This window comes from Chryseobacterium viscerum (assembly GCF_002899945.2).
GTDB lineage: Bacteria > Bacteroidota > Bacteroidia > Flavobacteriales > Weeksellaceae > Chryseobacterium > Chryseobacterium viscerum.
The window spans coordinates 576,715-634,385 of record NZ_PPEG02000001.1 but is presented as its reverse complement, the minus strand read 5'-3'; the positions used below and the strand labels follow the sequence as shown (position 1 = coordinate 634,385).

Genomic DNA, 57,671 nt, shown 5'->3' with positions numbered 1-57,671 from the left:
AAGATCAATTTATTTCGTAATAGAAAACCTTTCAGCAAATTTTCACCACAACTTTCCAGATGTTTTCTTCAGCTATCCCCAGATTTCTCCATAATAAAATAACTAATAATTGATTCTTTTCAAAGTTACCAACATTTGTTAATAAGTATGTGAAATAGCGGGTTTACAAGGATTTATATTGTGAGTTAAATATGAATTCAATACAAGTTGAGTGTTACCAACTTTTAAGCTAAAACTTATCCCCTAAACTAACAACATACAACAACAACTACATTATTCTTTTTCTATAAAGAGATAAAATTGTTGATTAATGGGTGATTGGGTCTGGGGAAAGTTTTTGAAAACTTTTATTTTAATGAAAGTGTTGAAAAAGTTTAAAACCTTACATTTGTGAAACAGAAATTCAATAAGATTGATGAAATTATCGTTGCGAGATTTTCCGGAATGAACCCCGGACTTTGGCCACGCCGGTTTCATGAAACTTAGAAAAAAATAAATCTACTTATGAAAACAATCAATGATTTTAATTTTAAAGACAAGAAGGCTCTGGTAAGAGTGGATTTCAATGTTCCTCAGGACGATCAACTGAAGGTGACAGACAACACAAGAATTGTTGCTGTAAAACCAACAGTGGAGAAAATCCTTAATGATGGTGGTTCTGTCATTTTAATTACCCACCTTGGGAGACCTAAAGGGGAGGTTAAAGATGAATTTTCTCTTAAACATATTGTTGGTGAAGTTTCTAATGTTTTAGGACAGGAAGTAAAGTTCGTGGATGAATGTATTGGGGAGAAAGCAGAGCAAGCTGCTGCTGAACTAAAACCAGGGGAAATCTTATTATTAGAAAATGTACGTTTTCATAATGAAGAAGAAAAAGGAGATGCTGCTTTTGCTGAAAAGCTTTCTAAGTTAGGGGATGCTTATGTAAATGATGCATTCGGTACTGCACACAGAGCTCATGCTTCTACTGCTGTGATTGCTCAGTATTTTGAATCAACTAAATATTTCGGTTTACTAATGGCTAACGAGCTTCAGGCAATCGATAAAGTATTAAAGAGTGGAGAAAGACCTGTTACAGCTATTCTGGGAGGTTCTAAAGTTTCAACTAAAATCACCATTATAGAAAATATCCTTCCTGCAGTAGATAATCTGATCATTGGAGGAGGTATGGCATTCACTTTTATTAAGGCTTTGGGAGGAAAAATCGGAAATTCTTTAGTAGAAGAGGATAAGCTTCCTTTAGCTCTTGAGATTTTAGGAAAAGCAAAAGAACATAAAGTAAAAGTATATCTTCCATCTGATGCAATCATCGCAGAAAGCTTCAGTAATGAGGTGGAAAGAAAAGAGGTTGATATCTATGCAATCCCAGAAGGATGGATGGGACTTGATGCTGGTCATAAATCTAGAGATCAGTTCAATGATGTATTATTAAATTCAAGAACTATTCTTTGGAATGGTCCTATTGGAGTTTTTGAAATGTCAAATTTTGCTGGCGGAACGATTGCTCTTGGTGAAAGTATCGCCGAAGCAACAAGATTAGGAGCTTTCTCTTTAGTTGGAGGAGGAGACAGTGTAGCTTTTGTTAAGCAATTTGGATATGCTGATCAGGTAAGTTATGTTTCTACCGGTGGTGGAGCAATGCTTGAAAGTCTTGAAGGACTTGAGCTTCCTGGGGTAGCAGCCATCAACAATTAAGAGAAAATAAAATAGATATTTTAAAGTCTGCTAATTATATTAGCAGACTTTTTTTATTTCTAAAACAGGAAGAAAATCCTTTATTGATCGAAGTTTTCTAATGATTATAGATATAACCTGAGGTTATATTTAGCGTATGTGTCTTTTAAGATAGATTTTTTTTCTTCTTGAATGTAATAATAGAATTATTTGTTCAAATTATATTTTTTTTACGTCAAGTTTTGACGTTGTCAGCGAATACATTTGCAGTATCAAATTAAAATATTATGATGTATACAAATGAGTTTTTCGCCGTTGGAAATGCTGCTCCCAATGACAATTTAGTGCAACTGATCGATAGCTTTACAGGAGAAAGCGTTACTTTTCAAAAAGTAAGTACTTGGATTGATGAAACGATTCTCGTTATTAACGATCCTAAAGTTCTGGAAGATGAGATTATTTACCGATCCAGGGGGAATGATTACTATGTAAATACCGTAGTTTTTTCTTCTAAAAGAGTCTATGTAACGACTTTTGGTGTAAAGTCTTCATATACTGCAGATCAAAGACCAGCCATTCAAAAAGCTTTTGATGTTAGTTCCAAGCTTGGATTGAAGCTAGTTTTTCCTAATGGTCATTTTCTTATTAATTCTTACAGTGATAGAGCTGAATTAGTTATTGCACACGCTAATATTTTAGAATTAAGATCTTATCTGGATATTGAATTTGAAGAATATAGCGTCATAAAAGTTGGTGGTTTTTTTGATGATAAGCCTTTTGTTCTATTCTCCGGTTTTAATGATACTGATAGTGCAAAGTTTAAACCTTTGTACAATATTACGATGAAGGGCAGGGGAGTCATTGATTTTAGTGGTGAATTGTCACAAATGAGAAGTTCATACATGCGTAGAATTGGCTTTGAAGGTGGCAATTGTACTAATGTTGATATAGATGGAATTTATTGGACTAATGGTGATCTAACCAATTGTATAAGTGTTGGTTGGTCTCAAAATGGTAGTAAAGCTACCATTCAAAACTGTATCTTCGAAGATTTGGTTAAGAGTAATGAAATTATTAATAATGATCACTCTACAATCTATGGAAATGTTAATTTTTTATCGGTGCATGATAATGTCTTCTTAGGTAATGAACAAACGAAATTAATTGGATGTGCCTGCGAAATCCATGGAAGCAATTCTTCCTTTACCAATAATAAGGTTTATAATTATACAAGAATGAATTTTGTGGCTGGGATTTACACTGAAAAGGGTAATATTACAAATATTTCAATCTCAGATAATATTGCTGAAATTGTTAATTCTGGTGTATACTTGTGGCCGGATAAAAATTGTACAATTTCTAATGTATTTATTACTTCTAATAACGTTAAGCATATCCATGTACAAGGAAAAGGAATGTTGTATAATGGTGGACAATGTTTATTTATTATTCAGGGTAAAGGTGGTAAATGCGAGAGAGTTACAGTGACGAATAATACGTCACATATCCTTTATACAGAGGGCGACTATTCTAGATATGCTGCAGGTGTTCTAGCTTCCACAGTGTCCTTGGAAGTTACTGATAATCAATTTATAGGCCGTTCTTTGGGTTTCTTATTCGATAAAGATCATGATGAAATTAACGGTCAATATTCTGAATATTCATTCATAAAGGTTTCCAGAAATCATTTTACAGCCATTTCTAAGCTGATAACAATGGTTGCTAAACGAGTAAATTACTGTTTAATATCTGATAATGCGTCGGTTATACCGGTGTCTACGATGGAAGACGTAATCAGTATTACAAGTGATTTTATTCAGTCTACTACCATCAGAGATAATGTGTATATCTCTAATCAACCTAAAGTGGAATTTACTCCTTCAGCTGTATTTCTAGCAGATCCATCGAATAAAGCTAAATATATTTTATCTAAGATAAATACTCCTGTACCCACTATTAATGGAATGACATCAGCTTTGATCAGCCCTGTACTTTCCAATAGTCATAGAAGAGTAGGGGCAATGTATACGATTCAACCCACGTATCCTTTTCCTGAACTTTTTTTTAATGCACATACTTTTGGAACGACATCACCTTTAAGTGTGAGATTTAAAGTTGATAATATGACTCTTTTTACTTTTTCAGCAAATTCAAGCTTATTGAGTAATTTGATTGTTGATTTATAAATAACAAAAAAACCGGATCAATTCCGGTTTTTACTTTTAAGGTGATAAAATTGACTTCCATAAATGCTTCTTAAATCAATAAATTATATTTTTCCGACTACTAACACCTTTAAGTATGTTTTAGAATGAATTAATTATGATTGTGAAAGAATTTGATTTTTAAAACTCTATTTTTTTCCACTGCAATCAATTTTATGTAAAATTTTTTAAAAAAGTGAATTTTTGCAAGCAGATGGAAAATTTTAAGAAATCAAAGAAGAGAATTATTGATCATTGATTTTTTGTTTGCGTATGAAATGGAGTAGGGGAGAAGATTCTAAAATTAAGAAATGCAATGTGAAATTTTTTGATCCCAGTTAAAGTATTTTTTACAAAGTTTAAAAATGGATAAAAACTAATTTCGATGAAATAAAAAACTCAGGAAAAAATCCTGAGTTTTTTAAATTTTATAGTGAAAATGCTGAAAACTGACCTTCATAAATGGGTCAAAAATCGGTTTTCTATCTTTTTTCGATAATGTATATCAAACTTGAGAATTCGTTTGAAAAAAGCGCCTTTACGTTGGAAATTGTTCCGTGAATGACCGCTTTTGCCCAAAATAAGGGTGATTTTTTGTATTTTTCGCTTAACATTGAGATGTAATAGGAATCTAGTATAAGAGGTTTTATTTTTCTTAATTTCCAGTCTGGTTTTTTGGAAATTAAATTTTCCATTCCATTTTTAGAAAAATGGTAGATGTGTCTTGGTACATCATAAGCTGCCCAATATTCTTTATAATGTTTAGCATCATAAGAAGTAGGGTTGGGAACAGCAATAATAAGAATTCCTTTTTCCTTTAGTTTATTATGAAAAATGCTTAGCATTTCATTCTGATTTTCGATATGCTCAAAAACATGCCACAGTGTAATGGCATCTAAACTTTTATCTTCAATTTTACTAATGTCGTCTAGTATTGCTGCTTTTGTTATTTTACTTTTTGCAGCTTTTCTTGCATCGGCATCAGGTTCAAAACCGAAGGTTTCAAAATCATTTTCTATATATTTTACAAATTCTCCGGCTCCGCATCCGTAGTCCAAAACTTTTGATCCTTTCTTAATTCTATCAATAAGAATATTTTTTTTGTACTGCAGATTAAAAGACTGTAGAAATTTGTAAAGCTTTTCTTTCAGACTTCCGGAATCCTGGTGGTGAGAAATATAATCTTCGCTTTCGTAATATCTGGAAATATTGGATGGAGTAGGGGTGGTTTTAAATACACCTTTTGTTTCTGTTTCTTGTATTTCAAATATTTCCTGTGAAAGAAAATGATCTTTTATTTTCATTGAAATCGGTATCTTTTTTATCTATTCAAAAAAATTAAGATATTCAGAGGTTATTATACACTCAAAATACCTTAATTCTTGTTTTATTTTTTAATGTTTCACGTGAAACATTTCTTTTTAACGTCCTAAATATACTAATAAGACGTTGATATCTGCTGGAGAGACCCCGCTTATCCTTCCTGCCTGGGCAATTGTCTTCGGACGTACATTAGACATCTTCTGCTTTGCTTCTGTAGAAAGGCTGGAAAGATTAGTATAATCAAAATCTTCTGGAATTTTTATATTTTCCAGACGGTTTAATTTTGCTACGTTTTCTTTTTCTTTCTCAATATAGCCTTTATACTTGATATTGATCTCTGCCTGTTCTCTTACTTCATCATTATATTTGGAAGAAACTTCTTTGATAAAGTCTATTTCATCCAGTTTTTTCAATGTGATATTAGGTCTGGTCAATATTTGTGCGGCTCTATAAGCCTGATCTACCGGATTACTTTCTATAGATTCTAGGATAGGGTTGATAACACCTGGTTTTAAAGAAGTTTCTCGAAGGAATTCTTCAAGTAGTTGACTTTCAGATATTTTAGCTTCTACTTTTCTTAATCTGTCTTCTTTTGCCAATCCAAGTTGGTAAGCTTTTTCAGTTAACCTGATATCAGCATTATCCTGTCTCAAAAGAAGTCTGTATTCGGCACGTGAAGTAAACATTCTGTAAGGTTCTTCAGTTCCTTTGGTAATCAGGTCGTCAATTAATACTCCGATATAAGCTTCATCTCGGTTTAGGATAAAGTCGCCTTTTTCATGAACTTTGTTATGGGCATTGATACCGGCAATTAAACCTTGACCTGCTGCTTCTTCATATCCTGTTGTTCCATTGATCTGTCCTGCGAAATATAAATTATCAATTAATTTTGTTTCCAGGGTATGTTTCAATTGGGTAGGAGGGAAGTAATCATATTCAATGGCATAACCGGGACGGAATACTTTTACGTTTTCAAATCCTGGAATATGTTTCATAGCTTTGATCTGTACATCTTCCGGAAGTGAAGAACTGAATCCGTTTACATAGATCTCTACCGTTTTCCATCCTTCAGGTTCTACGAAAAGCTGGTGTCTGTTTCTTTCTGCAAAACGATTAATTTTATCTTCAATACTTGGGCAGTATCTTGGACCTAAACTTTGAATCGTACCATTGAACATTGGGCTTCTATCGAAACCTTCTCTCAAAATATCATGTACTGTTTCGTTCGTATATACGATATGGCAGCTTAATTGTTTTGTCAATTTTGGAGTGTCAAGATAACTGAACTTTTGGGGATTTTCATCTCCTTTCTGTTCCTCCATTTTTGAATAATCCAAACTTCTTCCATCTACTCTCGGTGGAGTACCGGTTTTCATTCTTCCTGCTTCGAAACCTAAAGTGACCAATTGTTCTGTAATTCCAAATGCTCTTGGTTCACCCATTCTTCCTCCACCTAGTTGTTTATCTCCAACGTGAATTAATCCATTAAGAAAAGTTCCGTTGGTAAGAACAACAGATTTTCCTTTGATCTCAATTCCTAAAGAAGTAACAACTCCGGTTACTTTATTATTTTCAACAATCAGTTGTTTCACCATATCCTGAAAGAAATCAAGATTGGGAGTATTTTCTAATGCTAAGCGCCATTCTTCGGCAAAAAGCATTCTGTCATTTTGGGTTCTCGGAGACCACATCGCGGGACCTTTTGAAAGATTTAGCATTTTGAATTGAATAGCAGATTTGTCTGCTATAATTCCGGAATATCCTCCCATTGCATCAATCTCTCTTACGATCTGTCCTTTTGCGATTCCGCCCATTGCCGGGTTGCAACTCATCTGTCCGATGGTCTGCATATTCATTGTAACGAGTAGTGTTTTTGAACCAAGGTTGGCTGCTGCGGCAGCGGCTTCACAACCTGCGTGTCCGGCACCTACTACGATCACATCATATATTTCTGAAATCATTTTTATCTCGCTTGTTTTAAGCTTTTAATCTTATCTTTTCAACCAATGTTTCACGTGAAACATTTTTGAAGAATGCACTCTAGGTAAGCTTATATTACTGCTAGAATTGAGTACTTTAGATAACGGACCTTAAGTGATTGTTTAATTTTAAATCTTTAAATCCCGATACTTGGTCAAGTACAAATCTTCCATTCTCCGCATCTCTTTTTCTTCCTCTTCCGTCTTATCTTTATAGCCTGCAAGGTGTAAAATTCCGTGGGCTAAAACCCTTCTTAATTCTTCTTCATAATCTCGGGAAAGGGTAGAGGCGTTATCAGAAATGCGCTGCAAAGATACAAAAATCTCAGCGCTTATTGTCTTGCCCTTTACATAATCAAAAGTGATGATATCCGTATAATAATCATGCTGTAAATAGTCCTGATTGATCTTAAGAAGATATTCATCATCACAGAAAATATAATTGATTTCTCCTAGTTTTTTTCCTTCTGAAAGAATAAGATCTTCCAGCCATTTTTTGTAATCTGTACTTACCGACTCTGGTAAGTTTTCGTAAAAGAACTGTATCATTTTTTTAAAACCAGTGTCCTAAAATAACACTGAATATACCTTTTTGGTTGTTTTTAAGTGAGTGGCTGAAGTTTACTTTAATCTGCCCGAAAGGAGATTTGTAACCAGCCGTTAATCCCAGTGAGCTGTAATTTACTTTAACTGCATCTTCAAACTTGATATCGTTTGATAAGTTAGCAAAGCTGAAGTTTCCACTGATGAAATAGTTTTTATTGAATTTAAATTGAATATCGTTAGATGCTAATATTACATTATTTGTATAAAGCTGGGCAAAATAAAACCCTCCAAAGCTTTTGAAATTAATAAGATTTTGTTCAAAAATTCCTCCTAATCTATATTGATAATAAGCAGGAAGGTGTTCACCAAGTGTAATTCCTCCAAATAGATTAAGACGGTAAGAGAATTGTTTGCCAAGAGGAATATTGATTTTAAGATCTGCCTTGATTTGAATAATCCTTTTGTCAACTTCTGATTTTAAAAGGTCTATAACTTTTCCTTCAGCGGCAAAATAAACCCCTTTGGTAGGGAATTCTTTGTCATCCTGTGTATCGGTTTTTATAAAGACATAAGGGTTCAGGAAACGACTGTAACGTCTGTTGTCTCCATTGCTGTTTTCCGCCTTAAAGTAATCGTGGCTCATACCTCCTCCAATGGCAAATTTATCCTTCCATATAGACTGTATATAAACTTCATTTCTGCTCCATTCCCATCTGTCGATAACATAGTTGTCAACATTTTTCAGGTCAAAGCTCATTCCTGAGGAATAAATACCAAATCCAGGAATATATCCGTTATCTATAAAATAGTTCAGGTAATATCGTAATCGGTCTCCTACAACGAAATCAAAAGAAAGATTTGAGTTTTTGAATAAAAGCCTTTTTGCAGAATAATTCAAAAGAAGTCCGGTCTTGAAAACTTCGTCATAATGCAGTCCGAATTTTAAAAAATGACGGGTATCATCTTCGGTTACATAAAGCTTTAAATAGTTGGCATCATTTTCCTGAACGATATCATAATTGATAAAACTATAGTTGTTTGTAGCAACCAATTTATCGACCATTTTATTGATGTTTCCATAAGTCTGTAAAGAGGGTAGACGTAGTCCCATTTTCCCAAGCGTATAGTTTTTACCGTATATCTTGCTTCCTTCAATAGAAATACTGTCGATCTTGTATACATTGGAATAAATAGGGTTTATACGTTGTCTGAGGCGGTCAAATGGCCGCTTTGGTAATTGATCCAGTATCTGAGAATATTTCAATCCTTCTACATATCCGCTGTCCAGAATTTTCTTCTTATCATCATAGCTTGTAGCTGACATCCCTTTCAGGTTGGGTTTGATATTGATGTCTGTATATTTATACTGTTTTCGGGTATCTTTTTTTATTCCAAAATCGATTACCTGATTCAGAATGGATATAATGTTGTTTAAATCCTCTCTTTTTGATAGGTCCTGATTCAGATCCACACCGATGACAATATCGATTCCTTTGTCCTTTAAAGGCTTTGAAGGGTAGTTTACCGTCATTGCCCCATCAATATATATACTGTCGCCAATTTTAATAGGATCCATTAAAGAAGGGAATGCGGAACTCGCCATAATAGACTGTACCAGATCTCCTTTTTCAAAAATCTGCATATTTCCACTCTCCAGATTGGTGGCAACGCAAAGGAAAGGAATGGGCATTTTAGAAAAATCTTCGATATTGGAAACGTTTTTAAAAAGCTCTTTCAGAAGATAAACATTTCTCTGGCCGGTACTGATAGAAGAGGGAAGTGTGATTTTTCCATTTTTGAGTGGAATGGATAAAAGGTATTTGTCTACAGATTTGTTGAAAAAACTGGCTTCCTGTCGTGACTTCGGATCCATAATCAAGGAATAGAAATCTGTATCCATGACTATTTTTTCAATTTCTTTTCCGGAATAGCCTGCCGCATAGAGTCCTCCAACAATGGCTCCCATGCTCGTTCCCGAAACATAATCCACCTTTACTCCCAATGAATCTAATACTTTAAGAACTCCGACATGTGAAAAGCCTTTGGCACCGCCACCGGCGAGGGAGAGTCCTATCTTTGGATTTTTCGGAATCACCAGATCTTTTTTTACCTGAGAATGGATCAATAGCAGTGGGAATATGAAAAGCAGAATCAGGAGTTTTCTCATAATTAATCTTTTATATAAATCCGTTTCACCCGGGGCGAAATGGAGGTTAATACTTCATAGGTTATCGTTTTGCAGTATCCTGCGAATTCTTTTAAACTTGGTTTGGCATTGAAAACAGTTACCATATCGCCTTCTTTCACATTGGGAATATTATCTACATTAATCATCATCATATCCATACAGATATTTCCAACGATGGGCGCTAATGTTTTGTTTACTCCAACGTTTCCTACCTGATTTCCGATCAGTCTTGGAATGCCATCTGCATATCCTACAGGGATCGTTGCAATTTTTGTAGGATGATCAGCTTTATATCTTCTGCTGTAACCTACAGATTCACCGTTTTCAACCGTTGATATCTGTGAAATTACGGTTTTAAAGCTTACAACAGACCTTAATTGTTTCTGAATTTCAGGATCTGCCGATTCTCCAAGCATACCAATACCGATTCTCACCATATCGTGCTGATGAGCTTTATAACTTGTTATTCCGGCTGAATTCAGAATATGGCGGATAGGAGTGTAGCCTAGTTTTTCAGTTAGGTAGCTGGAGTTTTTCTCAAAAACCGCAAGCTGCTTTAAAGTAAATTCTTTCTCTTCAGGCATATCGGAAGATGATAAATGGCTGAACATACTTTGTACCTTTACATTTTTCTGGCTTAAAGTTTCACTTAACTGATCCAGTTCAAAATCTTTGAAACCAAGTCGGTGCATTCCTGTTTCCAGTTTGATGTGAATAGGATATTTCTTGTCATATCCGGATTTCTGAACGGCTTCATAGAACAATTCCAACACTCTGAAACTGTAAATTTCAGGTTCAAGGTTATATTCTATAATAGTCTGATAGCTGTGCTGCTCAGGATTCATTACAATAATAGGGGTTGTAATTCCTTTTTTACGAAGTTCTACACCCTCATCAACGTAAGCTACTCCAAGGTAATCTATATGATGATGCTGTAGGAACTCTGAGACTTCATAACTTCCCAGCCCGTAGGCATTAGCTTTTACCATTGCCATCATTTTGGTTCCTGGTTTCAGCAGAGATTTATGATAGTTGATATTATGAAGAATTGCATTAAGGTTTACTTCCAGTACCGTATCATGTTTTCTAAGCTCAAGAATATCCTTAAGCCTTTCGATCTCAAATTTTCTGGCACCTTTCAGCAGGATAATCTGATTTTCTAATTCAGTAAGATATTTACTTTCAATTAACTCTTTAGTGTCAATGAAAGTATATGTTTTAGCTTTAAATAATTCACTAAATGATGATATTTCATCGCCAATTAAAAATACGGAATCAAAATTTTGTTCATTCACCAATTCGGAGACTTCTTCATACAATTCCTGAGAATTGCTGTTCACTCCTACAATATCTGTTAAGACCAGAGATTTTTTAGGTTTGTTATACTCATTCAAAAACTGCAGAGCAGTTTTCAGAGAATCGAGGTCAAGATTAAAAGAATCGTTGATAACAATATTGCTCTTATTTCCTTCAATCGCTTCAAGCCTCATTTCAACGGCTTTTAAAAGGTTGATTTTTTCAACGATCTTTTTATTTTCGATATGAAGTTCCTTAAGGACTGTAATAAGCGCCATAGCGTTAGTTAATGTCGCTTCGTCTCTTTGATGGGCTGGAAAACTGATTTCTTCCCCAAAATATTCAACGACTACGCTTTCATCCTTTGAAATATTGTTTTTGATGAAAACCTGATTCTCTTTTTTAAAACCGTAAGAAATTAATTTTTTATCAGAATAGGAATTTTTAATTTTTTGATCTACCAAAGAATGGTCACCATTATAGATGATGACTTCAGAATCTTTAAAAAGTTTGATCTTTTCATCAATCAGTTCTTCTTCGGAAGAAAAATTGGCAGCATGAGCCGTTCCTATATGGGTAAGCAAACCGATCTGAGGATGGAAAATATTTTCAAGTTTTTCCATTTCATGAGGTTTTGAAATTCCCACTTCAAAAATTCCAAGCTGATAAGAGCTATTGATTTGAAGAAGAGAGAGCGGAAGGCCAATCTGGGAATTGAAACTTTTGGGACTTTTTACAGTAGGGAATTCATTCCACAAGCATTGATATAACCATTCTTTTAAAATAGTTTTACCATTACTACCAGTGATTCCGATAGATTGTATGTGAGAATTCTCGAAATGGTACTTTGCTAATTTTTGAAGAAAGTCTACAGAATTTTCAACAATGATCCAGGTAATATTTTCAAACCCGGGATAATGATGTTCAGAAATAATAATACTGATCCCTCTGTCTATTGCAGATTCTATAAACTTTTCACCCGAATTTTTAGAGGTATTGATCGCGATAAATGCAGTATTCTTGGTAGAATAAATAATCCTGCTGTCGTACGCTATATTTTTGATCAATAAATTTCCGTCTCCAATGATTTGTGCATTGGTGATCTCTGCAATGTGTTGTACTGTATAATCCATTGGTACCCTTTCTGCTTTATTTTTAAGGCGAAATGGCAAAAAGGTAAAATAATAAAGAGGAAGAAAAAGTTTTTATAAGCCAACTTCTCCTTTTTGAAATTTCACAATGCTGCTTTTCCGCTTTTCATTTATATTAATGAATATAATGTATGCTTTGGTGCATTCAGCCTTTGCTGTTTTGCAATTTATTTTCTTTTTAAAAGTACTTCGTCAATAAAAACGCGGCGGCTTACTGCTTCATAGCTTTCAGTTTCTCCCAACTCTACCAGATTATCTCCCTGGGAAGTTCTCATAGAATAGTTGGCAAGATTCCCTGTTCTCTTACAAATAGCATGCACTTTTGTAACATACTCGGCTGTGGCCATCAAATTAGGCATAGGCCCGAATGGACGGCCCAAAAAGTCCATATCCAATCCTGCAATGACTACTCTTACACCGCTATTGGCAAGTTGGTTGGCAATATCAACAATACTTTCATCGAAAAACTGAGCTTCATCAATCCCTACTACATCACAATTGGAAGCTAACAGAAGAATTTCATTAGGGTTTTCTACTGCTGTACTACGGATTTTATTCTGATTATGAGAAACTACGTCCTCTTCAGAATATCGTATGTCCAATTTAGGTTTAAAAATTTCTACGTTCTGTCCTGCCATCTCTGCCCTTCGCAATCTGCGGATCAGTTCTTCGGTTTTACCGGAAAACATAGAGCCACAAATTACTTCCATCCAACCACTTTGTTTGGAATGATTAATTGTATTTTCTAAAAACATTTGTTAAATTAGCCGTATATTTTTAACATCAAAAGTAAGCAATTTTAATAAGAATCTTATTATGCAGAATATCCAAGATTTAAGGGAAAAGATTTTTTTTGAATCCATGAATATCATTGATAATCTGGACAAAATAAGTAATATAGACGAATTACTTTCCAAGCAAGATCTTGTAGATGAGCTTGCTAACAGGATTTCTTTTTTGAAATTGCTGGAAAAAAATATTGAATATTTCGTAGCAGATGATCCGGCTCATCAACACCACTCTTTTGTATCAGGAGAAACAGAATATCATGATTCAGGGAATGAAGTGACAGAAGAGGAAGCGATTTTTAATAATGAGCTGAACGAAATTGATGAAAATGAAATTTTTTCAGACGGATCTGAAGAAGAGGAAGCCGTTTTCAATAACCAATTGAATGAAATTGTTGAAAATAAATTCCATGAAAATATTGTAAGCTTTGTAGAAGAAAATCACGAAGAAAAAGCGGCTGAAAATACTCAGGAACAGGATTCTGATCATGAAATTCTGGAAGAAGAAGCCGTATTCAATAATCAGTTGAATGAAATTGATGAAAATGAGATTTCTGAAGAGCAGAGAGCTGTTCTGAAATTTGTAGACGAAGATAAAATTCTTGCGGATGCTACACCGGATTCTGATGAAGACCTCAATGAAGATTTGTTTCATGATGAAGTGACTAAGGAAGAAGTTATCTTCAATAATCAGCTGACTGAAATAGACGATACAGAAGATGAAATCTCTGAATCAGAAGCCAAAAAAGAAACAGATTTTGCTGTTGCAAATAATGCTAAAATATCAGTAACAGAAACTATTCCTAGTATTTTTGATACTGAAACTTTGGAAGATGAAATACTGATCGAAGAAAATGAGGAACAATTTGTTGCCTCAAACATTTCAATACAAGAAGGAGAGATGATTACAGAAACTTCCAACGTGGAAAATATTCTGAGTGAGATCAAAAATGACCATTCTGAAGAAGACATAAAGGAAGAAAGCATCCTTGCTGAAGTCTATGACAGAAGAAAAATTGTAGAAATTGACAAACCTGTTCCTGAAGAAACAGATAAACATCGTTCCGATGAAAGCTTCGAAAATTTAGAAGAATATCATCGGGAGAAAAAAATAAAATTAGCCAATATCAAAGGAATGAAGGCTGTTCAGTCACTTTTTGATGACGATCACCTGGAAAGGGAATTTTCTAAGGAAGAAGCTCCAGTTTCGGTTGTAAAAGAAGATACAGGAAGTATTCTGAAATCTAATATTCCTACGAACTTTATGGAAGCAGAGAAGCAGAAACCTGAGTTTAAGCTGGATCTGAATGACAGAATTGCTTTCTCAAAAATGCTGTTTGAAGGAAGCCAGATCGATCTTAATGATGCCGTATTCCAGCTGAACCAATTCAAAACGATGGAAGAGGCCAAAGAATATCTTAGTGATCTGTACTACGAAAGAAAATGGAATAAAGTGGATGAATATGCCCAGAGACTTTGGATATTGGTGGAAAATAAATTCTTATAATTTTGAGCGGAATCCTATATTTTGTTCCCACACCCGTTGGGAACCTTGAAGATATGACGTTCAGGGCGGTAAAAGTCCTGAAAGAAGTTGATTATATTTTATGTGAAGACACCAGAACTTCTGGAATACTTTTAAAACATTTTGAAATCTCCAAGCCTTTAAAATCTTATCATTTACACAATGAGCATCAGGCAACAGAGAAAGTAATTGGAGACCTTAAAAGCGGTCAGAATATCGCTATTATTACCGATGCAGGAACACCGGGAATTTCGGATCCGGGGTATTTACTGGCAAAAGCAGGCGCAGATAATCAGATTGATATGATCTGTCTTCCGGGAGCGACCGCTTTGATTCCTGCACTTGTGGTTTCAGGGCTTCCCAATAATGAATTTTTATTCGCTGGATTTTTACCACAAAAAAAAGGAAGACAAACAAAGCTAAAACAGCTTGCTGAAGAAAAAAAGACAATAGTTCTTTACGAAAGCCCGCACAAAATCAATACAACTCTGGAGCAGATCAAAGAATTCTTTGGAGAAGAAACGAAGGCAAGTTTAAGCCGCGAAATCTCCAAAAAATTTGAAGAAACTAAGCGAGGAACAATCAACGAGTTAATTGAATTTTCCAAGAGTAAAACCTTAAAGGGAGAAATCGTTCTTATAGTCAATAATTCTATTTAATTTTCCTTGAAGAAATTAGTTTTTGTATTATGTTCTGTAGTTTGTACAGCACAGACTAACCAATATATGAAGGTTATCCTGTCAAAAAAGATAGGGAAGGAGGTCCATTCCTATTCGGACGGATATGGAACAATATATGACTCCGGGACCAAAAAACAGGGAATTGTAGATTCTCTGGGTGCCATTACCTTTCAATCTCCTTATAAAGGGGGAATTTTGCATGTTTTTAAAAACAGGTTTATCCTTTATTCTGAAGAAGGAAACAATAGAAAATCAGCCATTATTGATGAGAAAGGAAAAGAACTGATCTCTTTGGATAATCAGGAGTTTAATACACCATGGTGGAGTAGGGAACGCATTATTTCTTCAAAACAAGACAAAGAAGCGGTTTATGATTACAATGGAAAGGAAATCATTCCTTATGCAGAAAAGATCCGTTTTTCAGGGAAGAACAGATTTTTTGTTTTAAAAGATAGCAAGTGGTTTCTATATGATCTCAACGGAAAGCAGGTCAGCAGCCGGGAATTTAAAGAAGATTATAATTTTGAAGAGGGTAGAGCATTGATTATCAATGATAATAATGAAAGTGAAATTATTGGAGATAATGGACAGACTTTACATCAATTTTCGAAACAGGTGATGAACATCAATGCTTATCCCTATCTGATTACCAGAAATAAGAGTACAGGTAAGTATGGCTTAATCGATATTGAGGAAAATACCATTGCTGAAGAAATCTTTAGTGATGTTACCCCGGAATATTTCGGCGGAAAAGAATATATCTACCTCGAAAAAAAAGGAAAAACAACTGTTTTCAGTAAGAAAGACAGGAATTTGTATCCCCAGGCTTTTAAATATTTAAATCCTTTATTGAATAACTTCTTCAGTGTTTACAATGATAAAGTAAAAAAATCCGGTATTATTGATATCCAAGGGAATATCATTCTCCCGCAGGAATATGATTTCATCAGGAGTTTTACCATTTCCGGAAAAGATTTCATCTATCTTAAAAAAGGGAATGAAGAACAATTTCTGGATAAAGACCTTAAGAATATTGTAGGAGATGGAGTACAAATTTTCGGTTTCTATCCTGAGAGTCTTATCCTTGAGAAACAGAATAAGTATTATACGTTTTCGGTAGTAGATCACTCGATGAAGGAGCTGAAAAATATCAGTCAGATAAAAAATGAGGATGTTGAGTACTTTAATCCTCTTAATCAATATTCAAAACCTTTGGTATGTAAAAATACAGCCAGCTTTTATGGCATTCTGGATGGTAAAGGAACAGAAATTGTACCTTTTGTTTACGAAGACATCATAACATTCGGGAATGCTGAAAACGAAATTGTGGTAAGAAAGGAAGGGAAATTCGGAGTTTCAAATTTCCAGAATGAACTTCTAAAGGAAATTATTTATGATAAATATTTTTGGCAGAAAGAAGTTCTGAAACTGGATAAAGATAAAAAAACAGACTTTATTTATTTCACCAGATTTAGAAATAATACGGTTCAGCTGTAATAAAAGCTAAATAAACATTAAAAAAAGCAGTATTTTAACAATTTAAATGGGTTGAATAACAATTTATAATATCTTTGCAAACCGTTTAATTCCGAAAGGAATGTATAAGAACTAAAAGAGTCAGCTGTCACAAGCTGAATGAGTTATAAAAGAAAATAATTATCAATAGATATGAAAATATTAGAAGGAAAAGTAGCAATAATTACCGGAGCTACAAGAGGAATCGGGAAAGGGATTGCTGAAATGTTTGCTCAACAAGGGGCAAAAGTAGCATTTACCTATGCCGGTTCTGTAGACAAAGCAAAAGAATTAGAAGCAGCTTTAAGTTCTGTAACCCAAATTAAGGGATATCAGTCCGACGCATCAGATTATGATGCTGCTCAGAAATTGGTAGAGGATGTAATGGCAGAGTTCGGGCAGATTGATATTTTGGTAAACAATGCAGGGATTACAAAAGATAACCTGTTATTGAGAATGTCCAAAGAAGATTGGGATAAAGTGATCAAGGTAAATTTAGATTCAGTTTTTAACCTTACAAAAGCGGTAATCAAGCCGATGATGAAGGCAAGATCAGGATCTATCATCAATATGACTTCTGTAGTAGGAGTGAAAGGAAATGCCGGACAAGCCAACTATGCAGCTTCTAAAGCTGGGGTTATCGGATTTACAAAATCTGTTGCATTGGAATTGGGTTCAAGAAATATCAGATGTAATGCAATTGCGCCTGGATTTATTGAAACAGAAATGACAGCTGTTCTGGACGAAAAAACAGTTCAGGGATGGAGAGAAGAGATTCCGATGAAAAGAGGTGGACAGCCTGCAGATATCGCAAATGCATGTGTATTCTTTGGAAGCGATATGTCAGGATATATTACCGGACAAACATTAAACGTTGACGGTGGAATGTTAACTTAGAAAATGAAAAAAGTACAGAATATAGTATTATTCTTGTCGATTTTAATAGGCGTCGGTCTGGCATACATGAGTTGGTTTAATGTATATCAGACCGATGATTATTTTTGGTCCTATACGACCAGAAAAATAGGGTTGTTACAAAGTTTTATTCAGACTTATACAACCTGGGGTGGTAGATATTTTGGGTATTCTATTAATATGTTTAACCCTGTTTTTTATGACAATAATAATCTTCTTCCCAAGATCTATCCTGTTTTCTTACTACTTTCCTTCATTGGAATTTCAGCGTTAAACTTTAAAGAATATTTCAATTATTCCCTGAAAGAATCCATCAAAAAAGGATTTCTTCTGTTTTTCTTTTATACAATCCTTCTGGTAAGTCTTCCTGAGCATTACTATTGGATTACAGGCTCTAATGTCTATTTCGTTCCTGTTATTTTAGCAGGCATTTTACTCTATTTTTATAAAAAAAGCGAGGATACACAGCAGAAAATATGGTTTTACCTTTCGGTTTTGCTTACTATCATTCTGATGGGTTCCAATGAAACTCTGGCATTGATTGTTGAAGGGCTTTTGTTATTATCTTATTATCAGAAACGCAATAAGAGAAATCTGACTTTGGTACTGATAGGAAGTGTTTTTTTACTGATAAGCTTTTTGGCACCCGGAAACTTCAACAGAATGGGAGAGACAGAAGGTGGAATGATAAAATGGTTGAAGAGAATGGCTCTTTTTGGTGCGAGTACAATGTATGTTGCCGTTAAAGTTTTATTAGTGCTTCCTTTATTTATTAAGGTTTTTGAGAAAGAACTTAAAAATATCAGTACGAAAATCACATTTAAAAACGCGGTTTTGTTTTGGTCAGTTTCTTTACTCCCTTTATTATTTACAGGCTATATTCTCAACTCTGTTGCAAGACAGTTTGAAAGTATCATCTTTTATTTTTTGATCAGTTTTTCAGTGTTGATGTTTTTTAAATTTGAAAAAGTTAAAAAATTTTGGTGGGCTTCCCTCCTCATTGTTTTTCTTCCGGAGTTAAAAATTTTCCCTGAAAAATATTCATATTTCAACATTGATTTCAATGGAGAAAATATAGTGATGGAGATTATGACGACAGATCTTAAAGAATATGAAAAAGAGATGAATGAACGAGTAGATATCATCAGGAATTCTTCTAAAGACTCTGTTGTCGTTGATAAGATCAAAGAAGTTCCGAGGATTTTGTATATGGATGAAATGGCTTCAGAGCATGAACAGGAAACCTATGTAAATGATCAGCTTCAAAAGTATTTTAATAAAAAATATATAAGGACAAAAGAATAAAGGCTTTAGATAATTCTAAAGCCTTTATTTGTTTTTATTTCTAGTCTTTAAAAACCTGATTTTCCTGTTCCTGAACCCTGATAAAAGTAGTTCTCTTAGAAAGTTCCTTCAGTTTGGACGCTCCTACATAAGTACAGGTAGAGCGTACTCCTCCCAAAATATCTTTTACCGTTTCTGAAACCGGACCTTTATAAGCTGCTTTCACGGTTTTACCTTCGGAAGAACGATATTCTGCTACCCCTCCGGAATGTTTATCCATAGCCGTTTTGGAACTCATTCCATAGAAGAGACGGTATTTTTTACCATTTTCTTCAATCATTTCTCCTCCGCTTTCGTCGTGTCCGGCAAACATACCGCCAAGCATTACAAAATCTGCACCCCCACCGAAGGCTTTGGCAACATCTCCCGGGACTTTACAGCCACCGTCTGCGATGATATGGCCTCCTAAGCCATGAGCAGCATCAGCGCATTCAATAATGGCAGAAAGCTGAGGATAGCCTACTCCCGTTTTTACTCTGGTCGTACAAACGGATCCAGGACCAATACCTACTTTTATAATGTCTGCACCTACCAGAAGAAGTTCTTCTACCATTTCTCCGGTAACAACATTCCCTGCGATGATAATTTTATCGGGAAAATTGGCTCTTGCTTTCTTCACAAATCCAACGAAATGCTCAGAATAGCCATTGGCTACATCTATACAGAGAAATTCAATTTTTGGATGCTTTTCGAGGATCTGTCTTATTTTCTCTTCATCAGCCTTTCCTGTTCCTGTGCTTAAAGCAATATACTGATGAATACTATCGGGTTGGCTTTCCAGAAACTTGCTCCATTCTTCGGGGGTATAATGTTTGTGAACAGCTGTAATAATTTTTTCCTTTGCCAGTTCTACGGCCATTTCAAAAGTTCCCACCGTGTCCATATTGGCGGCAATTACCGGAACTCCTGTCCATTTTTTCTTAGTATGTTTAAAGGTAAATTCTCTTTGTAAATCAACTTCTGATCGGGATTTTAAAGTAGAACGTTTAGGGCGGAACATTACATCCTTGAACCCTAATTTTATGTCATATTCTATACGCATTTTGTAATTATTTGTCAGAATAAAGGTAGTGAATAATCCGAAGCGGATGCTTTTTGAATGGATGTATTTTGTCACAGATGACATAAAAATACGGCATGAAAAATGGTATTTCATGCCGTGTTATTGTTAAAACTTCAACTTCTGATCTCTGCTGAAGTCAAGTTTTTTATACTGTTTAATAAGTAAATGATTAATAAGATTATTTCACCTCATTTACATTTTCAAAGGTCATTACCTCCTCCAGTGTTTTCATATATTCATAGGCAGTCATGTCAAACTTTACAGGGACGATGGAAATATATCCGTTCGCCAATGCCGTTTCGTCAGCATCTTCAGAATCATCCATATTGTTGAAATAACCTGTCAGCCAATAATATTTTTTACCATGTGGATTTATCCTTTCGTCGAAGCTTTCTTCCCATTTTGCGTTAGCTTGTTTGCATACTTTTATTCCTTTTATTTCTGCAGCAGCAAGTTTCGGAATATTGACATTCAGAACAACTCCTTTTGGCATCGGGTGTTCCAGCGTTCTTCTTACAATATTCTGAATAAATTCTTTTGCCTGAGTAAAATCTGCTTCCCAGCTGAAATCCAATAATGAGAACCCAATAGCAGGAATTCCTTCTACACCAGCTTCTACAGCTGCAGACATAGTTCCTGAATAGATCACATTGATTGAAGAATTTGCACCGTGATTGATTCCTGAAACCACAATATCAGGTCTTCTTGACATAATCTTATCAAGAGCCATTTTTACGCAGTCTACAGGAGTTCCACTGCATGAAAAATCAGTCTGTGGACCATCAAGGGTAACTTCTTCGTAGCTTAGGGTAGAATTGATGGTAATAGCGTGGCCTTTTCCACTTTGGGGAGAGTTAGGGGCTACAACAACAACTTCTCCGATTTCATTCATAAAACTGATAAGATTTCTGATACCAGGAGCTGTAATTCCATCATCATTAGTAACCAGAATAAGCGGTCTTTCCATAAATTATCTTTAATATTTTTTATTCAAATAGAGTGAATTTGTTCATTTTCAGAATCGAACAAATAGAAATTCAACACATCAAATGTAGTCAAAAATAAGATGCGGTAAAACAGCAGGTTTATTATTGAGTATTGTTAATTCAGATTTGAAATAGCGATATTTTAGTCACAAAATGGGTCTGGGAAAAGAGAAGATGAAGAATATAAGGTTCAGAAAATGAAACAGAAAATGAAGAAAAGTTAATAGGTTGGTTTAATCCGCATTTTCAAAATCCACCTCAGTCCTTCACAGATACTTTTTCAATTCATATAGGACTCAACTGAAGAGAATCTGTGAAAGCCGATGGTGTTTTAATTAAAGTGGTTTTACAAAATAATAAACTAATCGAGAGGTTTTCTGCCTGTAATAATGTTATAAAGAACAACAACAATGGCAATGACCAATAAAACGTGAATTAAATAGCCTGTGCTGATACCCGGAACAATTCCCAGTATTCCCAAAAGCCAAACAACGATGCAGATGACTGCAACTAACCATAATAGACTTCTCATGACTTTATATTTTAATGTTATTTGCTTAGTTTCCTGCATATTTTATGCCTTTATGTCTCAAAATTGAGTTTTGTGGTACTTGTTTTTTAATTTTCAATGAAAAAATAAAGTGTAAGTATATTTATGGAAAAAAACAGATCAGGAGTTCGTTTTGGAATCAAAGAGCCTGATAATAGGAAATACCCGAGATTGCTTTTATTATTTGTGAACCTCTTTTAATAAAAATAATTAAAACTGTTCGATATTTGTAAATAAGGTATTAAATTTGATCGTTTGTAACAGTATCAAACTTGTTGCTACTAATTATTATACTTATTTTAAAAATTAATAAATTAAAGACAGTTTATGTGGAAAAATTTCAAACTGAATAAATTTTTACTTCTTATTCCATTAACCAGTCTAATGTTTTGTTTCAACTCGCCAAAGAATGACGATGAAAAGATGCAAACAATAATGGTGAGCGTAAAAAATACACTTTCTTATCTGCATTATAGCCCAAAATCTATCAATGATGCCTATTCTAAGGATGTTTATAAGCATTATTTCGAATTGGTAGACCCTGCAAAAAGATATTTTGTACAATCTGATATGGATGAATTCAGCAAGCATGAAACAAAGCTTGATGATTATATTGGGCAAGGAGACCTGACATTCTACAAACTTACAATCGACAGATTGTACCAGAGAGTAGATGAGATCGATAAAATCACTCAGGACATCTTCAGCAAACCAATCAACCTTCAGGAAGATGAAGCGCTTACCCTTGAGCCAAAATTGAAGAAAGTACCTGCCAACAAGCAGGAACAGTATAATGAGTGGAAAAAATTCATCAAATACAATATCCTTCAGGAAGTTGAATCGATGAACAGCAAAGAAGAGGCTCAGAAAGAAAAGAAAGACTCTGTTCAGAAGTACAAGCTCAAAGATACCATCAAGTTTAAGGCTCTTACTCAGGATGAAAAGATCAAAAAAGCGACTGATGAAGTAAAAGATCTTGTAAAAGATACCTTTACCCGATTCAAAAAGAGAAAGAAAATGGATTGGTTTACAGTGTATATGAATGCTTATACAGAAGTATTCGATCCACATACCAACTATTATTCTCCAAAAGATAAAGAAGACTTTGATACTCAGTTTACCGGAAAAGTAATCGGTATCGGAGCATTGATCCAGGAGAAAAAAGGAAACCTTTATCTCGGGGCTCTTACCATTGGTGCACCGGCATGGAAGTCTAAACAGCTTTCAGAAGGAGATAAAATCTTAAAAGTAAGATCCAAACCAAAAGAAGATGCTGTAAATGTTGTAGGAATGCTTTCTGATGAAGCAGTAAGATTGATCAGAGGAGAGAAAGGAACACCGGTAACACTTACTGTTCAGAAAAAAGATGGTACTACCAAGGATGTAACAATGATTCGTGAAGAAGTAGCTATTGAAGACACTTTTGCAAGAAGTATTGTTGTAAATAAGGCAAACGGTAAGAAATATGGTTTCATCAACCTTCCAAGTTTCAATGCTGATTTTGAAAACGCCAAAGGAAGAAATGCTTCTGATGACATCAAAAATGAGATCATTAAGCTGAAAGAACAGAATATTGAAGGAATCATTCTTGACCTTAGAAATAACGGAGGTGGTTCTTTAACTGAAGTAGGGGATATTATGGGGCTTTTCATGGAAGCAGGACCTTATGTTCAGGTGAAAGACGGAAACGGGAAAATACAGACCCTTAAGAATAAAAATGAAACGCCTATCTGGACAGGACCTCTTGTTATCATGCAAAATGAACTTTCAGCTTCAGCTTCAGAAATCCTTGCAGGAGTAATGCAGGATTACGGAAGAGCAATGATTATAGGATCTCCGCAATCTTTCGGAAAAGGTACCGTTCAGACATTTGTAGACCTAAACAGATTCCTGAACACGGAAGATGATTTCGGATCTTTAAAACTAACGATCCAGAAGTTCTACAGAATTACCGGAGAATCTACACAGAGAAAAGGAATTGTTTCTGATATTCAGATGAAAGATTTCTTCACGTATGCTGAAGTAGGAGAGCGATATGACGATTATGCTTTAGCATGGGATAAAATTCCTTCTACAAAATTCCAGAAACTGAACTATTTCAATATTCAGGCGCTGGAAAAAGCAAGTGCAGACAGAATGGCTAAAAACAGCAATTATCAATTGTTATTAGAGTCTGCTCAATGGAGAGAAAGATTGGATAAAGAAGAAAATATCACCTTGAATATAAATAAGTTCAATGAGCTGATGAAGAACAGAAAATCTCAGATTGAAAAGTTCAAAGCTTTGACTAAATTTGAGAACGGACTTCAGTTTATGATGTATCCAAGTGAGATAGAAAGAGAGAAAAAAGACGAAGCTTTCAAGAAAAAATCTGAAATGTGGATCAAGAATCTGAAAAAAGATCTTTACCTGCAGGAAGCAATGAATATTGTATCAGATATGGGAGCTAAATCCTAAACATAAAAAAACCGCTAATGAAAATTAGCGGTTTTTTTATTGAGTAAAAAAGATTACTTAATTTCTACGCATCCCACTCTTCCTCCTGCATTTCCAGTAGGCTGAGTATGGAAGTCATCTGCTGCTGCGTGTACAATAAGACCTTTTCCGATGATGTTTTTAGACTCATCTGTACAACCCAGACACCATTTGTCTGTCTTGAAAGTCAATGTGGCAGTTCCGCTCTGATCAGCAACCAGGTTTCCTATATCTCCCATGTGGAAATGTTCGGCACCCCATTTACCGTGATCATTCTTGGAAGGATTCCAGTGGCCTCCGGTAGAAGTTCCGTCTGCCGCAGAGCAGTCTCCTTTTTCATGAATGTGTACTGCGTGGATTCCAGGAGTAAGATTCGTGATATCAAGCTTCATGGTTACCCCATTTCCGTTTTGGGTAAACTTCGCTGTTCCTCCTGTCTGTGTTCCGCTTTTGGCATTTACGGAGTACATTTTTGTTGTTCCGCATGAAACTGCTAAAAATGCAAATCCCGCCAATAGTGCTAATGTTTGTACTTTCATTTTTTAAATGATTTATAGTGATTTTACGATAAATTTATAAAAGATTTTCCAAAGCGCTTTATGATCCGGGTCTTTTTTAAAAAGATAGTGTAAATCATAACCGTAATTCGGCTGCTTTTAACCTTAAATTTTTAAACTTGGACAGGATGGTTAACTTCTTTAAAAAGAGATGAAAAAAAGCTTATTTTAGTCGTCAGAAAGCAATTTATAAATCCGGTATCTCTGGCAGGAAAAAGAAAATGATTATTCTGTATACATTCATCAGTGAAGAAAAACATGAGTCTCTTTTAGACAAATATCTGCCTGCGTTTTCTCAGGAAGCTAAACAGGATATTCTGAGATACAGAAGATGGCAGGATGCACAGCTTTCTTTACTGGGAAAGATTCTTTTGCAATATGGATTGAGGACTTATTATAACATCCCTCAAGCAGAAACGGGCATGCTTCCCAATAAAAAACCCTACTTAAAAGACCAAACCCTTCATTTTAATATTTCGCATTCCAAAGATCTTGTGGCTTGTGCTATTGCAGAATATCCCTTGGGAATAGATGTAGAATTCAATAATCCCAAGACCAGCTATCTGGATTTTACATTCCAAATGACCGCTAATGAGTTTCAGGAAATGGATACTTCTGAAGATAAAACAGCAAGTTTCTTTACCTATTGGACCCGAAAAGAGGCTGTCATAAAAGCGCATGGAGCAGGGATGATGCTTCCCTTAGATTCTTTTGAAATCGTTAATAACGAATGCGTCATTGAAGATGAAAAATTCTTTACCAAACAGATTTTTATTCATGAAGACTACCATAGCTATGTTGCTTCTTCAAATCCGAATATTAAAGATGTAATTCCTTTTTTTAAACATTTTGAAGAGGATATTGTTCACTAAAAAAAATGAAAAGTTCTCTTGACAATAGCAATAAAAGACAACAGAATTCCTGAGCAGAAAAATATCTTTGTAAACTAACAATTTTGAATTGGAAGAGTATAAAAAGCGAATTGTAAAGACAATTCAATATATTGATAATCATATTGATGCAAATCTGTCGCTGGAAAAGGTTTCAGAGATAAGTGCCTATTCACCGTTTCATTTCCACAGAATATTTAAGCAGATTACAGGAGAAACCCTGCAGAGTTACATTATCAGGAAGAAAATAGAGAAAAGCGCTCTTCATCTGGCGCTGTATAAACATATGGAGATCAAAGAGATCTATTGGAATCTTGGATTTTCAAACCACTCAGCCTTTTGCAAAACATTCAAAAAACATTATGGTCTTCCTCCCACAGAATTCCGTAAATCAGCTCCCAAAATATTTCACAAGATTTTACAAACACAAAGCAAGAACGGACAAATTGATACAGTTTTCAGCCAATACATTTGCAATATCGAAAACCTATTAAATTGGACGAACATGAATTTAAAAATCGAAGTAAAAGAATTGCCGGAAATGAATCTGGCAGCAGTAATGAGCCTGGGAATTGCAAATGTGGAGCCTTCCTTCAATATTTTAATAGACTGGGCAAGTAAGAAAGCTCTTTTTCCAAGGGAAAATGTCAAGATGATTTCAGTGTATCACGACAGCTGCAAAATAACACCTCTGGATAAAGTAAGGATTCATGCTTGTATGCTTTTGGATGAAAAACTGGCACAGCAGGAGGGTGAAGTATTTGCCGAAACCATAGATGCCGGACGATTTATTGTAGGAAGTGGTGAAGTTACCCTCGACGATTTTGAACAATGCTGGGTTTCTTTATTTTTATGGATGAATGAAAATAAATACAGCGTAAGAAGAACCCTTCCTTTTGAAATCTATCATTCCAACTTTAAAGAACATCCGGAAGGAAAAATGATCGTGGATTTTTGCATTCCAATCCATTAATTACCATTCGGTAACAAAAGAATGCCTTTCGGTCAAAATTTTTTTCCAGAAAGGCATTTCTCATCCTATTTTTGACTCAGAAAATAATAACAATGAAAACAAAAGGACAACATCTACTGCTTCTGATTTTCCTTATCATTTCCATAATGGGATATTCACAAGTAAGAATCTCAGGAAAAGTAGCCTTTAAAAATAAAGGAGTAAGTGAAGTAAATGTAACCCTGAAGGATACTTATGATGGTACCACCACCGATGCTCAGGGAAACTTTTCTTTCGAGACCTCAGAAAAAGGATCTCATATAATAACCTTTACCCATCCGAAATATGAGAACGTAGAAAGAACAATTTCTATTGAGAACCAGGGTGTTTCTTTGAATGTAGATCTTAAAGAACAGATCAGTGAGATTGATGCGGTAGTCGTTTCTGCAGGCTCTATTGAAGCCAGTGATAAGAAAAGAGCGACTGCGCTGCTTTCCCCAATTGATATTTATACCACCGCGGGTGCAGACGGACAGATTTCTTCAGCATTGACCTATCTTCCTGGGGTACAGAAAGTAGGAGGGACTGAAGGGTTGTTTATTCGTGGAGGTACAGGCACGGAATCTAAGATTTTTATGGATGGAAGCCTTATCAACAATTATTTTTCTAACTCTGTTCCGGGAATTGCGGGAAGGGATCAGTTCAATACTTCTCTTTTCAAAGGGAATATATTTTCAAGTGGTGGCTATTCCGCATTATATGGGCAGGCGCTTTCAGGCGCTTTGATGCTGGAAAGCGTTGATCTTCCGGATGAAAGTTCCTATAGCCTTGGAATATCACCTATTTTCCTAAGTGCCGGATTTCAGAAGCTGGGAGACAATAAAAACTATTCCTACGGAGCTACAGCAGGGTATTCTCTTTTAAGCCTGATGCAGAAAGTACTAAATTTTAATACCGATTTTGTGGAAGCACCACAAGGGCTTAATGGGGATCTGAATTTTAGATTCAAAACAAAATCAGGAGGCTTTTTCAAATATTATGGGATGTTCAATTCCAATAAAATGGGCGTAAGATCAGAAAGTCTTGAACCCGGATATGATTTCAGCCTGGTAAAGCTTAATGGTAAAAATACGTTTCATAACCTGTCTTTTAAACAGAAATTTGGAAGATATCTTCTGAATGTGGGTGGATCTTATTCTTACAACAAATCAGATCTTCATTTTTCTACAGAGACGAATGAGGTAGAATCCAACAGAAGCCAGCTTCTTACCGATGGAAATTATTTGAATTTCAAAGCGGTCCTTGAAAGAAAGATCAATAAAATCAGTGCTGTAAGGGGAGGTTTTGAACTGAATAATACCGATGAAAACCTAAACTTTGAAAAAGTACAGAAAAAATATAAAGATTTGATCTCTTCGGCTTTTGTAGAAACAGACCTTGGCTTTAGCAATGCTTTGTCTGCGAAAATAGGAGTAAGGGCAGAGCATTCATCTTTCTTAGGAAAGAGCAATATTGCCCCGCGTTTTGCTATTGCTTATCGTCTGGCAAAAGACTGGACAACTTCATTAGCTTACGGTCTTTTTTATCAGAATCCTGAAAGTAAATATATCAATGGCCCCGCAGATCTTGGTTTCCAGAAATCACAGCATTATATTTTTCAGGTTCAAAGAGCTTCAGAAGGCAGAACGTTGCGTTTGGAAGCATTTTATAAAAAGTATGACCAGTTGATCAAAACATTTAATGTAACTCCGAATAAAGAACAGAATCAGCAGATTCAGACTGCTTTGAATAACAGTGGGTATGGCTATGCAAAAGGCGTTGAATTTTTCTGGAGAGACAACAAAAAAACGTTTGAAAATATCGACTACTGGATCAGTTATTCATTCCTGGATTCCAAAAGAGATTTTCTCAATTATCCGGTCAGCCTTCAACCAAGTTTTGCTGCTGAACATACACTTTCAGCTGTCGCAAAAAGATTTATTCCGGAATGGAAACTTGGGGTAAATCTATCATACACCTATGCAAAAGGGCGTCCCTATTATGATATTGCTTCTACTTTTGAGAATGGAACAGCAGTTAATTATACCCGAAACGAAGGTAGAATGAAAGATTACAATGCTTTGAACTTCAGTATCAATTACCTGCCTAATATTGGTAAGAAAAACGCGAAGGCTTTTCCTGTATTTGTATTGAGTGTAAGCAATATTTTAGGATCAAAGAATATATATGGCTATAACTTTTCTGCGGATGGATCCAGAAGTTCTGCAGTAGTTCCTCCGGTAAATACTTTTGTGTTCATAGGAGCATTTATAAGCTTTGGGGTGGATAAAACCGATGATGCCATCAATAATAATTTATAAAAAACATAACTTAGGACAAACAAACATAACTAACTTTTAAAATTTGATATCATGAAAAAATACCTTTTAAGCTTTGCTTTAGCTTTTATGAGCTTAACTGCTTTTGCACAGGCCGATTACGACAAAATAATGTCTGAGAAAATTGCCAAAATTGAAACCTGCAAAACAGCTGAAGATTTCCAAACACTGGCCAATGATTTCCAGAGAATAGGAAGTAAAGAGAGCTCCAAATGGCTTCCGGCTTATTATGCAGCATTTTCTTATATTCAGAAAGGAAGAACATTGATGAGAGACGGAAAAATGCAGGAACTGGATGGTATTGCAGACCAGGCTGAGAAACATTTGTCAATGGCTCAGAATCTTGCAGGAGCAGATAATGCAGAAATTCATCTGTTGAGAAAAATGTCTTATTCTCTTAGAATGATGGTAAATCCTCAACAGCGATATATGTCAGACGGTGCAAGAGCAGCTGAAGAACTTAATATTGCAGAGAAACTAGAGCCTGCGAATCCAAGAATTGCTCTTATCAAAGCAGAAGATATTTATTTTACTCCTGAACAGTACGGAGGAAGTAAAACTAAAGGATTGGAAATGTTTAAAGATGCTCAGGCAAAATTTAAAGCTTACAAAACAAAAACAGCTTTAGATCCTAATTGGGGGAAAGGAGAAGCAGATTACTTCATTAGCCTTCCGGTAGAAAAAGCGAAATAGTTCTATTTCTACTTTTCACATACAAAATCAACCTTCATTCGTGAAGGTTTTTTTATACCATTCGGAGAAGAAAATAAGCCTCTCAGTAAGAATTAATTTTTGATACCTTTAATAAAAGCTAATTTTGAGTCAAGAAAAAAGATCATGAAACGGAAAAATTTTATCATACTATTCTGGGTATCGCTTACAGTCTCGATGTTTTTCTTTTTTGTTTTTACAGAAGAAAAGAATTTTGAAAACTTTTTTTATACCATACTTATCTCTTTTATTTATTCTTTTGTATTGGGAGGAGGAAACGGAATGCTGAATAGCTTTCTGAATAAAAGAATTCCATGGTCTGAAGCTACTACTAAAAGAGCGGTTATAAGTATTATTTCTATTATTGTAGCCAATTTTGTACTCGTCTATTTTTGTAATTACGTCAATTTTGTACTCATTCAAAAAGCAGCGACTACAGAAGAGTTTTTCTGGGGAAAATATAATTTCCTCAACTGGTTTACGATCAATATTGCACTGTTGATATCAGCATTTCTTCATGCCAGAAGTTTCATGGAAGAACTGAAGAAGACTTCCCGAAAAGAAGTGGTGGAGCAGAAGCTTATCGCTAAGTCGGCAAACGCACAGTTTGAAAGTTTAAAGAATCAGCTGGATCCTCATTTCCTTTTCAATTCTCTGAATGTCTTAAGTTCTCTGATTGATGAAAACCCACTACAGGCTCAGAAGTTTACCGCTTCAATGTCAAAGATTTACCGATATGTACTTGAACAGAAAGATAAAGAGCTGGTAACGGTGGAAGATGAAATAGAATTTGCCAAAACATACTGTGAACTGTTAAAAACCAGGTTTGAAGACAGCGTAGGTTTTACGTTTGATGTTCCAAAGGAAGACTATCAGAAATATGTTGTTCCGCTGGCTTTACAGCTGCTGTTGGAGAATTGTATCAAGCATAATTTTGCTACATCCGCGAAACCTTTAATCATCAGAATTTTTTCAGACGGCAATACGCTTTGTATTGAGAACAACTTACAGGTGAGAGAACAGATCAAAGAAAGCTCAGGTATTGGTCTTGCTAATATTGTACAGCGTTATTCTCTGCTTACGGACCGGAATGTATTTATAGAAAAATCTGAAAATTATTTTAAAGTGAAACTTCCGATGCTTTTAGCTAAGCCTCATGTTTCCAGTTCAGAGCCTGAAGATGAAACAGCCGCTTACAAAAGAGCACAGAAGAGGGTGAAAGAGATTAAAGGGTTTTATAAAAACCTTATTTCATACTGTACGGTTTGCTCCTTTTTAATCTTTATCAATCTTTTCACGAGCAGCAGAACGCAATGGTTCTGGTTTCCAGTTCTGGGATGGGGAATTGGGGTCGCTTCCCACGCCTTTCAGGTGTTTGGAGTAGGAGATTCATGGCAGGAAAAAAAGATTCGTGAAATAATGAACAAACAAAAAAAATAAAGCGATGGAACCATTTGATGAAAATGATATTGAATATCAACGCGCCAAAAGACAGGTAGAAAAACTACGCGGCTTTTACGGACATCTATTTGCCTATTTGGCAGTGAATGCAATGATCGTTTTGTATAATTATAACCATCTGAAGCCCGGTGAAAGTTATTTTCAGTTTAAAAACTTCTTTACAGCCACTTTCTGGGGAATCGGGCTTGTGGCACATGCCGTTACGGTTTTTGTACCCCAGATTAATTTTATCAGAAAATGGGAAGATAAGAAGATTAAAGAGCTGATGGATAAACAGAAAAATCATTAGACACAAAATCATAAAAGTCAATCCTTATAAAGCTGCTTTGCAATTTTGCCCTTTTAACCTTAAAAAAAACTGAAAATGAATACCTTATCCGTGCTATTTTACATTTCAATGGCAGCCTGGTTTCTCAGTGAATTTCTCTATAAAAATATGCTGAAATCCGGCAAAGAGGACCAAAAGAACAAGGATAAATCGACCTTGAATATTCTATGGCTGGCCATCCCTTTTTCTATTGCAACCTCAATCATCATCTCTACGTATACTCATTTTCCGATCGTGGACGGTAGCTGGATTCTTTATCTGGGAGAGCTTTTTATTCTGATCGGGATTATTGTCAGATACATGATCATCAGATCATTGGGAAAATATTTTACAGTAGATGTTACCATCAGACAGGATCATCAGATCAAAAAAGAAGGCTTTTATAAATTTCTGAGACACCCTTCCTACGCCTTTTCTTTGTTGACTTCCCTTGGGCTTGGTTTGTATTTGAATAACTGGCTGTCATTAATCTTCGCTTTTGTACCTCCGTTTTTAGCTTTTGCTTATAGAATTAAAATCGAAGAGCAGGCTTTGGTAGAAAAGTTCGGTGATGAATACATAGAATACAGGAAAAATACAAAGAAACTGATCCCGTTTATCTATTAATGACAGGCTTTTACCATTCGGATAGAATTTTCTACCATTCAGTAATATAAAATTGATTTGAGCTTTTTCCTGACCTACCTTTGACTCAAGAAAAACAAATTAACCTTTAAAACAAGACATTATGGAAATTTTACCAAATAAAGAAACGATTGCTTACAGAAAAGCTTCAAGAAGAGTAAGAGAACTGAAAGAGTTTTATGGAAACCTTACTTCTTATTGCCTGGTGATTCCTTTTTTAGCCATATTAAATCTTTTGACAGCTCCGGGATATCTATGGTTTTTATGGCCGGCATTGGGTTGGGGAATTGGTATCGCATTTCATGCAGTAGGGGTATTCGGAATAGGAAAAGGTTGGGAAGAGAGAAAAATAAAAGAACTGATGGAGAAAGAAGAAAAAGGGAAAATAAAAACATTATAAACGAATACAATAACTAAAAACCTATACAATCATGGATTACGAAACTGCCGCTACAAGAACAAGAAGTATCAAAAGATTCTATAAAAGCCTTTTCATTTTTGCAATTTTTGCTGTTCTTATCATTCCCGATGATATTTTTGGCGAAAAGATTATCAGCTTCAAATTGTTTGACAGATATACCATCCTTGGGATCTGGGGATTTATCATCCTTATAAAAGCATCAAAACTGTTTCTTTTTGATTCTGAATGGGAAAGGAATATGATCGAAAAAGAGCTTGAAAAAGAGAAAAAGCCGATAAAATATTAAAATCTGCCCACTTTTATCTAACTTTATTTTCTAAAATCTAAAACCCAAAATTAAAGATCGATGATCAAAACTGTCATTATAGAAGACGAAAAACCCGCTTCAAGGAAATTAGAAAGAATGCTGAGTAAATTTCCTGAAATTGAAGTGGTTACCAAAATAGAATCAGTAGAAGAAGGGGTAGCCTGGTTTTCTGAAAACGAGCACCCGCAGCTGATCTTTTCTGATATCGTTCTGGGGGACGGATTGTCTTTCGATATCTTTGAAAAAATTCCTACCAAAGGATTCATTATCTATACGACAGCTTTTGACCAATACACGCTGAAAGCATTTAAGCTGAATAGCATTGATTATCTTTTAAAACCTATTCTTGATGAAGATCTTGAAGGAGCGGTGGAGAAATTTAAATCATTCATTCCTGCCAATGACACGAATGGCTCTCAGGATATCAAACAGCTGATCAGGAAAGAAAAATCTACCCTTTCTAGGGTTTTGGTTAAAATAGGGTACAACCTTAAAATTATACAGACACCGGAAATAAGCTGCTTTTTCAGTGAGAATAAAATCGTATATCTTCAGACTGAAGACCGTACATATCCGTCAGATTTTACCCTTGATGAGTTGGAAGATGTTCTGGATGAAAAGAAATTTTTCCGTGTCAACAGACAGTTTATTATCAGCTCAGATTACATCAAAAACATCCATACTTCGCCTTATTATAAAGTGGATATGGAGTTTCAGCCCGAAGAAGAAATTACGGTAAGCAGAGACCGCGTGAAAGATTTCAAAGACTGGTTAGTCAGCTGATAAAGTAGGAAGATGTTTGACCATACTTCCTCATCACTCCAAAAACAAACACCATGGATCTTATATTATTGATTTTTAAACTATTTCTGTCTCTTTTTTATAAATAATAACTAAGAATTATAAAAATCGCTGGCAGATTTTATAAACTGATGAAAGGCTTCCGTAACCTCTTTCTTGTGCTTATGAGTCAAAGGAAATGGAACCATATGAGAATATTCATACGGGAAATCTTTAATTTCAACGTCAACATTAATATTCCGGTAGCCTCCCTGTAAAGTATTTAAAGCTTCCATCGGAGGAGCAACACTGTCTTTTTCCAAGACATATGCTTTTATCTGAGACTGAATTTCAGACATTCTTTCTTCCCTTTCCTTCTGAAAATAATTATAGCGGAGCATCTTTTTGAACCAGCTTTCCTGAGGATGTAAACCTTCATTCTGATAATGTTTCAGACGGGTATCCGATTTGAAATCTGAGCTGAGCAGTTCGGTAAAGACAGACTGCATTTTAATGGTAGCCTGTGTATCCATAATGTATTTGGATATCGGAAACATCCGGTCTATCGTCATTCCTCCACAAAAACAGAAAACTTTGGATTGGGTGAAATAATGATTGGGATCAGCCATTTTGATGATCATAGAAAGGAAAGATCCTATAGAATATCCAAATAAATCCAGACCTGCATCAGGAGAAATACTCCCGATTTTATTGTTTTTAATGTCTTTTACCACCTCCGTAATATCCGAGTAAGTCTGAAGCCCGGACCAAAAAATTCTCTGAGGATGAGCCTCCAGCCTGGAACTTATCGCGGCATTCACATAAGAGTCATTCGTATTTTCCGGAAATTTTTTCTTTCTAAAACTTACCACTTCCATCATATGATGACGGTTACTCCAGATCGGTTCTGCCCGGTCCATGTGAAAGGCTATAGGAAAGAGGATGATGGCTTTATGTGTTTTTTGAGCCAATTCATAGGCCCAGGGTAAATATTTGTCCCATTTCTTCTCATTCAAACCATGGAAGAAAAAAATACATCCTTTCGCTGTTTCCACATCAGCTCTCTTAAGGATATAATATTCAAACTTTTTATTGCATTCAATATCAAAATCGTTGATGTCTACAGCTGGGTGATCATGAAAATGGTATTCTTTTTCGTTGATTTCTAGTTGTTTATTGTGTTGGCTGCAACGTTGATGTTCCGGACTATAAAGAAGCTCAGAAGCCTTGGACTCAAAAGATATCGATTCAATACAAACATTTAATTCCTTTATTTCAATCATTGCTTTTCCGGAATCAAAATGACTTTTCAAAACTTCATACAATTCATAATATTCCATAGCAAGAGGATTGAGGATTCTTAATTAGAACTTTCAATTTAGATAAATATTGCTGTAAAGTATTGATTTTTAAAGGTTAAATATATTCGAGGCATAGGAGAAATGGTAATCCCCGGAGCAGTTTTGTTCCGGGGAGGTGTATATATGAATTGATAATGATGTTTCTTATTGTTATTGATCCAGTGAGATGAAATTTCGAAATCCGTTGCAGCAGTTTTCAAAAAAAAGCTAAGGTCTTTTTTAATTCTTAATTATCTGTAATCTATTCTGTTAGATTCAGTGTCTTCAAGCTGTTTAATGATCGATTCAGGAATTTCGTCACTGTCAATCGGGAAGCTGATAGAATCTGAAATAAAGTTTTTTCTGTCTGCTTTTCGGAAGATTTCAAACAGGGCAATCGGTTCCTGATTGAAACTTATACAGGTGCTTATAAAGTGGATTTCGTGGAGTTTATAGTCTGGGTTCTTAAGTTTTTCTTTAATGTCTTTTATTCTTGAAATAAAATGTCTCTGACGGATAAAAGTATTGCTGTTCATGATGATAAAAACATAATCAGAATATGCCGTTACCTTACCAAAATACTTATGCTGGTCACCACCGCTTCTTTCAATAAAATACTCTCCGGTTGTTTCAGACTTATAAATTTCCATTGCAGAACGCCATATCCTGTCTTCTTTTGCCAGCAAAGGGTTGTCGGGTAGGTTTCTGTTGTATGAATACCAGCAGCCCACTAAACGGTCTAAAAGAGCGGTATTCTGATTAATATTATTCATATCAATTCTGAGATCATTGAAATTGAATGATTCCGTATTAGAATTAATGAAATCTATATAATTGGAATATCCCAAAACCTTGACAATCTGACTTAGTTTGGCAAGATTGGGTCTGCTCAGAAAAGCATTTTCATTCTGCCTGAATTTTTTCAGTTTATTGATGATCAGGTGTTCATAAAGGTAATTGGTTCCCAGAAGATCAGGATCTTTTTTTATTCCTTTTTCTGAAAGATCATTGATAATGAGATCATTCAGCTCGGCACAGACATAAGACCATTCAGTTTTGGTAACATCTTCCCAATGGTTTTTCTTTAAAAACTGCCGGCTTAAGAAATTCATGAGTTTCTCAAGATGTAGAATATCGTCCTTTTTCATGGGCTTTATTTTATGAGACTAATTTAAGATTTTTATCAGACTAAAAAATACTGTTGCAAGACTTTTATATTTTAAAATCCAATGATATTTGAATACAAACAAAATAAACATCATGGAAATAGAAAACATTTTACAGTCAGCTTGGTTAATACCAGCAGTTGTTATCATTGGAAGCCTCTTATTTTATAAACTCATTTTACGAGTATTCTTTGGGTTGGTCATTATTCCCGAAGATAAGATAGGATTGGTCACTAAGAAATTTGTATTAATTGGAAAGCAGGAATTACCGGAGGGCAGAATTATAGCCACAAACGGTGAAGCAGGATTTCAGGCCCAGACTTTAGCTCCGGGGATCTACTTTTGGAAGTGGATATGGCAGTATTCTATCCATTTTCAGCCTTTTACAATTATTCCGACAGGAAAGATCGGTTTAATTTTAGCGAGAGATGGGAGAGAGCTTGAAACAGGAAGAATTCTGGCAAGAAAAGTAGAATGCGATTCCTTTCAAGACGCAGAAGCTTTTCTAAAAACCGGCGGAAGAAAAGGAAGACAGACCGCAGTCATTGCACCAGGATCATACCGGATAAATACTTTATTATTTGAAGTTTCATTAACGGATATGACGCAGATCCCGGATAACGCAGTCGGAGTTATTACTACTTTAGAAGGAAAACCTTTGGAAGAAGGGAAGATCGCAGGGAAAATAGTAGAAGAACATAATAAGTTTCAGGATGTAGATTCTTTTTTGAATAATGGAGGCTACAAAGGATTGCAGGAGCAGGTTATTTTAGCCGGCTCTTATTTTTTAAACCCATGGTTTGTTATCCTGGAAATGGTAAAAATGACTGAAATTCCAATAGGTTCTGTAGGAGTTGTTATAAGTTATGTGGGAAATGAAGGAAAAGATCTAAGCGGAATAGAGTTTAAGCATGGAAATATTGTTGAAAAAGGCTGCAAGGGAGTCTGGGGGGAAGCACTAGGACCAGGTAAATATCCTGTCAACCCATATATTATGAAGACAGAGCTGGTTCCTACAACAAATCTTGTATTGAACTGGGCCTCTGCAAGAAGTGAATCCCATCAGCTGGATAAAAATCTTTCAACAATCACAGTACGAAGTAAAGACGGCTTCCCGTTCAATCTTGATGTTTCCCAGATCATTCACATTCCATCCAATGAAGCTCCAAAAGTAATCGCCCGCTTCGGAAATATGATGAATCTGGTGGGGCAGGTTTTAGAACCTACTATTGGGAATTACTTCAGAAATTCTGCTCAGGACAGCGATGTGATTGCTTTCCTTGGAAGCCGAAAAGAACGCCAGCAATCGGCAAGAGAGCATATCAGCAATGTACTGGAACAGTACAACGTTTCCGCAGTAGATACGTTGATTGGAGATATTGTTCCCCCTGAAACACTAATGAAAACTCTCACAGACAGAAAGATCGCTGAAGAACAAAAGACAACATTCGAGGTTCAGAAACTGGCACAGGAAACCCGCCAGAGCCTTGAAAAGGAAACCGCAGTTGCAGATATCCAAAAAGAAATCGTAACAGCCGATCAGGGAGTATTGATTGCAGAACGTGTTGCCGCAGCAGCAGTGAAAAAAGCCAATGGGGAAGCAGAAAAAACAAGATTGCTTGCCAAAGCCAATGCCGAACAGATCTCTTTAATAGGGAATGCGGAAGCCGAAAAAATCCTGGCCATCGGTAAATCCAATGCGGAAGCCTATAAGCTGTCAGTAGACGCAATGGGAGAAGACAACTTTACCCAACTCAAAGTAATGGAATCTATTGCCAATCAAAATGTTAAGATAATGCCGGATATCCTCATCGGAGGAGGAGACTCTGCAAACGGGGGAATCAGCGGATTGCTGGGTCTAAAGCTTTTAGAGCAGATAGATGCCAAAAAGCCGGTTAAAAAAGTGGAAAAGAGAAACTTTGATGATACGACTCAAGATTAAGCATTGATTCTCTTCAGTAATAAGTTTAATGATTTAAAACCAAACATAATCAAGCCTAAAAAAGATATTTAAATATTTTAAAAGTGACACCAATCAAATTATAAAGAGCAATACACCCATGAAGACATAGAGATTAAAAACGATCAATAAAAAAAACAATTAAATAATCACAAAATGAATACGAATAAATTAGTAACAGACAACGAGTTATGGCAAAGAATCTCAGATTTTTCCATTGATAAAGCAGATGCTGCATTTCCGTTCTCGAAAAAACTGGCAAAAGAAGAACGATGGAGTCTGGATTTCGCAAAGAAAGCGATAGAAGAATATAAAAAGTTTGTCTATCTCTGCTGCATCCTTCCTAATGGAGCTTCACCAAGCGAAACGGTGGATAAGGTATGGCATATGCACCTCATTTATACCCAGAATTATTGGGAAGAATTTTGTCCCCATACCTTAAAGAGATCACTTCATCATCATCCTTCTAAAGGAGGTGCTTTGGAGAAAGAGAAACACCAGAACTGGTTTGAAGATACATTGGTACAGTATCGGAAAGTATTTCAACAGGAAGCCCCTGAAGAGATCTGGAAAGAACTGAAGAGAAAATCCAAAGGACAGTCCTGGATAAAAAGAATGGCTTTTTTTGCTCCGATCTTTATTTTACTTCTGCTGTATTCTTGTACAGAAGGAACCGGGTTTACAGGATTGCTGATCACAGCTGTAGTATTTGTGATTATTTTTATCCTGGGAGCTATGACGTCAATAATGGGAGATCAGGAGACTTCTGATCTTGGTAAAAAGGATAAGCAAAGCCCTGATGGAGGGGGAAGTTGTAGCGGCAGCTCGGGCTGCAGCGGAGGAGGAAGCTGTGGCGGCGGTTGTGGTGGTGGATGTGGAGGCTGCGGGGGATAAAAAACGAATAATTATGAAAAAAATAACCATTCACTCAGTTCCAGTGGTGATAAGCTTTATATGGCTTTTTGCAACATGTCAGACCTTTAATCCTTTTACTCTTAAAGGGCCGGATTTCCTGAAGTTTTATATTATCCTGCTTCTTGGATTTTATGCTTCTGTTTTTATGATAAATTCTCTGACAGAAACAATTCCGAAAACAACTTTTTATTTCGCAGGTCTTATTTTTTTATTGGGAATTATAAAACTGATAAGAGGAATGCTATTGGGAAAGCCTATCGGATTTTTGGTCATGATTTTAATAGCAGAATGTATTGTCACCGTGTTTTTTATGTTGGCTTATGTCAATAAAAAGATCAGGTAAATAGTAATAAAAAATAAACCCGAAACAAAAATGTCCCGGGTTTTATAATGAGTTATTGATATTAAATATCTTTCTTTTTTTCCTCTGTAGGTTGATAGCCATACTTACGAACCATAATCGAGGTCAGGACTATCAAAATAAGGCTTATCGCAATATTTGAATTTTCCGGATGTACAATTGCCTGATAGAGGTTATATCCAAAAACTGCGGATACAATTGAGATCAGGATATTGTTTGCATAGGCATACTGGTTTTTTGTCGTTGTTTTCATAGTAGTATTTTTTATTGTTATTTACTCAGTAAGTATGACAACTAAAAAAACGTTACAGAAAATTTCAAAAAAAATATTTTCTTTTAAAAAGACAACCTTAAACCGCGTTCCCGCAAACTGAATTCCCAATATTTTTATGCAATCACCCCGCTTCCGATAAGCTCATCATCGATATACCATGATGCAAATTGTCCTTCAGCAATGGCAGACTGCAGCTCATCAAATTCAATATAAAAAGCGTTTTCAAACTGATAAATGGTTGCTTTCTGCAAAGATTGTCTGTATCTGAATCTGGCCAGTACTTCCATAGACTCTCCGTTTTGAAGCTTCATATCTTCACGTACCCAATGCAGCTCAGAATTATCAATTTTCAGGGCTTTTTTGTGAAGTCCAGGGAAATGGCTTCCTTCTCCTACAAAAATGATGTTGTTTTCCATTTCTCTTGAGATGATAAAGCAGCTTTCTTTATGACCGCCTATTCCAAGACCTTTACTTTGTCCGATCGTGAAAAACTGGGCTCCCTGATGTTTCCCGATTACTTTTCCGTCAGCTTTTTTATAATCGATTTTTCTGGATAAAAATTCAAGTTCCTCTTCTTTAGATGAAAATTCAGGTTTTTCTTCCGAAAACAGAGGTGAATCTTTGAAAATTTCTACGATTTCACCTTCATTGGGTTTCAATTGCTGTTGAAGAAATTGAGGAAGGCTTACTTTTCCGATAAAGCATAATCCCTGAGAATCTTTTTTATCAGCGGTTACCAATCCAATTTCTTTAGCGATTTCTCTTACCTGAGGTTTTGTCAGTTCTCCAATCGGGAATAAAGCTTTTGAAAGCTGATCCTGGCTTAGCTGGCATAGAAAATAAGACTGATCTTTATTGTTGTCTTTCCCTGCCAGAAGGTGGAAAATTTCTTTCCCATTTTCATCAAAAGTAGAATTTACTCTTGCATAATGTCCTGTTGCCACCTTATCCGCACCCAATGACATTGCGGTCTTCATAAAAACATCGAATTTTACTTCTCTGTTACACAATACATCCGGGTTTGGAGTTCTTCCCTTTTGATATTCAGCAAACATATAGTCAACGATACGCTCCTTGTACAGTTCACTCATGTCTATTACCTGAAACGGGATGCCCAGTTTTTGAGCGACCATAAGGGCATCATTACTGTCTTCGATCCACGGACATTCATCTTCTAATGTTACCGAAGCATCATTCCAGTTTCTCATAAACAAAGCCACTACTTCATGACCTTGTTGTTGTAGCAAATATGCTGTAACACTGGAATCTACACCTCCAGAGAGGCCTACTACTATTTTCATTGTATTTCAATTTTACGAAACTCTTAACGGGAGTTCTTAGTTTGATGCGGCAAAAATACAATTAAAAACATTCGTAAAAAAACCATAATTTTAAACATTGATAAAAACGATGTTAATCGTAACCACCACTATCATCCACCAGAATAAGTGGAGAAAGCAGAGAATGTTACAAAAACAAAATATCTATATATGAAAAAGCTTATTATTTCTCTAATGCTGATTGGCTCAGGATCCGTCTTTTCCCAGGTTTCTGTGGGTACACCAACACAGGAAGGCAGCAAATGGACTTTCGGTGGTGGAATTGGAGTGGGTTTCGGAAGCAACAGTGCTTTTAATTTGTCGGCTTCACCCAGAGTAGGATACAGACTTACCAATGATCTTGAAGGCGGAGTAATAGGAACTGTTTCGTGGCAGACATCAGATTATTATAAATCTACCATGTTTGGAGTGGGACCATTTATGAATTACTATTTCGCCAGATCATTTTATGTGGGAGCGAACTATCAGCACTATTTTGTTGATTATAAGGATAAATACTTCGATTATAAATACAATACAGAAGAAAATGCCCTGTTTCTTGGAGGAGGATATATGCAGAGGATCGGGAATAATTCCTTTATGCAGCTGGGACTGATGTATAATGTACTTTGGAAACAAAATTCCAGTGTATTTTCAAGCGGTCTGGTTCCTAATATCGGTTTTGTCGTGGGACTTTAATATCAGTAGAAGTGGGCTTTGGTCCGTTCAATACAATATTCAAAATGTCATTGGCTTCAGCCAAAACATATAAAAATAAAAAGCCCCGGGAAATTTCCCGGGGCTTTTCTATGAAAATTAAATTATTTATTTAATTAAGATTGAGAAGACTTTTCAGCCGCTGATTTTTTCGTTTTCTGCGCTTTTCCAATCAGTCCGTCTTTTGCTTCATTAAGGTCAAGAACGACGGTTTCTCCTTCATTCAATTGTTTGTTTACCAACATTTCTGCCAATAAGTCTTCAATATATTTCTGGATCGCACGTTTCAATGGTCTTGCCCCAAAATCTTTATCCCATCCTTTTTCAGAAATAAAGTCCTTAGCTTCTTCAGTAAGATCAACTTTATATCCTAATTTTTCAAGTCTGCCATAAAGCTTGTTCAGTTCAATATCAATGATTTTCTTGATATCATCCTGTACAAGAGAGTTGAAGATTACAATATCATCAATTCTGTTCAAGAATTCAGGAGCAAATGCTTTCTTAAGGGCACTTTCAATAGTGCTTCTCGCTCTGGTATCTGAACTGGTCTTTTTAGCTGAGGTTCCAAATCCTACACCATCTCCAAAATCTTTAAGATCTCTTGTTCCGATGTTTGAAGTAAGAATAATAATCGTATTTCTAAAATCAATTTTTCTTCCTAAGCTGTCTGTAACGTGTCCTTCATCAAGGATCTGCAACAGAATATTGAAGACGTCAGGGTGAGCTTTTTCAATCTCATCCAGAAGAACTACAGCATAAGGTTTTCTTCTTACCGCTTCTGTCAACTGACCACCTTCTTCGTATCCTACATATCCCGGAGGCGCACCAACTAATCTTGAAACAGCAAATTTCTCCATGTATTCACTCATGTCAATTCTGATCAGAGATTCATCGGATTCAAAAAGCTCTCTCGCCATTACTTTAGCCAATTCCGTCTTACCAACCCCGGTTGTTCCAAGGAAAATAAATGTACCAATCGGGCGGTTCGGATCTTTAAGACCTGCTCTGTTTCTTTGAATAGCCTTAACGACTTTTTTCACAGCATCTTCCTGACCAATCACTTTTCCGTTTAGCTTTTCGTCCATCTGGGCAAGTTTGTCAAGCTCGTTCTTACCAACTTTCGTTACAGGAACACCACTCATCATAGAAACCACTTCCGCTACATTTTCTTCCGTTACGGTTTCTTTTTTCTCTTTTACATCCTTATCCCATTTTTCCTGAGCAGCATTCAATTCCATCTGAAGACGTTCCTCTTCATCTTTAAGCTTTCTTGCTTCAAGATAATCTTGAGCTTTTACAGCTTTCTGCTTCATTTCTTTGATATCTTCGATTTTCTTTTCAAAATCAATGATCTCTGTAGGAACTTTCATATTCTTAATATAAACACGAGATCCTGCTTCGTCCATCGCATCAATTGCTTTGTCCGGTAAGAAACGATCTGTAATATATCTTGATGTCAAATTGACACACGCCAAAATTGCTTCAGGAGTATAAATTACATTATGATGTTCCTCATATTTATCCTTGATTTGATTCAAAATCTGAATAGTTTCCTCAATATTGGTAGGTTCTACCATTACTTTCTGGAATCTTCTTTCTAAAGCACCATCCTTTTCAATATACTGGCGGTATTCGTCCAGGGTAGTTGCTCCGATGCATTGAATTTCACCTCTTGCTAAAGCCGGCTTGAACATATTGGAAGCATCTAAACTTCCGGTAGAACTTCCTGCTCCTACAATCGTATGAAGCTCATCAATAAATAAAATGACATCTCTGTTTTTCTCCAGTTCCGTCATAATGGCCTTCATTCTTTCCTCAAACTGACCACGATATTTTGTTCCGGCAACTAAACTTGCCAGATCTAAAGTGATCACACGTTTTCCGTAAAGAACTCTGGATACTTTTTTCTGTTGAATTCTTAATGCCAATCCCTCAGCAATCGCAGACTTACCAACACCTGGCTCCCCGATAAGAAGCGGATTGTTTTTCTTTCTACGGGATAAGATCTGAGAAACTCTCTCAATTTCTTTTTCACGTCCGATTACTGGGTCCAGTTTTCCGTCTCTGGCCAAAGAAGTAAGGTCTCTACCAAAGTTATCCAATGTAGGCGTTTTACTTTTTGCAGAACCTAAGTTTCCTGTAGGCTTTCTCATTTGCTCAAATTCTTCTCTCTCATCATCATCATCATAAGCACTCATCTGTGGTGACTGCCCTGAATTTTTAAGCATCGTCTGATATTCTCTTGAAACTCCTTCATAATCGATGTCGTAAGCTCCCAGAATATTTGAAGTAGGGTCCTCATATTTATAAAGAATACCTAAAAGCAGGTGAACGGTATTAATTTCATTGCTTTTATATTGTCGGCATTCTAACTCTGCACGTTTAATGGCATGATCCGCCATCTTGGTGAAAGAAATATTGGTAACCTCTTCAGAAATAGGATTAAGACTTGCTGTATTTAAAGTTTCAATTTTTCTTCTGATTTGTGTTAAATCCGCATTAAGGTTTTGAAGGATTTCTTTTGCAGAGTTTTCCGTTTTTATAATACCTAAAAGTAGATGTTCTGTATTAAGAAATTCACTTTTCAGCCGTTTAGCTTCGCTTTTGCTTTGTTTGAACACTTGGCTCAAACCTTGTGAAAACTTATAATCCATAATATATCTCATTAGAATAATGGCAACGTTGCCATTTATTCATTATCTAAATTACAAATATTTTACCAAAAATCAATTAATGACTTTATGGCAGTAAAAAATTTTATTATCTTATTGAAAATGATTAAGTTTGTTATCCTTAAAAATTTCTCATGAGCCCCGAATCTACTACTTATATCGGATATTCTGCCTCAGTTTTTATCGTGCTGAGTTTCATACTGAAAGATGTAAGAAAAATTAGAATTGTCAACATGATTGGCTGTTTTTGTTTTGTCATTTATGGCTTTTTTAGTGGGCCTTTATGGCCGGTTATCATTCCAAACGGATTGATCTGCCTTATCCAGATCTATCATTTAATACTAGGCAAGAAAAAGGAATGAGGAAAAAAGTAATCACTTCAGCCTTTAGCAGCCTGTATACCGACCAGCGAATAGAAAAGGTATGTAAAACCCTTTTTGATAACGGATATCCCATAGAACTTATAGGAAATGACTGGGAAGGAAATGAGAAAATGGAGCGTCCTTATCCCTTTTCCAGAATAGAATTGAAGTCAAAAAGTCTAAAGACTGCCTATTTTGAATTCAACTGGAAGCTGTATAAGGAGCTAAAGAAAAAAGCTGACAAAGATACTATCCTTCATGCCAATGACATAGATGCACTTCTGCCAAATTATCTCATTGCCAAAAAACTGAACATCCCTTTGGTCTTTGACAGTCATGAAATTTTCACAGAAATGCCATCGGTCCAAAAGAGGTTTTCACAGAAATTCTGGAGAGTACTGGAAAGGAAACTGGTTCCTCAAATAGAATTCATGATGACAGAAAGTGAAAGCTACGCCGAATGGTTCCATGAAAAATACAATGTGAATCCTGTTGTAGTAAGAAATATTCCTAGAAAAATTCTTTCTGTGCCTGAGATTCCGGAAAATCAGCCTAAAATAATTCTGTATCAGGGAGCAATCAATCAGTCCCGGGGAATTGAAAAGATGATTGTCGCGATGCATCATATTAAAGATGCTGTTCTGAAAATCGCAGGAGACGGACCAAAGAAAAAAACATATGAAGAATTGGTTACTCAGGAAAAACTGCAAGACAAAGTCTTCTTTCTGGGTAAGCTGAAACCGGAAAACCTCAGAGAAATAACTAAAACGGCAGATGCGGGTTTCAGTCTTGAGGAAAATAATGGGGTAAGCTATTATTATTCTCTTCCTAATAAGGTTTGTGACTATATTCAATCCAGAGTACCACTTGTAATGATTAATTTTCCTGAGATGCAGCGAATCAAAAATCAGTTTGACGTAGGAGAGATCATTACAGACCATCAGCCTGAAACTATTGAGAAGGCAATTAATCTGGTTCTTGAAAGAGGGAGACTGTATTATCAGAGCGAACTTAATAAAGCGGCAGACGTATTTTGCTGGGAGAATGAGGAATTGAAAATTCTGCAACTTTTTGAAAAAGCATCTCTTAAATAATTTTTACAAAATTGGTTATCTTTGCATAAAGAAATTTGATTTAAAATGACCATTAAAGAAAAACAGCAGGAAATAATCGATGAATTCGCATTTCTTGAGGATTGGGAGCAAAAGTACGAGTACATTATTGATCTTGGAAAAGAACTGAAAGGCTTACCGGAAGACAGGAAAACCGAAGACAATCTAATTAAAGGCTGTCAGAGTAAGGTTTGGATAGATGCTGAATATAAAGAAGGTAAACTTTTCTTTAATGCAGATTCTGATGGTATTTTACCAAAAGGAATCGTGTCTCTTTTAGTCAGTATTTACAGTGGGCATTCCACTCAGGAAATACTGGATTCCGATTTCGAATTTATTGCAGAAATAGGATTGCAGGAATTCCTTTCGCCATCGAGAGCGAATGGATTGATGGCAATGACCAAGCAAATCAAATTTTATGCTGTTGCTTATCAACTGAAATCATAACCGTGACTAGAATTTTAGCATATCGTTTTTCCGCATTCGGAGATGTTGCGATGACTGCGCCTGTTTTCAGAGAATTTCTGGAGCAGAACCCCGGCGTGGAAATTATTATGGTTTCCAGGAAGAACTTCGAAGCTTTATTTGCCGGAATTCCCAATGTTATCTTTAAAGGAATTGATCTGGATGATTATAAAGGTCTCTTCGGATTGCGAAAACTGAGCAATGAGCTGATCCGGGAGTTTAATCCCGACTGTGTTGCCAATCTTCATGATGTAATCCGGACCAAGATTTTAGATAGAATATACAGAAGGAAAGGGCTGAAAGTTTTCAAAATAGATAAAGGAAAAGAGGAGAAAGAACATCTTACGGATGTTTGGAATCTTGATAAAGTACAGCTGAAAAAAACAGTGGAACGCTATGCTGATGTATTTCGTAAAATGGGATTCAAAGTAGAGCTTTCACATTCATTAAGGCCTATTTCAGAGTACAAATCAGGGATTGGCTTTGCACCTTTTGCCCAACATAGAGGGAAGATGCTTCCTTTAGAAAAATCGTACGAGCTGGTCAGAATTCTGGCAAAGAAGCATACGATCTATTTCTTTGGAGGCGGCAAAAAAGAAACGGAGACCCTTGACCAATGGGAAGCTGAAATTCCTAATACAAAAAACCTTTCCGGAAAGCTAAATCTTACTGAAGAACTCAATCAAATCGCTCAACTGGAGCTGATGATTTCAATGGATTCTGCCAATATGCACCTTGCCAGTCTTGTGGGAACCAGATGTGTTTCTATTTGGGGAGCAACCCATCCTTATGCCGGATTTTTAGGATTCGGGCAGAGTGAAGAAGATGTTGTCCAGGTAAAAGATCTTACCTGCAGACCATGTTCTGTTTTTGGAGACAAAGAGTGTTACAGAGGCGACTGGGCTTGCCTGGAAGAGTTTAATATCCAGAAAGTAATAAATAGGGTTAATTTTTAAAAATAATTTTTACCATTTCTTCGGCTTTGGAATGATCTGAATGTCTTTTTTCCAGGACTTCTTTCCTGTTTCTGGCATTATCATAGTCTTTTTCAGCTGAGGTGATGATTTGTTGGCGAATTTCGGCCATATCAGCACCATAAAGGCATAAACTCATCAGGGTAGGATCATCTGTGATATTTCCATTAATAATAACAAACCGGCTGTTGTATAGCGTGTTAAAAAGCTTCACTTTGGTTCCGGAATTTTGATAAGAACACAGAATGTTAGCATGGGCATTTTCCAGAAGATGATGAAGGTTTTCAGTAGTTTGAATAGGAGTGAGGCTGATGTTCTCAATGGCTGAAATTTTCTTCTTTATATCTTCACTGGCACGGTCGGATGCGACAACCAGTTTATATTGGGGAAGGGTTTTGAATAAATCTATAGTTTCATTCAGCGCCTTTTTATTATCGGCGGTAGTGAGATCTCCATGGAAAAGAAAATAATTTCCTTTTTTGTCCAATTGTTTTACTGATTGGTTACCGTGGAAAATATGGATAAGCTGCGCATTTTTCGAATAATTATTGACTTCATTATATTCCTTTTCAGACAGGCAGAATATGGTCTTAAATCTCTTGAGAAGCTTTTTTTGATATCCTGTGTATTTTAAAGATTCAATTGTATAAACAATCTTTTTGAATATATTTTTTTCCGACAAAGAAAGCCCTTTATAATATTCCGTTTCGTTGTTGTGATGGCGGAGATAGAGTGGGGTTTCATTACTTTTCAGAAACCGGATGATCCGGGTTGTCTGCAAGCCTTCAAATAAGATCGGAGCCTTTATCTTTTCAAGATTTTGAAGGAGGGCTTGGGAATCTCTGATCGCAGCGGCAAACGGTGTTCCTGAAAAATAAAGGAAAGGATTCTTTTTCTTTTTATAAAAAAATACATTTTCGGTAATCTCTTTAATTTCCGGATCAATCGTTTTAGGAACCTGGTCTACAAAACAATGAAGATAGATCTTTACTTTCAGATCATGTAAGCTCTTGATCTTATAATAAACATCAATAATTCCACCATAAGAAGGAGGGTAGGGATAATTGAATGATATGATATGGAGTTCCTTCACGTGAGCGAATTCAAATGCAGACAAAGGTAAATAAATATAAGGAAAAAAGAGTTTTTGTAATAGGGATAAAACAAAAAAATCTCCCAGTTTCCTGAGAGATTTTGTGGGCCCTGAGGGATTCGAACCCCCGACCCTCTGGGTGTAAACCAGATGCTCTGAACCAACTGAGCTAAGAGCCCTGAAATTTTTTGAAAGGCTTCAGTATCCTTTGTGTGGGCCCTGAGGGATTCGAACCCCCGACCCTCTGGGTGTAAACCAGATGCTCTGAACCAACTGAGCTAAGAGCCCCTATAACTTGTTTCCTCGTTTAGAGTGGTGCAAATATACAACTTATTCAGAAATCTCCAAATTTTTTTCTAAAAAATCTCCCACAACAAAGTTACTTCCTCCAATAAAAATCATTTCTTCATTTGTACAACGTTCTTTTGCAGCTAGATACGCTTCTTGTACGGAATCAAAAATTTTATAAAAAATTTTCGCCTCCTGAAGCAGATTTTCATAATCTTTCGGGTGTCTTCCCCTGTTGACAGATGGTTTTGCAAAATAAAACTCAGAATTTTCGGGAAGTAAATTCATCACATCATCTATTTTTTTATCATTTACAAACCCCAAAATGACGTGCTTGTGCCTGTCAATTGAATTTAATTGTGAAAAAACATACTCCAAACCTGCCTGATTGTGTCCCGTATCGCAAATTGTAAGCGGATTTTTTGAAAATTCGAACCAACGGCCAATGAATCCTGTATTCTGATGAACATGGAGCAGCCCGTTTTCCAGATCCTTGTCTGAAATAGGAACTTTCAGTTTTCTTAATTCTTCTACGGCAGCCAATACAACTCTGATGTTCTTTTGCTGATAGTTTCCTTTCAGGTCGGAAGAAAGAGAAGTATCAATATAGGTGGAATCTATAAACGGAGCATTTTCTTTAATTGCTTTCTCTCTGATGATATTTTTCACTACTTCGTTGTCGTCACCTGAGATAATAGGGATGTTACTTTTAATAATTCCCGCTTTTTCCGTTGCGATTTCTTCAATCGTATCTCCCAGAATATTCTGATGATCCAGCTGAACGTTCGTTATGGCGGAGATAAGAGGTTTAATAATGTTGGTTGAGTCTAATCTTCCTCCCAATCCTACTTCAATAATGGCAAAATCAACCTGCTGCTGATAAAAATATTCAAAAGCCATAATCGTGGTAAACTCAAAAAACGAAGGACGAATATCTTCCGGAATTGTCTTCAGTTTTTGAATAAAATCAAAGACAAATTCTTTATTGCAGTTTTTCCCGTTAACCTTAATACGCTCTGTGAAATCGATAAGATGCGGAGAATTGTATAGCCCGATTTTATAGCCAGTTTCCTGAAGAACTGATGCCAGCATGTTGCTTGAAGAGCCTTTTCCGTTGGTTCCACCGATATGGATGCATTTGATCTTATCCTGAGGATTTCCAAAGAAAGCGCAAAGCTTAGTTATATTATCAAGCCCGGGTTTGTAAGCCTGCTGTCCATCGATCTGGTAGTTGGGCATCTGTACGAAAAGCCAGTCGATAGCTTCCTGATATTGTTCGTTTGTCATGGTGCAAAATTCCCAAAAGTTTTTTTAAAATAAAATATAATTTTTCAATCTGTAACTTTTTTATATTTAATTCGTCTAATATTGAAAAATCTTTAATATGAAATCGTTGTGATTTACAAGTTACAACACTGATGAAGATGACACGATTCCATATGACCATTAAAAACAAATAAACATATACATATGAAAAAAGTTTGGATCATCGTTTTTGGATTAGGTTATCTGGGTTTAAGTGCTCAGAAGAAATGGTCCTTAAAAGAATGTGTAAGCTATGCAGTGGAGCATAATCTTCAGGTTATCCAAAATCAGTATACCAAACAAAACCAAGAATACAACCTTAAAGCAGCAAAAAGAGACTATTTGCCTTCCGTATCAGGGAGTATTACGAGTGGGGTGAGTTTCGGACAAGGATCATTAGGAGCAGGAAGCTATAGAAACGATAGATTCAATAACAGTGTTGGTGTAGGTACCGATATTTTGGTCTATAATAATGGGAGATTGGAGAAGAATGTAAGAAAACTCCAATTTGATGTAGAAGCCAGCCAGTATGATATTGAAACCATCAAAAATGATATTTCGGTACAAATTGCACAACAGTATTTAACCGCTTTATTAAACAAAGAAATTGTTAAGATTTCTCAAAGCGCTGTAGAAAATGCTAAAAAACAGCATGACAGAGCAAAGATAACCACTCAGGTTGGGACTACCGCACAGACTGTTTTAGCAGAAGCAGACGCTGCCTGGGCGAGAGAAAAGCAAAATCTTAAGACCGCAGAGGTGAACGTAGGAAGAGCTCTGTTTGCGATCGCTCAGCTTTTACAGCTTTCAGATTATAAAGATTTTGATGTGGAAAATGTAGATATTCCTGAAGCATTAGATTCACAGTTGGTAACGGCTGACGAGGTTCTTACAAAAGCCTATGATGTACAACCTCAGATAAAAGCAGCCGAAAGCAGAATAAGATCTGCTGAAGCACAAACTGAGGTAAGTAAAACAGCATTCTGGCCAACATTAACAGCAAGTGCAGGTCTTAACACGTTCTATAATAGACAATTTAATGTTCCTCCAGGAATTGTGCAGGGAACTTTTTTTGAACAATATAAAGATCAGTTTGGACAAAATGTGGGACTATCTCTTAATATTCCTATTTTCAATAAAGGGAAAACAAAATTACAGGTTGAGCAGTCCAAATTAAATGAAAGTGTTAGCAAAATTACCCTTGAACAACAGAAACAATCAGTAAGACAGAATATACAGAAAGCTCAGTTTGATGCAGATGCCAACTATGAAAACTATCTGGCAGCTGTGGAAGCAGAAAAGAGCTCCAAACTGGCTCTTGATTTTGCTGATAAAAGCTATGCTGCGGGAAGAACAACCATCTATGACGTCAATGTGGCAAGAAATAATTATGCAAATGCACAGGGATCAGTAGCACAGGCGAAATATAATTATCTTTTCAGTCTTAAACTATTGAATTTCTATGCGGGAATTCCATTAAGTTTGTAAAATGTCTATCCAATCATTAGAAAAATATTTACCTCAAAACACTCTTAAATATTTAAGGATCTGGTTTTCAGATCACTATATACATATAAAAGTTACACGAAATAGAAATTCAAAACTGGGAGATTACAGAAAGCTTCCGGATAATTCTCATGAAATTACGGTAAACTCTACGCTTACCCCACAACTTTTTTTCTTTGTTTTGACCCATGAATTGGCTCATTTGATAGCCTTTGAAAAATATGGACGAAGAATTTCCCCTCATGGCAGCGAGTGGAAAGAAACTTTTAGAAATATGCTTCTTGAAAGTCTTGAAATTTATGATCAAGAACTCAAACCTATCATCATAAAGTTCTCAAAATCACCCAAAGCAAATTTCATGGCGAGCCCTGATCTGGTAAGGTATTTTCATACTGAAAAACAGGATGGTAGTCTTCATTTTATAGAAGATCTTCAGAAGGGAGAGTTTTTTATATACCGCAACGAAAAGTATTTATTGGAAGGTCTGGTTAAAAAAAACTATCTTTGTAAGAACCTGGCTACTGGAAGGAAGTATTCTTTCAAGCCTTTAGCGAGGGTGCAAAAATGTAGTTAAGAATGTTAAAATCAGATAGATACTGTGTTATAATGGCAGGAGGAATCGGTAGCCGGTTCTGGCCGATGAGTACGCAGAAATTTCCAAAACAGTTTCAGGATATTTTAGGAACCGGGCGCACGATGATTCAGCAAACCTATGACAGAATCAGTAAAGTGATTCCTAAGGAGCAGATATTCGTGATTACGAACAAAGAGTATGTTACGCTATCCCATCAGCAGCTTCCGGAGATTCCTGAAGAAAATATTGTGGGTGAGCCGCTTATGAAAAATACAGCTGCCTGTAACCTGTATATGGCAAACAAGATTGCTGAGATCAATCCGGATGCCACCATGATTGTGTTGCCGGCAGATCACCTGATTCTTAAAGAAGATGTATTTTTGGAAAAAGTAGAGCTTGCCTTTGAGGTGGCTTCACAACATGACTATCTGGTAACATTGGGTATTACCCCTACAAGGCCTGATACCGGCTACGGATACATTCAGTTTGTAGAAAAGAAAGCCTCTGAGTATTTTAAAGTGAAAACATTCACAGAAAAACCAATTCTTGAGATTGCCCAAAGCTTTTTAGAAAGTGGGGATTTCCTTTGGAATGCGGGTATTTTTGTATGGAATGTAAAAAGTATTCATCATGCTTTTGACCTTTATCTTCCTGAGATGATGCAGCATTTTATGGCCTGTGAATACAATTCGGAAAAAGAAAATAGCTGTATTGAAACCATTTACCCTAAGGTTCAGAAAATTTCTATTGATAATGGAATTTTAGAGAAAGCAAAGAATGTATATGTAATTCCATCAGACTTAGGATGGAGTGACCTTGGAACCTGGACGTCAGTGTTTGAAAATACTGAAAAGGATAAAGACGGAAACGCAGTAACACTGAAACATTTACTCTCTTATAATTCAAAAGGAAATATTATCCGTTTAAGGAATAATAACAAGGCCGTAATTATTGATGGTCTTGAAAATTATATTGTTGTAGACACCGATAAAGCACTTCTTATTTGTCCGCGAGATAATGACCAGCTCATTAAAGATTATGTTCTTGACTTAAAAAACTTTAAGAAGGGCGAGAAGTTTATGTAATGTTTGGTATATTTTCTGCTGATTTTTAAATTATGATTAAAACTGCAACCCGATTTACAATTCTTATATTTTTACTTTTGGGAATCCTAGGATATTCTCAGGAGAAGAAAAAATTTTCAAGCATTCCCGGTATTTTACAACAGATCAACCCAAGTAACAAAGTTGATTCATGGGTCTTGGTATACAATAGCTATGGAAAAGGAGAAGGAATAAAGAGTTCGGGCAAGGTGAATTATACTCCTCAGTTCTCAGGATTCAATCTGTTTCCCAGTGAAGACAGTTTTTATTATATCGCCTATTCAGAAGGAGGTAAAATAAATTACATTACCGATATAGAAGGGCTTAAAAAGTTTGTAGACAGAATTGATAATGCCGAGGAAGCATCTATAATGCTAGCCGCTGACGGATACATGGTAGATGAGGAATTCAAAGATCTTGCAGGTAACTATCATGAAGATAAATCAAATTATTATCTGGATCTGGGAAAACTTACTTCAAAAGAATGCCCTTACCAGAAAACCCACTATACAGTAACCGTAAATAAATCTACAGGTGCTGTAAGCAATGTAAAGAACAATGGTACTTATATTGAGCTTTACAATAAAAAATGTGCTAATAACCCGAGACTTTTAAAAATCGAAAAAAAGGAAGAACCAAAGAAAGATGAGCCTAGAAAAACACCCAAGCGCAAATAATACCTATGAGACTGAGCGACTAATACTACGTCCGATGTCTAGTGAAGACAGAGATTTTGTCTTTGAACTTTATAACAGACCAAAATTTATTCAACATATTGGCAACCGTAATGTTAATACCATTGAGGATGCTGAAAATTATATTCTAAACAGGTTTGCTCCACAGATTGAAAGACTAGGATTTGGAAACTATCTTTTAGTGACCAAGGAAGGGAGTGAAAAAATAGGAGCAGTAGGAATCTTCGAAAGAGAAGGGCTTGATATCGTGGATATCGGATATTCTCTATTGGAAGAGTTTGAAGGAAAAGGATATGCTTTTGAAGCGGCTCAGAAAGTCAAGTCTATTGGGATGGACGATTTTGGATTATCCAAAATTTCTGCGATCATTTCAAAAGATAATGTTTCTTCCCAAAAGCTTATCGAAAAATTGGGATTAAGGTTTAAAAAGCATGTGACTCTTCCCGGGGAGACCGAAGAATTAAACTATTACGAAACAGAATAATACATCTATAAAAAAACACTTTCACAAATAACATATAGATTTTAAATCATGTTATTTGTGAAAGCATTTGTGATCTTTGTGTTTAAAAAAAGAATTATCCTTCCAGAATCTGCTCAGCAGCAGTCTTTGAAGTTACTTTTTCAATCACTCTTGTGCACATCCCATTTTCATCAAAAATAAAAGTGGTTCTTACAATCCCCATATACGTTTTTCCAAACGTTTTTTTCTCCTGCCACACTCCGAATTTTTCAATGATATCACGATTTTCATCTGCAATAAGATCATAAGGAAAAGCAAATTTGCTGTGAAAATTTTTCTGTTTTTTCACAGAATCTCCACTTATTCCCAACAGCTGAAATCCAGCTTTTTTAAGTTCAGTATAATTGTCACTTAGATTGCAAGCTTCAACGGTACAGGTTGGGGTACTTGCTTGTGGATAGAAGAAAACCACTAGTTTTTCTCCCATTAATTTTGATGAGGTTACTGTTTCCCCATCTTGATTGATTCCTTCAAATTCAGGTAATTTGTCTCCAACTTTCAACATAATGATTTAATTTTGTTCAAATTTAAGGGTTACATGACAAAAAAGCAAAGAGCCGAGCTCGTTCAGATAGAACTGGAGAAATTATATCCTACAACACCTATTCCGCTGGATCACACTGATCAGTATACATTAATGGTTGCTGTGGCACTTTCTGCACAAACAACAGATAAAAAAGTAAATCAGGTTACGCCTGATCTTTTTGCGGTAGCAGGGACCCCTCAGAGAATGGCAAAACTGGAAGAATTTCAAATTAAAGAATTGATCAAAGAAATAGGTTTGTCCAATACAAAAGCCAAAAACCTAAAAAAAATGGCCGAGCTGTTATTGGAAAGACATAACGGTATCGTTCCCCAAACGTATGAAGAATTGGAAGCGCTGCCGGGAGTAGGACATAAAACCGCTTCGGTGGTGATGAGCCAAGGCTTCGGATTTCCTGCTTTTCCTGTGGATACCCATATTCATCGTCTTATGACACAATGGAAGCTTACCTCCGGAAAAAATGTGGTAGAAACTGAACGCGATGCAAAGAATTTATTCGCTGAAGAAGTGTGGAATAAACTTCATCTTCAGATTATTTTCTACGGAAGAGAATATTCTCCGGCAAGAGGAAAAGGAGAGAAAGATTTTATTACGAAAATGATGTTTGAGAAATAGTTTTCTCTGAAAAATTTTGAATTTTATACCCTGTCAAGATTTTAAACCTTGACAGGGTATAAAAGATCATCCAAAAGAAAGTAAAAGGAAATTAAATATCCAGCAACCTTCTGTGATAGTTGATCTGCCCCAAATGATAGTCCAAATGAGCAAGCAGGTGGATCAGAAAGTAATCTGTGGTCATTGTATCTTCGAAAACAACCAACGGATATTCTTTTTTTAGATCATCTTCTGATAATGGAGCAAGAGCATAGTCTATCATTGCTGCAGTTGCCTCTATTTTTTCAATAAGTTCAGTTCTTGGGATATCTTTTAATGAAAACTCCAGGTCACGTTGCCTTACATATCCTGTATTTCCAAGATGGGTTCCTATAAAATGGTTGAGATTTCCCACCAAATGAAGGACTAGATTACCCGCAGAATTGGCAATGTTTTTATCAATTTTCCAAAGATTCTCTTCGTTTTGATAGGCTTCTATCTCTGTTTTTAGTTTATTTAAATCTCTGTTGTAAAGAGATCTGAGGCTTTCTGTGATCATATCAATTTTGTTTATTTAGAAAGAACGAAATAAAAAAGGATACCAATTGAATGAAGTATCCTTTTTTATTAACGTAAGTTTATTTTTGTTTTTGAGCCCAAAGCTCCATTTTTCTGTTCAGAACATCCAAAGGAAGACATCCCTGGCTTAATACTTCATCATGGAAGCCCGCCAGATTGAATTTCTTTCCAAGTTCTTTCTGATATTTTTCTCTCAACTCACGGATTCTTAAAGAACCTATTTTGTAGCCTAAAGCCTGCCCCGGCATTGCCATATATCTTTCAACTTCTGCTGTGGCAGACGCCTCGTCATAAGAAATGTTGCTTAAGAAATATTTGATAGCTTCTTCTCTTGACATTTTTCCTGTGTGAAGCCCCGTATCTATTACAAGTCGTACTGCTCTCAGCATCTGATCGCTTAAATAACCCATTTTTTGATAAGGATCTGTATACAAACCGAACTCAGGGCCTAATGTTTCACAATAATGTGCCCATCCTTCCCCATATGCTCCAAACCATCCGAATCTCATGAATTTAGGAAGTTTTGTATTCTCCTGTTGCAAAGAAACCTGGTAATGATGTCCTGGAATTGCCTCATGAAGGAAAAGAGATTCCATTCCTGAAGTAACATTGAATTTGGTAGGATCCGGCAGTGGAACATAAAATATCCCCGCTCTTTTTCCATCCGGAGTTCCGGGAATATATTCTGCGCTGGCACTTGCTTCTCTGAATTTCTCCGTCTGTCTGATTTCAAATTTTGTTTTCGGAGTTACGTTAAACATCGTTTTCAGTTTCGGCGTAATCTTCGTTAGAATACCATTGAAAGCATTTAAAACCTCTTTAGACGTTTTATAAGGCATTGCCTTCGGATCTGTTTTTACAAAAGTGATAAACTCTTCCAGTGTTCCGGAGAAACCTACCTGCTGTTTTACTTTTTCCATTTCTGCACGAAGCATCGCTACCTGCTGTAGTCCGATTTTATTGATCTCAGTGGGAGATTTTTTGGTGGTGGTCCAGCTTTTTACATAATAGTTGTAAATCTCATTACCGTTAGGAAGGCTGTTGTATCCATCTGTATCTCTTGCTTTTGGAAGGTACTCTTTCTCTAAGAATACTCCCATTTTTGTGTAGGCAGGAATGATTTTTTTCGTGATAACATCTTTATAAAGTGCTGAAAATTTGTCTTTCTGATCCTGAGTAAAGCTTTTCGGGAAGTTTTTAACCGGTCCGTAGAAAATATTTTTGTCCATGTCAGAGGTTGTGATTTCCTCTGCTTTCATTTGAGGAATCATTTTGACAACCAGTTTTTTAGGAAGAACTACCTTATTGCTGATTCCTTCACGGAAGTTATCTGCGGCTGCATTCATCCATTCCGGGAATTTTTCCATTCTTTTTAACCAATCACTGTAATCTTTTTCAGTTTTGAAAGGCTGGCTTCCCTGTCCGCTTCCATACAATGGAAAAGTAAGCGGAAGACCTCCGAATTGGGTAAAAGGAATATATTCGGGATGATAAGCATATGCCTCAATTTTATCTTTTAAAGTATAATCCAGTACATCATATACTACTTTATCTTCATCAGAAAGCGTTTTATAATCTACATGCTCCAGTTGTTTCTGTACAGAATTATAGAAAGCGAC

52 protein-coding genes and 2 tRNA genes (1 of these 54 running past the window's edge) are annotated in these 57,671 nt (G+C 35.9%); 32 read left to right on the top strand and 22 right to left on the bottom strand.

Annotated features, from left to right (window positions below; genetic code table 11):
- Window positions 1-504 precede the first annotated feature (504 nt).
- A complete protein-coding gene (locus C1634_RS02890) occupies window positions 505-1,695 on the top strand; it encodes a phosphoglycerate kinase (RefSeq protein WP_103234700.1) in 1,191 nt (396 codons plus the stop codon).
- A gap of 266 nt (window positions 1,696-1,961) precedes the next feature.
- On the top strand, window positions 1,962-3,860 hold the full coding sequence (locus C1634_RS02885) for a glycoside hydrolase family protein (RefSeq protein WP_103234699.1): 1,899 nt from the start codon (window positions 1,962-1,964) through the stop codon (window positions 3,858-3,860).
- A 500-nt stretch (window positions 3,861-4,360) separates the two neighbouring features.
- Here the strand turns inward: C1634_RS02885 and C1634_RS02880 are convergent, their stop codons facing one another.
- From C1634_RS02880 to C1634_RS02855, 6 genes are all read right to left on the bottom strand, one after another.
- A complete protein-coding gene (locus tag C1634_RS02880; RefSeq protein WP_103234698.1) occupies window positions 4,361-5,182 on the bottom strand; it encodes a class I SAM-dependent methyltransferase in 822 nt (273 codons plus the stop codon).
- Window positions 5,183-5,299: 117 nt separating this feature from the next.
- Window positions 5,300-7,162: a tRNA uridine-5-carboxymethylaminomethyl(34) synthesis enzyme MnmG gene (mnmG, locus tag C1634_RS02875; protein WP_109737867.1), complete on the bottom strand. Its 1,863-nt coding sequence runs from the start codon at window positions 7,160-7,162 to the stop codon at window positions 5,300-5,302.
- A gap of 147 nt (window positions 7,163-7,309) precedes the next feature.
- On the bottom strand, window positions 7,310-7,729 hold the full coding sequence (gene ybeY, locus C1634_RS02870; RefSeq protein WP_103233749.1) for an rRNA maturation RNase YbeY: 420 nt from the start codon (window positions 7,727-7,729) through the stop codon (window positions 7,310-7,312).
- A gap of 4 nt (window positions 7,730-7,733) precedes the next feature.
- Window positions 7,734-9,893, bottom strand: a complete 2,160-nt coding sequence (locus C1634_RS02865; RefSeq protein ID WP_109737866.1) for a patatin-like phospholipase family protein — start codon at window positions 9,891-9,893, stop codon at window positions 7,734-7,736.
- 2 nt (window positions 9,894-9,895) lie between these two features.
- Entirely contained in the window at window positions 9,896-12,343 is a 2,448-nt protein-coding gene (locus tag C1634_RS02860; RefSeq protein WP_109737865.1) for a bifunctional UDP-N-acetylmuramoyl-tripeptide:D-alanyl-D-alanine ligase/alanine racemase, read from the bottom strand.
- Window positions 12,344-12,528: 185 nt separating this feature from the next.
- Window positions 12,529-13,116, bottom strand: a complete 588-nt coding sequence (locus C1634_RS02855; protein WP_103233752.1) for a thymidine kinase — start codon at window positions 13,114-13,116, stop codon at window positions 12,529-12,531.
- Between the two features lie 61 nt (window positions 13,117-13,177).
- Here C1634_RS02855 and C1634_RS02850 point away from each other — a divergent pair, with 61 nt between their 5' ends.
- From C1634_RS02850 to C1634_RS02830, 5 genes are all read left to right on the top strand, one after another.
- The gene (locus tag C1634_RS02850; RefSeq protein ID WP_109737864.1) at window positions 13,178-14,656 is read left to right on the top strand and encodes a hypothetical protein; all 1,479 of its coding nucleotides are present in this window, start codon (window positions 13,178-13,180) and stop codon (window positions 14,654-14,656) included.
- Window positions 14,657-14,658: 2 nt separating this feature from the next.
- Window positions 14,659-15,333, top strand: coding sequence for a 16S rRNA (cytidine(1402)-2'-O)-methyltransferase (gene rsmI, locus C1634_RS02845; RefSeq protein WP_103233754.1), 675 nt, complete (start codon window positions 14,659-14,661; stop codon window positions 15,331-15,333).
- Window positions 15,334-15,339: 6 nt separating this feature from the next.
- Window positions 15,340-16,851: a WG repeat-containing protein gene (locus C1634_RS02840; RefSeq protein WP_123921360.1), complete on the top strand. Its 1,512-nt coding sequence runs from the start codon at window positions 15,340-15,342 to the stop codon at window positions 16,849-16,851.
- Window positions 16,852-17,022: 171 nt separating this feature from the next.
- Window positions 17,023-17,766, top strand: coding sequence for a 3-oxoacyl-[acyl-carrier-protein] reductase (fabG, locus tag C1634_RS02835; RefSeq protein ID WP_103233756.1), 744 nt, complete (start codon window positions 17,023-17,025; stop codon window positions 17,764-17,766).
- Between the two features lie 3 nt (window positions 17,767-17,769).
- Window positions 17,770-19,089 (top strand): DUF6056 family protein, encoded by a 1,320-nt coding sequence (locus C1634_RS02830; RefSeq protein ID WP_123921358.1) that lies wholly within the window; start codon window positions 17,770-17,772, stop codon window positions 19,087-19,089.
- A 40-nt stretch (window positions 19,090-19,129) separates the two neighbouring features.
- On the opposite strand, the gene C1634_RS02825 is transcribed toward C1634_RS02830, so the two are convergent.
- From C1634_RS02825 to C1634_RS02815, 3 genes are all read right to left on the bottom strand, one after another.
- Window positions 19,130-20,170 carry a GMP reductase gene (locus tag C1634_RS02825; RefSeq protein ID WP_109737909.1) on the bottom strand — a complete coding sequence of 347 codons (1,041 nt, stop codon included), beginning with the start codon at window positions 20,168-20,170 and terminating at the stop codon, window positions 19,130-19,132.
- A gap of 199 nt (window positions 20,171-20,369) precedes the next feature.
- Window positions 20,370-21,158: a 5'/3'-nucleotidase SurE gene (gene surE / locus C1634_RS02820; protein WP_103231826.1), complete on the bottom strand. Its 789-nt coding sequence runs from the start codon at window positions 21,156-21,158 to the stop codon at window positions 20,370-20,372.
- 380 nt (window positions 21,159-21,538) lie between these two features.
- Window positions 21,539-21,709, bottom strand: coding sequence for a lmo0937 family membrane protein (locus C1634_RS02815; RefSeq protein WP_103231853.1), 171 nt, complete (start codon window positions 21,707-21,709; stop codon window positions 21,539-21,541).
- Between the two features lie 345 nt (window positions 21,710-22,054).
- On the opposite strand from C1634_RS02815, the gene C1634_RS02810 reads away from it, so the two are divergent.
- Complete coding sequence (locus tag C1634_RS02810; RefSeq protein ID WP_103231827.1) at window positions 22,055-24,184, top strand: carboxy terminal-processing peptidase; 2,130 nt, start codon at window positions 22,055-22,057, stop codon at window positions 24,182-24,184.
- 53 nt (window positions 24,185-24,237) lie between these two features.
- Here C1634_RS02810 and C1634_RS02805 read toward each other — a convergent pair whose 3' ends face one another.
- On the bottom strand, window positions 24,238-24,741 hold the full coding sequence (locus C1634_RS02805; RefSeq protein ID WP_103231828.1) for a superoxide dismutase family protein: 504 nt from the start codon (window positions 24,739-24,741) through the stop codon (window positions 24,238-24,240).
- Between the two features lie 239 nt (window positions 24,742-24,980).
- Here C1634_RS02805 and C1634_RS02800 point away from each other — a divergent pair, with 239 nt between their 5' ends.
- The 10 genes from C1634_RS02800 (at window position 24,981) to C1634_RS02755 (ending at window position 33,614) form a co-directional block, all read left to right on the top strand.
- Window positions 24,981-25,631 (top strand): 4'-phosphopantetheinyl transferase family protein, encoded by a 651-nt coding sequence (locus tag C1634_RS02800; RefSeq protein ID WP_103231829.1) that lies wholly within the window; start codon window positions 24,981-24,983, stop codon window positions 25,629-25,631.
- Window positions 25,632-25,719: 88 nt separating this feature from the next.
- Window positions 25,720-26,622: an AraC family transcriptional regulator gene (locus C1634_RS02795; RefSeq protein WP_103231830.1), complete on the top strand. Its 903-nt coding sequence runs from the start codon at window positions 25,720-25,722 to the stop codon at window positions 26,620-26,622.
- A 92-nt stretch (window positions 26,623-26,714) separates the two neighbouring features.
- Window positions 26,715-28,961 carry a TonB-dependent receptor gene (locus C1634_RS02790; RefSeq protein ID WP_103231831.1) on the top strand — a complete coding sequence of 749 codons (2,247 nt, stop codon included), beginning with the start codon at window positions 26,715-26,717 and terminating at the stop codon, window positions 28,959-28,961.
- A gap of 51 nt (window positions 28,962-29,012) precedes the next feature.
- Complete coding sequence (locus tag C1634_RS02785; RefSeq protein ID WP_103231832.1) at window positions 29,013-29,672, top strand: hypothetical protein; 660 nt, start codon at window positions 29,013-29,015, stop codon at window positions 29,670-29,672.
- A 144-nt stretch (window positions 29,673-29,816) separates the two neighbouring features.
- Window positions 29,817-31,130, top strand: a complete 1,314-nt coding sequence (locus C1634_RS02780; protein WP_103231833.1) for a 2TM domain-containing protein — start codon at window positions 29,817-29,819, stop codon at window positions 31,128-31,130.
- A gap of 4 nt (window positions 31,131-31,134) precedes the next feature.
- Window positions 31,135-31,440 (top strand): 2TM domain-containing protein, encoded by a 306-nt coding sequence (locus C1634_RS02775; protein ID WP_103231834.1) that lies wholly within the window; start codon window positions 31,135-31,137, stop codon window positions 31,438-31,440.
- 75 nt (window positions 31,441-31,515) lie between these two features.
- Window positions 31,516-32,085, top strand: a complete 570-nt coding sequence (locus tag C1634_RS02770) for a methyltransferase family protein (RefSeq protein WP_103231835.1) — start codon at window positions 31,516-31,518, stop codon at window positions 32,083-32,085.
- A gap of 121 nt (window positions 32,086-32,206) precedes the next feature.
- Window positions 32,207-32,503: a 2TM domain-containing protein gene (locus C1634_RS02765; protein ID WP_103231836.1), complete on the top strand. Its 297-nt coding sequence runs from the start codon at window positions 32,207-32,209 to the stop codon at window positions 32,501-32,503.
- Window positions 32,504-32,534: 31 nt separating this feature from the next.
- Entirely contained in the window at window positions 32,535-32,810 is a 276-nt protein-coding gene (locus tag C1634_RS02760) for a 2TM domain-containing protein (RefSeq protein WP_103231837.1), read from the top strand.
- A gap of 60 nt (window positions 32,811-32,870) precedes the next feature.
- Window positions 32,871-33,614, top strand: coding sequence for a LytR/AlgR family response regulator transcription factor (locus C1634_RS02755; RefSeq protein ID WP_103231838.1), 744 nt, complete (start codon window positions 32,871-32,873; stop codon window positions 33,612-33,614).
- Window positions 33,615-33,724: 110 nt separating this feature from the next.
- On the opposite strand, the gene C1634_RS02750 is transcribed toward C1634_RS02755, so the two are convergent.
- Both C1634_RS02750 and C1634_RS02745 read right to left on the bottom strand, forming a co-directional pair.
- A complete protein-coding gene (locus C1634_RS02750; RefSeq protein ID WP_109737863.1) occupies window positions 33,725-34,951 on the bottom strand; it encodes a DUF6051 family protein in 1,227 nt (408 codons plus the stop codon).
- A 251-nt stretch (window positions 34,952-35,202) separates the two neighbouring features.
- Complete coding sequence (locus C1634_RS02745) at window positions 35,203-36,099, bottom strand: hypothetical protein (protein WP_109737862.1); 897 nt, start codon at window positions 36,097-36,099, stop codon at window positions 35,203-35,205.
- Between the two features lie 112 nt (window positions 36,100-36,211).
- Here C1634_RS02745 and C1634_RS02740 point away from each other — a divergent pair, with 112 nt between their 5' ends.
- The 3 genes from C1634_RS02740 to C1634_RS02730 all read left to right on the top strand — a co-directional run bounded on the left by C1634_RS02740 (window position 36,212) and on the right by C1634_RS02730 (window position 39,335).
- Entirely contained in the window at window positions 36,212-38,059 is a 1,848-nt protein-coding gene (locus C1634_RS02740; RefSeq protein WP_103231841.1) for an SPFH domain-containing protein, read from the top strand.
- Window positions 38,060-38,233: 174 nt separating this feature from the next.
- Window positions 38,234-38,971 (top strand): glycine-rich domain-containing protein, encoded by a 738-nt coding sequence (locus C1634_RS02735; protein ID WP_103231842.1) that lies wholly within the window; start codon window positions 38,234-38,236, stop codon window positions 38,969-38,971.
- Window positions 38,972-38,984: 13 nt separating this feature from the next.
- The gene (locus tag C1634_RS02730; protein ID WP_103231843.1) at window positions 38,985-39,335 is read left to right on the top strand and encodes a hypothetical protein; all 351 of its coding nucleotides are present in this window, start codon (window positions 38,985-38,987) and stop codon (window positions 39,333-39,335) included.
- Window positions 39,336-39,396: 61 nt separating this feature from the next.
- Here the strand turns inward: C1634_RS02730 and C1634_RS02725 are convergent, their stop codons facing one another.
- Both C1634_RS02725 and mnmA read right to left on the bottom strand, forming a co-directional pair.
- Window positions 39,397-39,606, bottom strand: coding sequence for a hypothetical protein (locus tag C1634_RS02725; RefSeq protein WP_103231844.1), 210 nt, complete (start codon window positions 39,604-39,606; stop codon window positions 39,397-39,399).
- 134 nt (window positions 39,607-39,740) lie between these two features.
- A complete protein-coding gene (mnmA, locus tag C1634_RS02720; RefSeq protein WP_103231845.1) occupies window positions 39,741-40,928 on the bottom strand; it encodes a tRNA 2-thiouridine(34) synthase MnmA in 1,188 nt (395 codons plus the stop codon).
- A 189-nt stretch (window positions 40,929-41,117) separates the two neighbouring features.
- Here mnmA and C1634_RS02715 point away from each other — a divergent pair, with 189 nt between their 5' ends.
- Window positions 41,118-41,645, top strand: coding sequence for a hypothetical protein (locus C1634_RS02715; protein ID WP_103231846.1), 528 nt, complete (start codon window positions 41,118-41,120; stop codon window positions 41,643-41,645).
- A 134-nt stretch (window positions 41,646-41,779) separates the two neighbouring features.
- On the opposite strand, the gene C1634_RS02710 is transcribed toward C1634_RS02715, so the two are convergent.
- A complete protein-coding gene (locus C1634_RS02710; protein ID WP_103231854.1) occupies window positions 41,780-44,317 on the bottom strand; it encodes an ATP-dependent Clp protease ATP-binding subunit in 2,538 nt (845 codons plus the stop codon).
- A gap of 152 nt (window positions 44,318-44,469) precedes the next feature.
- On the opposite strand from C1634_RS02710, the gene C1634_RS02705 reads away from it, so the two are divergent.
- The 4 genes from C1634_RS02705 to C1634_RS02690 are packed head-to-tail and all read left to right on the top strand — an operon-like array spanning window position 44,470 to window position 47,230.
- The gene (locus C1634_RS02705; RefSeq protein WP_109737861.1) at window positions 44,470-44,697 is read left to right on the top strand and encodes a uroporphyrinogen decarboxylase; all 228 of its coding nucleotides are present in this window, start codon (window positions 44,470-44,472) and stop codon (window positions 44,695-44,697) included.
- Window positions 44,694-45,791 carry a glycosyltransferase gene (locus C1634_RS02700; protein ID WP_103231848.1) on the top strand — a complete coding sequence of 366 codons (1,098 nt, stop codon included), beginning with the start codon at window positions 44,694-44,696 and terminating at the stop codon, window positions 45,789-45,791. Before C1634_RS02705 ends, C1634_RS02700 begins: the two co-directional genes overlap by 4 nt.
- Window positions 45,792-45,836: 45 nt before the next feature.
- Complete coding sequence (locus C1634_RS02695) at window positions 45,837-46,256, top strand: SufE family protein (protein ID WP_103231849.1); 420 nt, start codon at window positions 45,837-45,839, stop codon at window positions 46,254-46,256.
- Window positions 46,257-46,306: 50 nt separating this feature from the next.
- On the top strand, window positions 46,307-47,230 hold the full coding sequence (locus C1634_RS02690; RefSeq protein ID WP_103231850.1) for a glycosyltransferase family 9 protein: 924 nt from the start codon (window positions 46,307-46,309) through the stop codon (window positions 47,228-47,230).
- Here C1634_RS02690 and C1634_RS02685 read toward each other — a convergent pair.
- The 4 genes from C1634_RS02685 to C1634_RS02670 all read right to left on the bottom strand — a co-directional run bounded on the left by C1634_RS02685 (window position 47,220) and on the right by C1634_RS02670 (window position 49,916).
- Window positions 47,220-48,341, bottom strand: coding sequence for a hypothetical protein (locus C1634_RS02685; RefSeq protein ID WP_228409948.1), 1,122 nt, complete (start codon window positions 48,339-48,341; stop codon window positions 47,220-47,222). The two genes, C1634_RS02690 and C1634_RS02685, sit on opposite strands and share 11 nt — an antisense overlap.
- Window positions 48,342-48,445: 104 nt before the next feature.
- Window positions 48,446-48,520 (bottom strand) — tRNA-Val (locus C1634_RS02680).
- A 34-nt stretch (window positions 48,521-48,554) separates the two neighbouring features.
- Window positions 48,555-48,629, bottom strand: a tRNA-Val gene (locus C1634_RS02675).
- A gap of 42 nt (window positions 48,630-48,671) precedes the next feature.
- Window positions 48,672-49,916 carry a bifunctional folylpolyglutamate synthase/dihydrofolate synthase gene (locus C1634_RS02670; protein WP_109737860.1) on the bottom strand — a complete coding sequence of 415 codons (1,245 nt, stop codon included), beginning with the start codon at window positions 49,914-49,916 and terminating at the stop codon, window positions 48,672-48,674.
- A 183-nt stretch (window positions 49,917-50,099) separates the two neighbouring features.
- Between C1634_RS02670 and C1634_RS02665 the strand changes: the two genes are divergently transcribed.
- Genes C1634_RS02665 through C1634_RS02645 form a run of 5 tightly spaced genes read left to right on the top strand, consistent with a single transcriptional unit; the run spans window position 50,100 to window position 54,296 of the window.
- The gene (locus C1634_RS02665) at window positions 50,100-51,422 is read left to right on the top strand and encodes a TolC family protein (protein ID WP_103233176.1); all 1,323 of its coding nucleotides are present in this window, start codon (window positions 50,100-50,102) and stop codon (window positions 51,420-51,422) included.
- A gap of 1 nt (window position 51,423) precedes the next feature.
- Entirely contained in the window at window positions 51,424-52,014 is a 591-nt protein-coding gene (locus C1634_RS02660) for a SprT-like domain-containing protein (protein ID WP_103233177.1), read from the top strand.
- 2 nt (window positions 52,015-52,016) lie between these two features.
- Complete coding sequence (locus C1634_RS02655; RefSeq protein WP_228409946.1) at window positions 52,017-53,099, top strand: mannose-1-phosphate guanylyltransferase; 1,083 nt, start codon at window positions 52,017-52,019, stop codon at window positions 53,097-53,099.
- A gap of 32 nt (window positions 53,100-53,131) precedes the next feature.
- Window positions 53,132-53,794: a hypothetical protein gene (locus C1634_RS02650; RefSeq protein ID WP_103233178.1), complete on the top strand. Its 663-nt coding sequence runs from the start codon at window positions 53,132-53,134 to the stop codon at window positions 53,792-53,794.
- The gene (locus C1634_RS02645; protein WP_103233179.1) at window positions 53,763-54,296 is read left to right on the top strand and encodes a GNAT family N-acetyltransferase; all 534 of its coding nucleotides are present in this window, start codon (window positions 53,763-53,765) and stop codon (window positions 54,294-54,296) included. The genes C1634_RS02650 and C1634_RS02645 overlap by 32 nt, the downstream gene beginning before the upstream one ends.
- 94 nt (window positions 54,297-54,390) lie before the next feature.
- Here C1634_RS02645 and bcp read toward each other — a convergent pair whose 3' ends face one another.
- On the bottom strand, window positions 54,391-54,840 hold the full coding sequence (gene bcp, locus C1634_RS02640) for a thioredoxin-dependent thiol peroxidase (RefSeq protein WP_103233180.1): 450 nt from the start codon (window positions 54,838-54,840) through the stop codon (window positions 54,391-54,393).
- Window positions 54,841-54,873: 33 nt separating this feature from the next.
- Between bcp and C1634_RS02635 the strand changes: the two genes are divergently transcribed.
- A complete protein-coding gene (locus tag C1634_RS02635; RefSeq protein WP_103233181.1) occupies window positions 54,874-55,494 on the top strand; it encodes an endonuclease III domain-containing protein in 621 nt (206 codons plus the stop codon).
- A gap of 91 nt (window positions 55,495-55,585) precedes the next feature.
- On the opposite strand, the gene C1634_RS02630 is transcribed toward C1634_RS02635, so the two are convergent.
- Both C1634_RS02630 and C1634_RS02625 read right to left on the bottom strand, forming a co-directional pair.
- A complete protein-coding gene (locus tag C1634_RS02630) occupies window positions 55,586-56,032 on the bottom strand; it encodes a DinB family protein (protein WP_185145112.1) in 447 nt (148 codons plus the stop codon).
- Between the two features lie 79 nt (window positions 56,033-56,111).
- Window positions 56,112-57,671, bottom strand: partial view of a DUF885 domain-containing protein gene (locus tag C1634_RS02625; RefSeq protein WP_103233182.1) — the 3' portion only. Its footprint extends 237 nt past the window's final position; only the last 1,560 of its 1,797 coding nucleotides appear in the window; its start codon lies off the right edge, out of view — the gene reads right to left on this strand; its stop codon occupies window positions 56,112-56,114.

Excerpts from the sequence above, each read along its gene's own strand:
- C1634_RS02730 (WP_103231843.1), top strand. The coding sequence starts at position 38,985 with ATGAAAAAAATAACCATTCACTCAGTTCCAGTGGTGATAAGCTTTATA.
- C1634_RS02765 (WP_103231836.1), top strand. The coding sequence starts at position 32,207 with ATGGAAATTTTACCAAATAAAGAAACGATTGCTTACAGAAAAGCTTCA.
- C1634_RS02780 (WP_103231833.1), top strand. The coding sequence starts at position 29,817 with ATGAAACGGAAAAATTTTATCATACTATTCTGGGTATCGCTTACAGTC.
- C1634_RS02800 (WP_103231829.1), top strand. The coding sequence starts at position 24,981 with ATGATTATTCTGTATACATTCATCAGTGAAGAAAAACATGAGTCTCTT.
- C1634_RS02775 (WP_103231834.1), top strand. The coding sequence starts at position 31,135 with ATGGAACCATTTGATGAAAATGATATTGAATATCAACGCGCCAAAAGA.
- C1634_RS02670 (WP_109737860.1), bottom strand. The coding sequence starts at position 49,916 with ATGACAAACGAACAATATCAGGAAGCTATCGACTGGCTTTTCGTACAG.
- C1634_RS02655 (WP_228409946.1), top strand. The coding sequence starts at position 52,017 with ATGTTAAAATCAGATAGATACTGTGTTATAATGGCAGGAGGAATCGGT.
- C1634_RS02715 (WP_103231846.1), top strand. The coding sequence starts at position 41,118 with ATGAAAAAGCTTATTATTTCTCTAATGCTGATTGGCTCAGGATCCGTC.
- C1634_RS02770 (WP_103231835.1), top strand. The coding sequence starts at position 31,516 with ATGAATACCTTATCCGTGCTATTTTACATTTCAATGGCAGCCTGGTTT.
- C1634_RS02890 (WP_103234700.1), top strand. The coding sequence starts at position 505 with ATGAAAACAATCAATGATTTTAATTTTAAAGACAAGAAGGCTCTGGTA.
- C1634_RS02790 (WP_103231831.1), top strand. The coding sequence starts at position 26,715 with ATGAAAACAAAAGGACAACATCTACTGCTTCTGATTTTCCTTATCATT.
- C1634_RS02645 (WP_103233179.1), top strand. The coding sequence starts at position 53,763 with ATGAGCCTAGAAAAACACCCAAGCGCAAATAATACCTATGAGACTGAG.
- C1634_RS02755 (WP_103231838.1), top strand. The coding sequence starts at position 32,871 with ATGATCAAAACTGTCATTATAGAAGACGAAAAACCCGCTTCAAGGAAA.
- C1634_RS02700 (WP_103231848.1), top strand. The coding sequence starts at position 44,694 with ATGAGGAAAAAAGTAATCACTTCAGCCTTTAGCAGCCTGTATACCGAC.
- C1634_RS02630 (WP_185145112.1), bottom strand. The coding sequence starts at position 56,032 with ATGATCACAGAAAGCCTCAGATCTCTTTACAACAGAGATTTAAATAAA.
- C1634_RS02660 (WP_103233177.1), top strand. The coding sequence starts at position 51,424 with ATGTCTATCCAATCATTAGAAAAATATTTACCTCAAAACACTCTTAAA.
- C1634_RS02830 (WP_123921358.1), top strand. The coding sequence starts at position 17,770 with ATGAAAAAAGTACAGAATATAGTATTATTCTTGTCGATTTTAATAGGC.
- C1634_RS02825 (WP_109737909.1), bottom strand. The coding sequence starts at position 20,170 with ATGCGTATAGAATATGACATAAAATTAGGGTTCAAGGATGTAATGTTC.
- C1634_RS02885 (WP_103234699.1), top strand. The coding sequence starts at position 1,962 with ATGATGTATACAAATGAGTTTTTCGCCGTTGGAAATGCTGCTCCCAAT.
- C1634_RS02690 (WP_103231850.1), top strand. The coding sequence starts at position 46,307 with ATGACTGCGCCTGTTTTCAGAGAATTTCTGGAGCAGAACCCCGGCGTG.
- C1634_RS02710 (WP_103231854.1), bottom strand. The coding sequence starts at position 44,317 with ATGGATTATAAGTTTTCACAAGGTTTGAGCCAAGTGTTCAAACAAAGC.
- C1634_RS02805 (WP_103231828.1), bottom strand. The coding sequence starts at position 24,741 with ATGAAAGTACAAACATTAGCACTATTGGCGGGATTTGCATTTTTAGCA.
- mnmG (WP_109737867.1), bottom strand. The coding sequence starts at position 7,162 with ATGATTTCAGAAATATATGATGTGATCGTAGTAGGTGCCGGACACGCA.
- C1634_RS02745 (WP_109737862.1), bottom strand. The coding sequence starts at position 36,099 with ATGAAAAAGGACGATATTCTACATCTTGAGAAACTCATGAATTTCTTA.
- C1634_RS02635 (WP_103233181.1), top strand. The coding sequence starts at position 54,874 with ATGACAAAAAAGCAAAGAGCCGAGCTCGTTCAGATAGAACTGGAGAAA.
- surE (WP_103231826.1), bottom strand. The coding sequence starts at position 21,158 with ATGGAAAGACCGCTTATTCTGGTTACTAATGATGATGGAATTACAGCT.
- C1634_RS02705 (WP_109737861.1), top strand. The coding sequence starts at position 44,470 with ATGAGCCCCGAATCTACTACTTATATCGGATATTCTGCCTCAGTTTTT.
- C1634_RS02750 (WP_109737863.1), bottom strand. The coding sequence starts at position 34,951 with ATGGAATATTATGAATTGTATGAAGTTTTGAAAAGTCATTTTGATTCC.
- C1634_RS02785 (WP_103231832.1), top strand. The coding sequence starts at position 29,013 with ATGAAAAAATACCTTTTAAGCTTTGCTTTAGCTTTTATGAGCTTAACT.
- C1634_RS02860 (WP_109737865.1), bottom strand. The coding sequence starts at position 12,343 with ATGGATTATACAGTACAACACATTGCAGAGATCACCAATGCACAAATC.
- C1634_RS02810 (WP_103231827.1), top strand. The coding sequence starts at position 22,055 with ATGTGGAAAAATTTCAAACTGAATAAATTTTTACTTCTTATTCCATTA.
- C1634_RS02850 (WP_109737864.1), top strand. The coding sequence starts at position 13,178 with ATGCAGAATATCCAAGATTTAAGGGAAAAGATTTTTTTTGAATCCATG.
- fabG (WP_103233756.1), top strand. The coding sequence starts at position 17,023 with ATGAAAATATTAGAAGGAAAAGTAGCAATAATTACCGGAGCTACAAGA.
- C1634_RS02740 (WP_103231841.1), top strand. The coding sequence starts at position 36,212 with ATGGAAATAGAAAACATTTTACAGTCAGCTTGGTTAATACCAGCAGTT.
- bcp (WP_103233180.1), bottom strand. The coding sequence starts at position 54,840 with ATGTTGAAAGTTGGAGACAAATTACCTGAATTTGAAGGAATCAATCAA.
- C1634_RS02650 (WP_103233178.1), top strand. The coding sequence starts at position 53,132 with ATGATTAAAACTGCAACCCGATTTACAATTCTTATATTTTTACTTTTG.
- C1634_RS02865 (WP_109737866.1), bottom strand. The coding sequence starts at position 9,893 with ATGAGAAAACTCCTGATTCTGCTTTTCATATTCCCACTGCTATTGATC.
- C1634_RS02725 (WP_103231844.1), bottom strand. The coding sequence starts at position 39,606 with ATGAAAACAACGACAAAAAACCAGTATGCCTATGCAAACAATATCCTG.
- mnmA (WP_103231845.1), bottom strand. The coding sequence starts at position 40,928 with ATGAAAATAGTAGTAGGCCTCTCTGGAGGTGTAGATTCCAGTGTTACA.
- C1634_RS02735 (WP_103231842.1), top strand. The coding sequence starts at position 38,234 with ATGAATACGAATAAATTAGTAACAGACAACGAGTTATGGCAAAGAATC.
- C1634_RS02855 (WP_103233752.1), bottom strand. The coding sequence starts at position 13,116 with ATGTTTTTAGAAAATACAATTAATCATTCCAAACAAAGTGGTTGGATG.
- C1634_RS02695 (WP_103231849.1), top strand. The coding sequence starts at position 45,837 with ATGACCATTAAAGAAAAACAGCAGGAAATAATCGATGAATTCGCATTT.
- C1634_RS02760 (WP_103231837.1), top strand. The coding sequence starts at position 32,535 with ATGGATTACGAAACTGCCGCTACAAGAACAAGAAGTATCAAAAGATTC.
- C1634_RS02665 (WP_103233176.1), top strand. The coding sequence starts at position 50,100 with ATGAAAAAAGTTTGGATCATCGTTTTTGGATTAGGTTATCTGGGTTTA.
- C1634_RS02880 (WP_103234698.1), bottom strand. The coding sequence starts at position 5,182 with ATGAAAATAAAAGATCATTTTCTTTCACAGGAAATATTTGAAATACAA.
- C1634_RS02815 (WP_103231853.1), bottom strand. The coding sequence starts at position 21,709 with ATGAGAAGTCTATTATGGTTAGTTGCAGTCATCTGCATCGTTGTTTGG.
- ybeY (WP_103233749.1), bottom strand. The coding sequence starts at position 7,729 with ATGATACAGTTCTTTTACGAAAACTTACCAGAGTCGGTAAGTACAGAT.